General features: G+C 48.8%; 51 protein-coding genes (1 of these 51 only partly in view). 2 read left to right on the forward strand and 49 right to left on the reverse strand.

The genetic code is table 11. From position 1 onward, the window contains the following. Nucleotides 1-942: the 3' portion of a reverse transcriptase/maturase family protein gene (locus ACYQ2N_RS03145; RefSeq protein ID WP_459997471.1), read on the forward strand. The gene continues 834 nt to the left of window position 1, outside the view; 942 of the gene's 1,776 nt are visible here — the last part of the coding sequence; its start codon lies off the left edge, out of view; the stop codon is at nucleotides 940-942. Between the two features lie 304 nt (nucleotides 943-1,246). Here the strand turns inward: ACYQ2N_RS03145 and ACYQ2N_RS03150 are convergent, their stop codons facing one another. The 16 genes from ACYQ2N_RS03150 to ACYQ2N_RS03225 all read right to left on the reverse strand — a co-directional run bounded on the left by ACYQ2N_RS03150 (nucleotide 1,247) and on the right by ACYQ2N_RS03225 (nucleotide 19,835). Further along, the gene (locus ACYQ2N_RS03150) at nucleotides 1,247-1,738 is read right to left on the reverse strand and encodes an L-2-amino-thiazoline-4-carboxylic acid hydrolase (protein WP_459997472.1); all 492 of its coding nucleotides are present in this window, start codon (nucleotides 1,736-1,738) and stop codon (nucleotides 1,247-1,249) included. Between the two features lie 21 nt (nucleotides 1,739-1,759). Continuing rightward, on the reverse strand, nucleotides 1,760-1,939 hold the full coding sequence (locus ACYQ2N_RS03155) for a hypothetical protein (RefSeq protein ID WP_459997473.1): 180 nt from the start codon (nucleotides 1,937-1,939) through the stop codon (nucleotides 1,760-1,762). Continuing rightward, nucleotides 1,936-2,370 (reverse strand): hypothetical protein, encoded by a 435-nt coding sequence (locus ACYQ2N_RS03160; RefSeq protein WP_459997474.1) that lies wholly within the window; start codon nucleotides 2,368-2,370, stop codon nucleotides 1,936-1,938. The genes ACYQ2N_RS03155 and ACYQ2N_RS03160 overlap by 4 nt, the downstream gene beginning before the upstream one ends. A gap of 80 nt (nucleotides 2,371-2,450) precedes the next feature. Continuing rightward, nucleotides 2,451-4,424 carry an oxidoreductase gene (locus ACYQ2N_RS03165; protein WP_459997475.1) on the reverse strand — a complete coding sequence of 658 codons (1,974 nt, stop codon included), beginning with the start codon at nucleotides 4,422-4,424 and terminating at the stop codon, nucleotides 2,451-2,453. A 357-nt stretch (nucleotides 4,425-4,781) separates the two neighbouring features. After that, complete coding sequence (locus tag ACYQ2N_RS03170) at nucleotides 4,782-6,128, reverse strand: sigma-54 interaction domain-containing protein (protein ID WP_459997476.1); 1,347 nt, start codon at nucleotides 6,126-6,128, stop codon at nucleotides 4,782-4,784. Nucleotides 6,129-6,437: 309 nt separating this feature from the next. Then, on the reverse strand, nucleotides 6,438-7,574 hold the full coding sequence (locus ACYQ2N_RS03175; protein WP_459997477.1) for an acyl-CoA dehydrogenase family protein: 1,137 nt from the start codon (nucleotides 7,572-7,574) through the stop codon (nucleotides 6,438-6,440). Nucleotides 7,575-7,637: 63 nt separating this feature from the next. Next, a complete protein-coding gene (fabG, locus tag ACYQ2N_RS03180; RefSeq protein WP_459997478.1) occupies nucleotides 7,638-8,381 on the reverse strand; it encodes a 3-oxoacyl-ACP reductase FabG in 744 nt (247 codons plus the stop codon). Nucleotides 8,382-8,495: 114 nt separating this feature from the next. Continuing rightward, on the reverse strand, nucleotides 8,496-8,951 hold the full coding sequence (locus ACYQ2N_RS03185) for a MaoC/PaaZ C-terminal domain-containing protein (RefSeq protein WP_459997479.1): 456 nt from the start codon (nucleotides 8,949-8,951) through the stop codon (nucleotides 8,496-8,498). A 108-nt stretch (nucleotides 8,952-9,059) separates the two neighbouring features. Then, nucleotides 9,060-9,491: a Zn-ribbon domain-containing OB-fold protein gene (locus ACYQ2N_RS03190; RefSeq protein WP_459997480.1), complete on the reverse strand. Its 432-nt coding sequence runs from the start codon at nucleotides 9,489-9,491 to the stop codon at nucleotides 9,060-9,062. Further along, entirely contained in the window at nucleotides 9,491-10,666 is a 1,176-nt protein-coding gene (locus ACYQ2N_RS03195) for a thiolase family protein (protein ID WP_459997481.1), read from the reverse strand. The genes ACYQ2N_RS03190 and ACYQ2N_RS03195 overlap by 1 nt, the downstream gene beginning before the upstream one ends. A 141-nt stretch (nucleotides 10,667-10,807) precedes the next feature. Beyond that, a complete protein-coding gene (locus tag ACYQ2N_RS03200; RefSeq protein WP_459997482.1) occupies nucleotides 10,808-12,385 on the reverse strand; it encodes a class I adenylate-forming enzyme family protein in 1,578 nt (525 codons plus the stop codon). A gap of 67 nt (nucleotides 12,386-12,452) precedes the next feature. After that, on the reverse strand, nucleotides 12,453-14,198 hold the full coding sequence (locus ACYQ2N_RS03205; RefSeq protein WP_459997483.1) for a hydantoinase B/oxoprolinase family protein: 1,746 nt from the start codon (nucleotides 14,196-14,198) through the stop codon (nucleotides 12,453-12,455). Between the two features lies 1 nt (nucleotide 14,199). Beyond that, nucleotides 14,200-16,311, reverse strand: a complete 2,112-nt coding sequence (locus ACYQ2N_RS03210) for a hydantoinase/oxoprolinase family protein (protein WP_459997484.1) — start codon at nucleotides 16,309-16,311, stop codon at nucleotides 14,200-14,202. Between the two features lie 199 nt (nucleotides 16,312-16,510). Beyond that, nucleotides 16,511-17,101 carry a response regulator transcription factor gene (locus ACYQ2N_RS03215; RefSeq protein ID WP_459997485.1) on the reverse strand — a complete coding sequence of 197 codons (591 nt, stop codon included), beginning with the start codon at nucleotides 17,099-17,101 and terminating at the stop codon, nucleotides 16,511-16,513. Beyond that, complete coding sequence (locus ACYQ2N_RS03220) at nucleotides 17,080-18,228, reverse strand: sensor histidine kinase (RefSeq protein WP_459997486.1); 1,149 nt, start codon at nucleotides 18,226-18,228, stop codon at nucleotides 17,080-17,082. The genes ACYQ2N_RS03215 and ACYQ2N_RS03220 overlap by 22 nt, the downstream gene beginning before the upstream one ends. Nucleotides 18,229-18,494: 266 nt before the next feature. Beyond that, entirely contained in the window at nucleotides 18,495-19,835 is a 1,341-nt protein-coding gene (locus ACYQ2N_RS03225; protein WP_459997487.1) for a hypothetical protein, read from the reverse strand. A gap of 301 nt (nucleotides 19,836-20,136) precedes the next feature. On the opposite strand from ACYQ2N_RS03225, the gene ACYQ2N_RS03230 reads away from it, so the two are divergent. Continuing rightward, nucleotides 20,137-20,379: an AbrB/MazE/SpoVT family DNA-binding domain-containing protein gene (locus ACYQ2N_RS03230; RefSeq protein WP_459997488.1), complete on the forward strand. Its 243-nt coding sequence runs from the start codon at nucleotides 20,137-20,139 to the stop codon at nucleotides 20,377-20,379. A 163-nt stretch (nucleotides 20,380-20,542) separates the two neighbouring features. On the opposite strand, the gene ACYQ2N_RS03235 is transcribed toward ACYQ2N_RS03230, so the two are convergent. The 33 genes from ACYQ2N_RS03235 to ACYQ2N_RS03395 form a co-directional block, all read right to left on the reverse strand. Beyond that, nucleotides 20,543-20,761, reverse strand: coding sequence for a hypothetical protein (locus tag ACYQ2N_RS03235; protein WP_459997489.1), 219 nt, complete (start codon nucleotides 20,759-20,761; stop codon nucleotides 20,543-20,545). Between the two features lie 17 nt (nucleotides 20,762-20,778). Further along, nucleotides 20,779-21,657 carry an NrfD/PsrC family molybdoenzyme membrane anchor subunit gene (nrfD, locus tag ACYQ2N_RS03240; protein ID WP_459997490.1) on the reverse strand — a complete coding sequence of 293 codons (879 nt, stop codon included), beginning with the start codon at nucleotides 21,655-21,657 and terminating at the stop codon, nucleotides 20,779-20,781. 12 nt (nucleotides 21,658-21,669) lie between these two features. Then, a complete protein-coding gene (locus ACYQ2N_RS03245; protein WP_459997491.1) occupies nucleotides 21,670-22,281 on the reverse strand; it encodes a 4Fe-4S dicluster domain-containing protein in 612 nt (203 codons plus the stop codon). Between the two features lie 17 nt (nucleotides 22,282-22,298). Then, nucleotides 22,299-24,794, reverse strand: coding sequence for a molybdopterin-dependent oxidoreductase (locus tag ACYQ2N_RS03250; RefSeq protein WP_459997492.1), 2,496 nt, complete (start codon nucleotides 24,792-24,794; stop codon nucleotides 22,299-22,301). A gap of 287 nt (nucleotides 24,795-25,081) precedes the next feature. Further along, on the reverse strand, nucleotides 25,082-26,422 hold the full coding sequence (locus ACYQ2N_RS03255) for a dihydroorotase (protein WP_459997493.1): 1,341 nt from the start codon (nucleotides 26,420-26,422) through the stop codon (nucleotides 25,082-25,084). A gap of 24 nt (nucleotides 26,423-26,446) precedes the next feature. Next, complete coding sequence (locus tag ACYQ2N_RS03260; protein WP_459997494.1) at nucleotides 26,447-27,397, reverse strand: thiamine pyrophosphate-dependent enzyme; 951 nt, start codon at nucleotides 27,395-27,397, stop codon at nucleotides 26,447-26,449. Nucleotides 27,398-27,403: 6 nt separating this feature from the next. After that, on the reverse strand, nucleotides 27,404-28,555 hold the full coding sequence (locus ACYQ2N_RS03265) for a pyruvate synthase (protein ID WP_459997495.1): 1,152 nt from the start codon (nucleotides 28,553-28,555) through the stop codon (nucleotides 27,404-27,406). After that, the gene (locus ACYQ2N_RS03270; RefSeq protein ID WP_459997496.1) at nucleotides 28,552-30,225 is read right to left on the reverse strand and encodes an NAD(P)-binding protein; all 1,674 of its coding nucleotides are present in this window, start codon (nucleotides 30,223-30,225) and stop codon (nucleotides 28,552-28,554) included. Before ACYQ2N_RS03270 ends, ACYQ2N_RS03265 begins: the two co-directional genes overlap by 4 nt. Further along, a complete protein-coding gene (locus ACYQ2N_RS03275; RefSeq protein WP_459997497.1) occupies nucleotides 30,218-30,769 on the reverse strand; it encodes a 2-oxoacid:acceptor oxidoreductase family protein in 552 nt (183 codons plus the stop codon). Before ACYQ2N_RS03275 ends, ACYQ2N_RS03270 begins: the two co-directional genes overlap by 8 nt. 473 nt (nucleotides 30,770-31,242) lie before the next feature. Beyond that, on the reverse strand, nucleotides 31,243-33,603 hold the full coding sequence (locus ACYQ2N_RS03280) for a xanthine dehydrogenase family protein molybdopterin-binding subunit (RefSeq protein ID WP_459997498.1): 2,361 nt from the start codon (nucleotides 33,601-33,603) through the stop codon (nucleotides 31,243-31,245). 19 nt (nucleotides 33,604-33,622) lie between these two features. Next, nucleotides 33,623-34,156 (reverse strand): (2Fe-2S)-binding protein, encoded by a 534-nt coding sequence (locus ACYQ2N_RS03285; protein WP_459997499.1) that lies wholly within the window; start codon nucleotides 34,154-34,156, stop codon nucleotides 33,623-33,625. After that, nucleotides 34,153-35,019: an FAD binding domain-containing protein gene (locus ACYQ2N_RS03290; RefSeq protein WP_459997500.1), complete on the reverse strand. Its 867-nt coding sequence runs from the start codon at nucleotides 35,017-35,019 to the stop codon at nucleotides 34,153-34,155. Before ACYQ2N_RS03290 ends, ACYQ2N_RS03285 begins: the two co-directional genes overlap by 4 nt. A gap of 173 nt (nucleotides 35,020-35,192) precedes the next feature. After that, nucleotides 35,193-35,321 carry a hypothetical protein gene (locus ACYQ2N_RS03295; RefSeq protein WP_459997501.1) on the reverse strand — a complete coding sequence of 43 codons (129 nt, stop codon included), beginning with the start codon at nucleotides 35,319-35,321 and terminating at the stop codon, nucleotides 35,193-35,195. 109 nt (nucleotides 35,322-35,430) lie between these two features. Continuing rightward, entirely contained in the window at nucleotides 35,431-37,167 is a 1,737-nt protein-coding gene (locus tag ACYQ2N_RS03300; RefSeq protein ID WP_459997502.1) for a sigma-54 interaction domain-containing protein, read from the reverse strand. 111 nt (nucleotides 37,168-37,278) lie between these two features. Next, on the reverse strand, nucleotides 37,279-38,508 hold the full coding sequence (locus ACYQ2N_RS03305; protein WP_459997503.1) for a DNA-methyltransferase: 1,230 nt from the start codon (nucleotides 38,506-38,508) through the stop codon (nucleotides 37,279-37,281). A 4-nt stretch (nucleotides 38,509-38,512) separates the two neighbouring features. After that, nucleotides 38,513-39,283, reverse strand: coding sequence for an ApaLI family restriction endonuclease (locus ACYQ2N_RS03310; RefSeq protein ID WP_459997504.1), 771 nt, complete (start codon nucleotides 39,281-39,283; stop codon nucleotides 38,513-38,515). Between the two features lie 143 nt (nucleotides 39,284-39,426). Then, on the reverse strand, nucleotides 39,427-39,624 hold the full coding sequence (thiS, locus tag ACYQ2N_RS03315) for a sulfur carrier protein ThiS (protein ID WP_459997505.1): 198 nt from the start codon (nucleotides 39,622-39,624) through the stop codon (nucleotides 39,427-39,429). Between the two features lie 15 nt (nucleotides 39,625-39,639). Further along, nucleotides 39,640-41,796, reverse strand: coding sequence for an aldehyde ferredoxin oxidoreductase family protein (locus ACYQ2N_RS03320; protein WP_459997506.1), 2,157 nt, complete (start codon nucleotides 41,794-41,796; stop codon nucleotides 39,640-39,642). 53 nt (nucleotides 41,797-41,849) lie between these two features. Then, nucleotides 41,850-42,752: a DMT family transporter gene (locus tag ACYQ2N_RS03325; protein ID WP_459997507.1), complete on the reverse strand. Its 903-nt coding sequence runs from the start codon at nucleotides 42,750-42,752 to the stop codon at nucleotides 41,850-41,852. Between the two features lie 43 nt (nucleotides 42,753-42,795). Then, on the reverse strand, nucleotides 42,796-43,779 hold the full coding sequence (locus ACYQ2N_RS03330) for an ornithine cyclodeaminase family protein (RefSeq protein WP_459997508.1): 984 nt from the start codon (nucleotides 43,777-43,779) through the stop codon (nucleotides 42,796-42,798). Between the two features lie 289 nt (nucleotides 43,780-44,068). After that, on the reverse strand, nucleotides 44,069-44,788 hold the full coding sequence (locus ACYQ2N_RS03335) for a FadR/GntR family transcriptional regulator (protein WP_459997509.1): 720 nt from the start codon (nucleotides 44,786-44,788) through the stop codon (nucleotides 44,069-44,071). 111 nt (nucleotides 44,789-44,899) lie between these two features. Then, nucleotides 44,900-45,472 (reverse strand): flavin reductase family protein, encoded by a 573-nt coding sequence (locus tag ACYQ2N_RS03340; RefSeq protein WP_459997510.1) that lies wholly within the window; start codon nucleotides 45,470-45,472, stop codon nucleotides 44,900-44,902. A gap of 25 nt (nucleotides 45,473-45,497) precedes the next feature. Next, on the reverse strand, nucleotides 45,498-46,694 hold the full coding sequence (locus tag ACYQ2N_RS03345; RefSeq protein ID WP_459997511.1) for an NAD(P)/FAD-dependent oxidoreductase: 1,197 nt from the start codon (nucleotides 46,692-46,694) through the stop codon (nucleotides 45,498-45,500). Nucleotides 46,695-46,751: 57 nt separating this feature from the next. Continuing rightward, the gene (locus tag ACYQ2N_RS03350; RefSeq protein WP_459997512.1) at nucleotides 46,752-47,498 is read right to left on the reverse strand and encodes an ABC transporter ATP-binding protein; all 747 of its coding nucleotides are present in this window, start codon (nucleotides 47,496-47,498) and stop codon (nucleotides 46,752-46,754) included. Then, nucleotides 47,476-48,291: an ABC transporter ATP-binding protein gene (locus tag ACYQ2N_RS03355; RefSeq protein ID WP_459997513.1), complete on the reverse strand. Its 816-nt coding sequence runs from the start codon at nucleotides 48,289-48,291 to the stop codon at nucleotides 47,476-47,478. The genes ACYQ2N_RS03350 and ACYQ2N_RS03355 overlap by 23 nt, the downstream gene beginning before the upstream one ends. After that, on the reverse strand, nucleotides 48,288-49,289 hold the full coding sequence (locus ACYQ2N_RS03360) for a branched-chain amino acid ABC transporter permease (protein WP_459997514.1): 1,002 nt from the start codon (nucleotides 49,287-49,289) through the stop codon (nucleotides 48,288-48,290). The genes ACYQ2N_RS03355 and ACYQ2N_RS03360 overlap by 4 nt, the downstream gene beginning before the upstream one ends. A 10-nt stretch (nucleotides 49,290-49,299) precedes the next feature. After that, complete coding sequence (locus ACYQ2N_RS03365) at nucleotides 49,300-50,172, reverse strand: branched-chain amino acid ABC transporter permease (protein ID WP_459997515.1); 873 nt, start codon at nucleotides 50,170-50,172, stop codon at nucleotides 49,300-49,302. Nucleotides 50,173-50,242: 70 nt separating this feature from the next. Next, the gene (locus tag ACYQ2N_RS03370) at nucleotides 50,243-51,394 is read right to left on the reverse strand and encodes an ABC transporter substrate-binding protein (protein ID WP_459997516.1); all 1,152 of its coding nucleotides are present in this window, start codon (nucleotides 51,392-51,394) and stop codon (nucleotides 50,243-50,245) included. A 672-nt stretch (nucleotides 51,395-52,066) separates the two neighbouring features. Beyond that, a complete protein-coding gene (locus ACYQ2N_RS03375) occupies nucleotides 52,067-52,462 on the reverse strand; it encodes a PaaI family thioesterase (protein ID WP_459997517.1) in 396 nt (131 codons plus the stop codon). Between the two features lie 321 nt (nucleotides 52,463-52,783). Continuing rightward, nucleotides 52,784-54,538: an acyl-CoA dehydrogenase family protein gene (locus ACYQ2N_RS03380; RefSeq protein WP_459997518.1), complete on the reverse strand. Its 1,755-nt coding sequence runs from the start codon at nucleotides 54,536-54,538 to the stop codon at nucleotides 52,784-52,786. 169 nt (nucleotides 54,539-54,707) lie between these two features. After that, nucleotides 54,708-55,487 (reverse strand): enoyl-CoA hydratase/isomerase family protein, encoded by a 780-nt coding sequence (locus ACYQ2N_RS03385; protein ID WP_459997519.1) that lies wholly within the window; start codon nucleotides 55,485-55,487, stop codon nucleotides 54,708-54,710. A gap of 104 nt (nucleotides 55,488-55,591) precedes the next feature. After that, on the reverse strand, nucleotides 55,592-56,443 hold the full coding sequence (locus ACYQ2N_RS03390) for an amidohydrolase family protein (RefSeq protein WP_459997520.1): 852 nt from the start codon (nucleotides 56,441-56,443) through the stop codon (nucleotides 55,592-55,594). A gap of 161 nt (nucleotides 56,444-56,604) precedes the next feature. Beyond that, nucleotides 56,605-57,627: a zinc-binding dehydrogenase gene (locus ACYQ2N_RS03395; protein WP_459997521.1), complete on the reverse strand. Its 1,023-nt coding sequence runs from the start codon at nucleotides 57,625-57,627 to the stop codon at nucleotides 56,605-56,607. Between the last annotated feature and the right edge of the window lie 44 nt (nucleotides 57,628-57,671).

Below are 57,671 nucleotides of genomic sequence, written 5' to 3' on the forward strand. Positions count from 1 at the left end.
AAAATGGAAAACCTCCCGTCCAGTGATAGATTCGACCCCAATTTCCGCAGAGTAAAGTACTTGAGATACGCTGATGACTTTCTGATTGGCCTGATTGCTCCTAAAGCTTATGCAGAGGACTTGAAGCGGAAAATCAAGGAGTTTCTGAAAAACGAACTCTGCCTGAGGTTGAGCGACGAGAAAACCAAAATCACGCATGCCGCTGATCATGACGTGACCTTTCTCGGATATATCATCCGCAAGGGCGCTGTCAAACACGGTAAATTTCAAAGCAACCCTTTTGACCCAGCCCTTCGTATCTACATGAATACGGAGGGCATCCTGAATAAGCTACGGGAAAATGGCATGTGCACAGGCAATGGCTATCCCATTGGTATCACTCGCCTCCTTAGAGAATCTCCGGAAGAAATCATCAAATACGGCAACCAGGTACTGCGTGGACTCCTGACAGGGCAGCGCGGCTGCGCCAATTTCTATGAGGGTGCGCGCATCCAATACATCGTGCATTTTTCCATAGCTAAAACTCTGGCGCGCAAATTCGACATCAGTATCAAGAAAGTGTTCGCCCGGTACGGCAGGGCTCTTATGGTCAATTACAAGAATGCAAAAGGTAAAGCCTGCTCAGTCAGTCTGGCACTGTACAAATCTTTTGCGAGACAAAAGGACTTCTTCGCTAATATCAAGTTGGCAGTTAAATCGTTCTTCTTCCTGCCCATGTACAACTTGATGGACCCGCTTGCCCGTGGCTGCTACATCTGCGGCAATCCGCACTACAATGTCAGCATGTATCACAGGAAAACGAAGAAGAAGCTCGATGAGCCCTATTCGCCGATTATTACTGTCATGCTGTCCATCAACCGGCGACAGATACCCCTTTGCGCGCACTGTTTTGCCGATGTCGAAGCCGACAGGTTTCAGCTTAATCAGCTAAAACGACGATGACCCATTTGGAATATGGAGAGCCGTATGCGGTGAAAGTCGCTTGTACGGTTCGGGAAGGGGCGGGTTACTTTGCTAATCCGCCTATTTCATATTTAGATTTCCTAATAAATTGGTAACTACTCAGGAGTCAGAATCCTTTTTATTTCGTTATGATCTAAGAAGAAGGCCATTGACGCTATTCAGATGCCAACGGCCACTTCCCACTTTTTATATTAGCCTCGCTTATCGACCGTGCCTTCCTACCCTAAGAACGCTGAAAGTATGAAGATATAACATCAAACTCCTATCGTACTTGGAGCCATGCTTATCCGTGTTTAGAATAGCGTCTGACACAAGCATTGTCCCCGGCGGCAAGGCAACTCTCCGTAAGTACGCGTAAATTGGGAGATATGACCTTAAGCGCTGTTCCAAACCAATGGTCACACCCGGACTGGCATTGTCCAGGGGCTCCGTAATCCTTAAATGAGTCAATCCAGGGACAGGCATCATGAATCAGCAAGTAGTCATCCCCATCTACCGCCATGCGCACCTGTTCGCCCATGACCTCACTCGCCCTCAGCATAGCCCTGACAACCTGTTCCAGGTTTTCCGTATCCCGGCCTCGCTTAAGATAACTTTCTCCGGTACCCTCTCCCACCAGTTCCCAAAAGCGAGTAATTAAACCTTCCGCTGCTTCTACACCGTATTTTTCTTCCACGACCTGGCGCCAGCGGTGAAAAAAGTCATGGGCAATAAAAATCATGGAGCGCCAGTCTTTCTCAAGCCTCTTGTAGGCTTCTTCTGTAGTAGGAGTCAACTCTTTTTACCTCCCTCTTTTTTACGGCCTAATCCCGCGTTCAGCGTAAAACTTCTCTAATTCCGCCTGGTATTCCGCAATATCTTCTTCTGTTACTTCACTTCCGCACTCATAGCAAGTATTTGTCAAACGATCATACCAACGGCAGCCGCAATTGTTACACGCAAGTTCAGGGGCACCGCTTGGATTGTAGAAAATCATCGGCAAGCCCCTTGAAATGGAAGACCTACTGTTTCAAGCAATTCCTCATACCCCAGGTCAAGCAACTGCCCCTGGCTCTTAAGCGCATAAAAGAGAATCTGTCCCGCACGGAGCCCCTGTTTCATTTCCGCAAGCAGACCTTGTTCTCCCTCAAGCAGGGGGCTGATTACTTCATCATCTGCTATAAACAGAAGGTCTGCTCCCGCATCCCCAAACCCGTTAAATTTCACGGCATCTGCTCTCATGCACTCCTCACGTACTTCCCATACGAGCATCTGCCCGCCGTTGTTAGCCATCGTTTTGTGAGAAATAACTCCGATGCGTGCTCCAGGGCTCAGGCCGGAAAACCCAGCCTGGGCCGAATCCAGCCTGCCCTGCCAGCTTTCATTATCTAGCAACACGCCACGCTCCATATCAAGGGTAGCTTCCATCTCTTAGCCTCCTTTTGTACGAATTAATTCGCATAACTGGATTCATTCTCAGCTCCGGCGAGATGCCTTGCATCCAAGGCTTAAATCCTGACTCCCAGACGGTAGCCCTCATGAATCGCCTGGGCCAGGCCGCGCGGAACCAGGACGTCCCCAGCGCCATGCAGTTCATCTACCATGAACTCGAACTCCTGGAACAGTTCCTGGTTGCCGCGGCGCGGTGACGCGGCGATGACGGTGTCAGCCTCGAGGAATGTTTCCTCTCCCTTGTCATTGATCACTGTGACGCCGCCGCCTCCAATTCTTTTAACCGTGGAATTAGTAAGCGCGGGAATTTTCAGTTCTTCAACCCAGGAGGTATGACGCCATTTCCAGGACGGGATGACATCCCCGGCCAGGCGCTTCTCTTTTTCCACGATCGTCACATCCAACCCTTGGTCCTTGAGAGATTCGGCCAAGGTTAGCCCGATTTTGCCGCCGCCTAAAATTACCACTTTCTGTCCGACTTGCACTTTGCCGGAGGCTACGTCCTGGGGATTGACCAAGAGTCCTTCCTCTTCCGGCACCGGGATGGCCTGCAAGTCTGCCCGGGCTCCAGCGGCAAGTACAGTCACGTCATACTGGTGGAGTATGCTGCGCATAAACTTAGGATTGACATCAATATTGTACTTAACCTCAATCCCAAGTTTGGCGATCATGGTCTTATAATAGGAAATTTGACTTTGCAAGTCCTCGCGGTTGGCCATGTCATGCGCTGCATAACCCAGCAGACTGCCCCCGATTTCCTCCCCTTTTTCAAAGATGGTCACCTCATGTCCCCGCTGAGTGGCAGCGATTGCACACTCCAGACCGGCGGGGCCGGCACCGACAACCATGATTTTCTTTTTAACAGCAGCCGGGGTAATGTGGTACTCGGGCTCAACTTCATGGCCCAGGGCGGGATTATTGGTGCACAAATACGGAAGGTCGCGAAAGAGCCTCGACAGACAATTCATACACCCTATGCAGCGTTTAGCCTCATCCAGACGGTCATCAGCCGCTTTATGCAAGAGTTCCGGGTCAGCAAGCATCGGACGGCACACTTCCCAGAAGTCAAACTCCCCATTCGCTATATTTTCATTGGCCATCACCGGATCGGGCAAACGCACGCCAAAAGCGATCGGTACCTCCGGCAAGAGCTGTTTCGCCCTGGCTGCCAAACGGTTCCAATATCCGGGAGGAACATCGCGTCCGATTGAGGATACGGGTGCTTCCTGCCAGCCAACCGTGACACTGATCATATCGACTCCGGCATCCCCGGCCATTTTCATCATTTCAAAACATTCATCTTCTGAGCTACCGCCCCATTTATCCATCAGTTCAGCACCGTTTAAACGCACGACCAAAGGATGATCATCCCCTTGGGCCTCTTTAATCGCGTAAATGAGTTCACGCATGAAGCGGCCCCTGTTTTCGAGCGAACCCCCATATTCGTCCGTGCGGCGATTGGTGAATTTGGAGTTGAAATTGGCCAGCAAGTAGCCCATAAAACTGGTGATTTCTGTACCGTCAAACCCGGCTTTAATCGACCTGCGGGCAGCCTCAGCATGCTGTTTGATCGTTTCTTTAATCTGCTCTTTGCTGATCTCGCGCGGCGGTCGGAAATGTGTCAAAGTCTGGGGCACCACCGAGGGCTGGATACAGTAGCCGAGGTCGATGCCGCCATAACGACCGGCATGGAGGATCTGTTGAATTGCTACTCCACCTTCATCGTGAATATAACCGGCGATCTTTTCAAACTGCGGCAAAAACTTATCATCGAAGAGGGCAATTTGCCTGAAATAAGCTTTGCCCTCACCCAAAGGATCGGAATAAGCGCCCTGATTCGTGATAATGCCGCAGCCGGTTCCGGCAATGACTTTGTCCCGGGCTAACTCCCGGTCCGTAATATAGCCGTCCCTCGTGTTGTAGTTGGAAACACAGCAGGCCCCGTACTTCACCCGGTTCTTCGTCTCATATTTGCCAATCTTCCCGGGTGCGAACAATGAACTTAACTTTTCTTCTCCTGGTTTTTTCATCTGAACACCTCCCAAAATAAATAACGACAATCTTCAATCAGTATAATCCCCGCATTTACGCATGCCATAAGATTAATAGCAAAAAGCATGCCGACTCCTGAACCAGCTTTACCGTACATTGTTTATTATTCCTGTTGCTAAAATGCAACAAGCTAGATGCTTTTATTCTAAACTTTCTGAATTCTTGGATTGAATCACGGGCTTAATCCCTGAGTCATCGGATAACCCTAAGCCTGTTGCATTTGTGCTCGCCCTGTGGCAATTATGCAACGGGGATATGGGGAATACCTTGGGAGCGCAACATCCCTCTATGTTCACCCCTCGAGATAAGAACGCTGGGGTAAGGTTCAAAAACCGTCAATTCGTTTGAAATTGGATCCCATATTTTTTTGCTTTCCTCGCTATCGTTGAATAGTCCATTCCCAGAGCTTCTGCAGCACCACGGGTCGAACTGAAAACCTGAGCGGCTTTTTGGATTATTTCCCGTTCCACAAGCTCCCGCGCTTTTTTCAGGTTCATCAAACCGCTCACAATCACGCGCTTGTCCTCGTCGCCCTGCAGGTCAAAATAATCCTTAAGAACCTCGTCGTCAAGCCGGATGGTGTCATCGCAACAGGATACCACCAGTCGCTCCACAATGTTTTCCAGCTCCCGCACATTACCCGGCCAATCGTAAGCGGTTTCGAAATAGCGCACCACTTCCGGAAGAATTCTTTTCTCACGATGATACTTCTCATTATATTTTTTAAGGAAAGCTCTGACCAAGCCGGCTATATCCCTTTTCCGCTCCCGCAAAGGGGGAATGTGAATGGGCACCACGTTTAACCGGTAAAATAAATCCTCACGGAAAGTCCCTTGTTTAACCATAATCTTGAGGTCGCGGTTGGTAGCAGCTACGAACCTCACATCCACCTTTACCTGTTTGACTCCGCCGATGCGTATAAAGCGCAGTTCCTGGATCACCCGCAGCAGCTTAACCTGAAGGCTGAACGGCAACTCTCCTATCTCATCCAGCAAAATGGTTCCCTTATCAGCGACCTCCAGCAGCCCCGCCTTGCCTTCTCTTACAGCCCCAGTGAAAGCGCCCTTTTCATAGCCGAAGAGTTCAGATTCCAATAGATTTTCCGGTATGGCCCCACAGTTAATCGCAACCATGGGACCATCATGGCGTTGACTCAACCTGTGGATCAGCTTGGCCACTACCTCTTTTCCTGTTCCTGACTCGCCGGAAATCAGCACGGTGGAATCAACCATGGCCACCCGTTGGGCCAGTTCTGAGACTCGCCGCATGGCCGGACTGTCCCAAACCACATCGTCTACGTCTAACAACCGTGTCCGCAGCTCTAAAAGTTCTGAATGATACCTCGTAACAAGATCTTTAAGTGCCATGACTTCCGTTGCATCGCGGAAAACGGCTACGGCACCTGTCATCTTTCCCTGTTCAAGGACCGGTGTGATATTGGCCACGATGTCAATGCCGACGGAAACCACATGGGAGTGATCATCAACAACGGGCTTGCCGCTACGCAAAACAGCGAGAACGCGGGAATTAGGCTCAATCTCAGAGAGCTTTCGCCCCAAGACCTTCCCTACCTGAACCCCGAAACAGCGGGTGTATGCCGGGTTAGCATAGAGTATGGTCGAATCCATGCCGACCACCATGACCCCATCGTGCATTGAATCCATAATATTGGTCGTTATCATTTGTCTTCCCCTTTGTATGGAACGCCTTAATCCCGGTTACAGACGCAACAAGTCGGCAGCGTACCTCCTGCGGCATTAACAAGCGGCTTACTGAAAACCCCCAGATTATTACTTCTATTTTTAATATTTTACCAAATAATATATAAAGACGCGAGCTATTTCGGGCAGACATATAATGAATGGAGTATCAACCAACGACGACCCCCGCATCAAAAAATGAATATGAAGAACCCCTTAAGAACAAGGGGTTCCAAATCGAATGTTTAAGATATCCTTCTGACGCTGCCGCACACCGGCATGGGCATCTCGCTAGCACAATAACTCCTTAGCAATTACAATCCGCTGAATCTGGTTGGTGCCTTCATAGATCTGCATGATCTTGGCATCTCTCATATACTTCTCCACCGGATAGTCGCGGGTATAACCGTAACCGCCAAAAATCTGGACTGCGTCCGTTGTCACTTCCATGGCTATATCAGCAGCATAGCATTTACTCATAGCCGACTCTTGGGTGAAGGGCAAGCCATTTGCCATAAGATACCCCACCTTATAGACCAGCAGACGGGCTGTTTCCACTTTCATGGCCATATCGGCCAAAATCATTTGTACGGCCTGCTGCTGAGCAATCGGTTTGCCAAACTGGACGCGCTCCCGAGCATAATTTACTGAAGCCTCCAGCGCTGCCTGAGCCACGCCCAGGGCCATGGCCCCGGTGGTGGGACGCGCCTTATCCAGGGTTTCCATGGACAGCCGGAAACCCGCTCCTTCCTCACTGAGCAAGTTCTCAGCCGGAACCTCCACATCCTCGAAGATCACTTCACAGGTGGTAGAAGCCCGCAACCCCATTTTCTTTTCTTGGCGCCCGATGCTGACGCCTGGGGTATCCCGTTCAACAACGATGGCACTGATGGCTTTATGTCCTTTTTCCTCACCGGTGCGGCAAAAAACGGTGAGGAAGTTGGCCACATTCGCACTGGTAATGAATTGCTTGCGCCCATTAATAATGTACTTGTTGCCGGATTTGCGGGCAATGGTGGCAATCCCTGCTACATCCGAACCGGCCCCCGGCTCGGTCAGACAAAAGGATGCGTATTTACCTTCTTGGGCAATGGGCTGCAAGAAACGCTCTTTTTGTTGCTTAGTGCCACCCAACAAAATGGGATAGGTCGCCAGGGAATTGCAGGAGGCACTGGTGGCCACCGCAGCACAGCCCCGGGCAATTTCTTCCGTAATGATCAGCGCGGTCAAAGCGTCAATCCCGGGTCCGCCGTAATCTTCCGGAATATTCAGGTTGGTAAACCCTTGCTCGTAGATCTTCTTCATGATATCCCAGGGATATTCTTCCTTTTGGTCCAGTTCTTCTACATAAGGCTTGATCTCTTTTTCCACAAACTTACGCACCGTATCCCGTAGCATGCGTTGCTCTTCACTCAAAGCAAAATCCATATTTCCCACCTCCATCATCTTAATGTGTTCTGGGCATCTGACTTCTGACTTCTGACTTCTGATTTACAGTCCTACCGTAATCCCACCGTCCATAAATATAACCTGACCGGTAATATAGGACGCTTCGTCGCTAGCCAAAAAGGCGTGCAGTCCGGCAATCTCCTCCGGATTAGCCATGCGTCGCAAAGGGATCATGCTAATTATCTTGTCTAAAGCCTCCTGCGGCATCTTGGCGGTCATGGGTGTTTTGGTGGCTCCCGGGGCGATGGCGTTGACGTTAATGTTGTACCGGGCGTATTCCAGAGCCAGGGTGTAAGTTAACCCCATGACACCGGCCTTGGAGGCGGCATAGTTGGCTTGGCCGGGGTTGCCCAAGGCACCGATGGAGGCCGTGTTAACAATTTTACCGTATTTCTGTTCGCTCATCGGGCCGTAAACAGCTTGGGCGCACAGAAACGTCCCTTTCAGGTTAACATCGAGCACCTGGTCCCACTGGCCTTCGCTCATTTTGCGGGCTATGGCATCCCGGGTAATCCCGGCGTTGTTAATTAAGATATCGAGTTGCCCGAACGTGCTCATGATTTTTTGAACCATAGCATCGACCTCGGCCTTGGATGTAACACTGCCCTCAACCAAGAGACCCCGGCCACCGACGGCTTCAATCTCCCGCAATACATTGGCCGCGTTTTCTGTTGCCACATCGTTGAGAACGACCCTGGCTCCTTCGCCGGCAAAACGTTTGGCTGTAGCAGCCCCGATCCCTCCCCCAGCCCCGGTGACAAATGCTACTCGATCGGAAAAACGCATCTTCCTTTACACTCCCTTCAATTAAGCCAAGTGTTTCACGAACATTGAATAATTCTAAAAACCAATTCACTCTTGATACGCATAGTACATATACAGTTATTTATACTAGCCCTCTTAACTTCGTTTTAACATGATAATCCAGTTGCCCTGCAAGACGGCTTCCTCTTTTTGATTGCGCACCTCGATCCCCATATTGATAATGCCCCGATCGCCTTTTTTGCTTTCCTTCTTCTCTCCCACTTTTAGGATGGTATGGATCGTGTCGCCAAAGCGCACCGCCCCCACGAACCGGGAGGTCATCTCGATTACGGCAATCGTGGTTCCTTCAAAAATTCCGAGTTGATTGGCCAGGCCGGTAGCGACGGACTGGATCAAGACCCCATGCGCGATTCGGGTGCCAAACGGCGTGTTGGCCTTGGCCCATGCTTCATCGGTGTGCAGCGGGTTGAAATCGCCGGAGAGTCCGGCAAAGCTTACGACATCGGCCTCAGTGATCGTGCGGGATGCCGTAAAAAACTCTTCTCCTTCGTTCATCTGCTCAAAGGTCAGACCCCGGGTCTGGTAAGCCATGGGTTTCCCTCCTTGTTTATTTTGATTTAGTTCAGGCTTGACGAACCCAAGTCTTGCGTGGTCAAGACGAACCTTTAATTGTCATTTTGGCAACTGGAATAAAAGAAATTAAGCCAGCGTGAAGGCAGGTAATACCCGTCCATCGTCCTGCTGTTCCACTTTTAAGCGCACTTTTGTGCCCGGACCGATTTGGGCCGGATCGACATCCACCAGTTTACCGATAAAGCGCAAGGGGCCGAACTGCAGCAGGGCGAAGGCCAACGGCGGCGGAAATCCGGGAAAGGCTCCCCCCTCTTGCCAGGTGGCGACAATGATTTCTCCTATTTCCGGCAAGGCTGCAAAAGATAGCTCATCCGAGAAGCATTCCGGGCATACGGTGCGGGGCGGCCAGTAAACTTTGCCGCAATTCGCACATTCGGTAGTGGTCAGACGCCCATCCTGCAAATTCTGGTAGTAGCGGTGAAGCTTGTTGAACTCCGGAGCTTGCTGGGGTACCGGATCACAGGCAAAAACATAATCCCAGGTCAATCTTTGAGCCATTACAGGTCACCCCTTCCGTAAATAAGCACATGGTGTTCGCTCACCCCGCTTAGATTGTGCCCCAACCCGATCTTAGCTCCGGGGACCTGGCGCACTCCGGCTTCGCCGCGCAGTTGCCGGAATATTTCTACCCCTTGGGCGACGCCGGTAGCTCCTAAGGGATGACCGCAACCGAGCAATCCTCCGCGTGGGTTGATCACTACATCTCCGCCATAGTCCGAGCGCCCTGCCGCCACAAATGCTCCGCCTTCACCTTTGACAGCGAAACCCAGTTCCTCCATGATAATCACTTCCGAAATACTGAAACAGTCATGAACCTCCGCCACGTCGATATCTTGCGGACCCACTCCGGCCATGGCATAGGCATCATCTGCGGCTAATTTCAGCATGGTCCAATTGGAGAGTTCGGACGGTACGTTGGCATAGTTAAATCCCGCTGCGGCCTGACCGGTGCCCAGAATAAACACCGGTTGGTCCGTGTATTCCCGGGCCTTATCCTCGCTCATCAGAATCATGCCAGCCGATCCGTCGGTAATGGGGGAACATTCCAGAATAGTCAAAGGAGTGGTCACCGGCTTTGAATTCAAGACTTCCTCCAACGTACAAGCCTTAGGAAAGTGAGCGTAAGGATTGTTAACGGCATGTACATGGTTTTTGACCGAGACCTGAGCCATTTGTTCGTGTGTCGTGCCATATCGCTGCATGTGGGATTGGGCAGCCAGCGCAAACTGGATGGGAGCCGTAACCCCCAAAGCCCCTTCATACTCCCGGTCCACCCCGCCCAGCATGCTCATAAAGGTCTCCGCCGGTTGGGGTGTGTACATCTTTTCAGCCCCGATCACCATAACGATGTCACACAGGCCACTGGCAATTGCCATATAGGCAGTGCGGATGGCGATCGTACCGCTACCACACATGTTCTCCACCCTTTGGAACAACTTGGTCGGGGTCACCCCCACCGTCTCTGCCGCTAAGGTGGCCACGTGAGATTGAAAGACCGATCTTTCCGGAAAGACGCTGGCCAGGATAAATCCCTGAATATCTTTTGGTTTAATCCTGGGGTTACTATCAAACGTTGCTTTACCGGCCTCTGAAATAAGGTCTCGATAAGTGCCGGGAAACACTCCCCACTTTTTGCTGATCCCGGCTGCGACAACCGCAACACGTCTTGGCATGACACTTCTCCTTTCCATCGCTCAATTCTCTAATTCTCTCTATATCTCTGTTCATCAATCGTCTTTATCCCCTATACATCACCCGTCTCTGTACCCCTGTGCTATTGTTAAATTCTTTAATCATGCGTCTTCCATAAGAAATCAGACATCAACCACCGCATTCCAGTAGCGGGAGCGCAACTCTTTTTTTAAGATTTTGCCGCTCGGATTTTTTGGCAGTCCAGGCACGAACTCCACCGATTTTGGGGCTTTATACGGGGCCAGCTGGGACTTGCAATAGGCGATTAATTCCTCTGCGCTCAAGGCTGCGTCTTTTTTTAGAACCACCAAAGCGTGTACGGACTCCACCCATTTCGGATTTGGAATTCCGACCACCGCACACTCATACACCGCCGGGTGTTTGTAAATGACCTCTTCCACTTCACGTGGGTATATGTTTTCTCCTCCGGAAATGATCATGTCTTTCTTCCGATCCACAATGTAGATATAGCCGTCTTCATCAACAGTCGCCAGGTCTCCGGTATACAGCCATCCATCTTTTAAAGTTTTGGCCGTAAGTTCCGGAAGCCCCCAATACTCTTTCATGACTTGTTCACTTCGGATGACTATCTCCCCGATTTTCCCGGGTTTAACCTCAACTCCCTGTCCGTTCCAAACCCTGGTATCGCAGTTGGCCGAGGGTAGTCCACAGGATTTTAATTTTTTTGTCCACCGTTCTTCCCCTTCTAAGATGTGATCAGCTTGAGCTAAGACTGTTGCCACCGGTCCGTTTTCAGTCAACCCATATGCCTGGAAAAACTTGCGGCCCCATCGGTCCATAGCTTTGCGCAGAAGGGCTTCCGGCATCGGAGAAGAAGCATAAAAGATCATGCGCAGGCTGGAAGTATCAAAAGAATTCAGGTCTGGTTGGTTCAGCATATCCACGATCATGGCCGGAACAACCTGCATTGTTGTCACAGCATGTCTTTCCACGAGCTCCAAGGCTTGCCTGGGATTAAAACCCGTCATGATCACACTTGTGCACCCACGGTAAAAATGGGCCAAGGCAACTGCATGACCCCCGGCATGATACAAGGGCATCATGTCGAGGGTAATATCTTCTTTCTGAATAGACATTTCTAAGGCTAGGGCATTGGCCGTCTGATATTGCCCGCGGTGAGTCAATACGACTCCCCTGGGCAATCCTGTGGTTCCACTTGTATAAAGGATATATGCCGCGTCATTTTCGGCGACCGGGAAATCACTGTATCCTGCATTTTCCTCTTCAAGCTTTAGTTGGCTTCCCCGGGCCAGCAAATCTTCGTAATACAAGTAACCTGGTAGCCGTTCATCCAGGCAAACAGCGTTTTCGAACAAATGGCTTATACTTTTAAGAGAATCTACCGTTTCAATATATTGCTTGGAAAAAAACAAGATAGAAGTGCCTGAGTCTTTTAGCAGATACTCCAACTCGCCAACTTGCAGCCGGTAATTCAGGGGCACTAAGATAGCCGCTCCCATATCTGTCAAGCCATAAAGCTCAAAATATTCAATGCAATTTGTCGCTAGCACAGCAGCTCTGTCACCAGGCTTAATCCCAAGCGCGCTTACCGCACGAACTAAACTCTTTACCCGTTCAGCAAAACTTCTAAAAGAGATTTCCCTCTCTCCTTGATTAAAGGACGTTTTCTCCGGGAACAGCCGGGCATTGCGTTCAATCATTTCACCCATGATCATCATGTACATCCCTCCGAACTAACCGGAATGGGTAGGAGGTTAACACGAATAACCTCCTACCGCACAATAGTTAACTGGCTTTACCCCTAAGTTTGGCCGTCTCTTCTTGGTTGACCGTTAGAGTTTCCGGATTGATTACAACTCCATACTGAACTTTGGCAGTTTCGAGCGAAAGAAGTTCATTCTGAACATCCTCTACAACTTTAGCCACCGACCTCTTAAGCGGATCCCCAAAGCCACCGCCACCGGATGAGAAGATCTCAATGCAGTCTCCTTTTTCGGGATACACAAAAGTATTTACATCTAACCACAGTCTCGTACCATCGGCCTTGATTAAATATTGACTCGTTTTCGGTGCACCCTTGCCCCCAGCTAAACCGAATGGAGCCGTATCGTCACGAACCCCGCTGCCAAACATAGCGAAAGCGACATTATCTCCCAGCACCTGCCATTTGTAATGAAGCCCATTGCCGCCGCGCCATTGTCCCGGCCCGGCATAGTCCGGAATCAGTTCATAATTCAAAATAAGGTAGGGGGTTAGCATTTCATGCAGCTCTGGATCAGGGGCGCGCAGGCCGCCAAGGCAGATCACTGTGCCCAGGTGATCCCACCCATCAATCCCTTCGGTTGCCCCTCCACCGCCTTTAGACATAAAGTGGATATCTCCAAACGGTTTTCCTGTGCGCGGATTAACCCCACCGCTGGCGGGCGCGGCCCAGCGGTTCCAAGCCGCCTGACACAGGTGTGGGACCGCCTGTGCCAAAGCGTACCAGCCCGCCTCGGCTATCGCCTCGGCAGTAGGAACTGTACTGGCCGTAGTCGGAGCCGGCTCTAACGGATTTAACAAGGAACCCTCGGGAGCAATTACCGTGACCGTCCTGGTGGAGCCCTCATTAATCTTGACTTTATTTTCGATCGTCGTAAAAAGTGAGATATAGCTGCTTGACACCGTGTTGGGATAAGTGCTGTTTAAGAAACCTCTTACTTGATGATCTGTGGCGCTATAGTCAAAAACCACGTCTTCGTCTTGTACGCTAAGGGCCAGGCGCACTGTAACAAGCTTGTCAACATCTATGCCATCATGGTCAATTTTGCGTTCTGCATAGTAAGTTCCATTGGGAATCTTGCGAATCTCGGAGCGCATTTTGGCTTCATAAGCATCAAAAACTTCCTCAATGACTGCTTCAAGCGTATCCATGCCATACTTTCCGGCAAGACTCACAAGGCTGCGTTCCCCGATGGTAGTTGCTCCCACCTGGCAGTGAAGATCCCCCTCTACCAAGAAAGGAATATGAACGTTGATCAAGATCAAGTCCCAGATGTCCTGCTGCTTGACTCCCCGTTCATATAGTTTCACCGGCGGGATGCGCAAGGCATCGGTCCAGGCATCAGTCGCAAGCGGATTATACCCTCCGACTCCACCCCCGCCGACATCAACATGGTGTCCTTTAGCCATCGACCAAAAAGTCAATTGCCCTTCAAAGAACACCGGTTTCACGACCGTAATATCAGGTGGATGATTGTTCCCCCGGTACGGATCATTTAGAACGTAAACATCCCCTTCATAAATCCTTCCTTTGAAATGATCGGCAATAGCACGCAGAGCAAACGGGGCCGCGCCGCTAAGAACCGGAATGTAATCTTTCTGAGCGATTAAGCGCCCGCGGCGGTCAAAAATGGCTGAGACGAAGTCCCGCGCTTCACTAAAAATCGGTGAGCGCGAAGTCCGCAGCATTGTTTGCCCTATTTCCACACAGATCGAACTAAAGCGGTTATCCAACACAGCGACTAGAATCGGATCAATCTTTCCAGCCATTCTAACCCCTCCTTAACTTCTCAAAAATATCCAAGAGCGCCATTCCTTTGGGATGCATCAAGTAGTTGTCAAAGGTATCGCACAGCAAATCGTATTCAGGAGGAACAACAATGGTCGTCGTCATCTCCTCAATAATGGCGGGACCCTTAATCATGTTGCCATGCCCTAACAATTGTCCATCGTAAACAGAGACCTCGCGGAAAGCCGTATCAAAGTAAACTGACCGGTACTTCTTAAATGCGGGTGAAGGATCAGTTCCCCGGAATTTTGTCTTCTTGAATTCCGGTTTCTCCGTAATACCCAACGCACTTAAGCGGAGATTTATTATTTCTGCAGTTACACCGGGCAAGGCATAACCGTAGAGGGCATCATGCCTGCGGTCAAACGTCTGAACAATTTCCGCCAGCTGGATTTCCTCAACCTTGTCGCTTCCGGAGTTAAGAGAGAACGGAACCTCAACTTCGTTAAACTGTCCTTCATAACGGAGATCAAGGGAATATTTGAGCACGATCTGATCTTCCGGAATACCTTCACGTTTTAAGGTTGATACTGCTTCTTCCTCCATTTCGCCCAGAATTGAATTCAAGCGCTTCAAGTCCGCTTGGGCTATGGATTTAGCATAAGTTCTGACGTAGTCATGACGCAGGTCGGACATAAGCATGCCTGCGGCACAGAAAACAGAAGATACTTTGGGGATTATGATCAGCGGAATTTCCAACTCCCTGGCGATCATACCGGCGTGAATCGGCCCTGCTCCTCCAGCCACCACTAATGCAAAATCCCTGGGATCATAACCGCGACTGACCGAGACAACCCCCAAGCCCGCTGCCATGTTGGCATTAACAACCTGATAAATCCCGTTAGCCGCTTGCACCACATCCATCTTGAGAGGTTCAGCAACCTCCTCGGCAATCGCTCGCTCAGCCGCCTCATAATTCAGACCCATCTTACCCCCAAAGAAATAACCTGGCTCAAGATAACCCAAAATCAAGTCAGCATCCGTAACCGTAGGTTTGCTGCCTCCGCGGCCATAGCAGACAGGTCCGGGCTGCGCCCCTGCACTTTGTGGTCCCACCTGCAAGATTCCGCCGGTATCAATCCAGGCAATGCTCCCGCCGCCGGCACCAATCGTATGGATATCGATTACAGGCAAAGCAATCCGATGCCTGGCGATACTGGCCTCCACTGTAATTCCTGGGGTCAGATCCATAATTAAACTGGCATCAAAACTGGTTCCGCCCATATCCACCGTTATCAGGTTTTTCAGTTCATGAGGATTGGCATAGGAAATACCGGCAGCAGGGCCGCCAGCCGGCCCGGAAAGTAGGGTATTGACCGCAAACCGGATGGCCACTTCCGGCGACATCACTCCTCCATTGGACTGCATGATCAGGAGAACACCTTGGAAGCCATTGGACTCAAGACGGTCTTTGAGCGAACTGAGATAACTTTTCAGTTTGGGGCCGACAAAAGCGTTAAGCGCTACCGTGCTGTTGCGCTCGTAAACCCGCACTTGCGGTATAATCTCGCTGGAGAGCGAAACATAGACATCGGGCAAATCTGTGGCTAACATTTCAGCGAGTTCATTCTCATGCTCAGGATTAAAGAAAGAAAAGAGGAAACTCACGCCCAAGGCTTCGACCTTTTCTTTTTTGAAGTAGTCCACCACGTCCTGAACCTCTTTACGGTTTAACGGCACGAGTTCTTTGCCTTCACAATCCGTTCTTTCCTCCACTGACTGAATCAGCCTGCGCGGGACCAAGGGCTGAGGAGGGGCGTATTTGGTTTCATATTGGTCCTCTTTCAGTCCCCGGCGCATATTCAATATGTCGCGAAACCCTTTGGTGGTGACAAAACCTGTTTTGGCTCCGTTTCCTGTAAGCACTGCGTTCGTCGTAATTGTTGTTCCGTGGACTATGACATCAACTTGTTTGAGGAAACTCACAATTGATATTCCTTTTTCCGCAGCCATCTCTGCTAACCCTGTAAAAACTCCCTCAGTCGGATCATCAGGCGTTGTCGGGGACTTAAATATCGCCGTGTTCCCTTCGGCATCAAACAAAAGAAAATCTGTGAATGTCCCACCAACATCAATCCCAATCTTAACTCCCATGTGTAACCCCCCTCACTTGCTTTGCAAAGAGTTATTTTTCTTCTCGCACCAAAAACTCTAGTTTTATCCCTCTGTAAATACGCGGCTTAAATCCAATGTCTGTTAAACCACCTCCACCTTTAACTAAGTTTTCTGAATTATCTAAAACCATTGTAATCAGCAAAAAAAAGAAAGGGTATAGGTTATTATTCTCATTTTCCTACAACCCCTCAAAAAGAATCTTGCGTTCAGCTGCCCAGCGAACCGCTTCAGCTCTATTAGCGCAGTTCAGCTTCGTATAAATATGATACAGATGATTTTTTATTGTATGCGCGCTCACGCTTAACCTCACAGCAATTTCTTGATTGGTAAACCCGCTGGCAACTAAGAATAGGATTTCTTTTTCCCTTACCGTAAGCTTTTCTGTTCCGGGCGTATTGCCCGGATGTACAACCGTGAGCACTGTGTTCACCAGGAGGGAAATCTCTGCATCTTTTAAGACATATCCGGCAGCCCCAGCCTCTAAGGCATCCCGGAGCAACCTGGCATTATCATGCATAGTCAGGATAATAACCTGGGTGTTAGGAACAAGTTGGCGTATTTGCCGTGTGCTGGCTACACCGTCAAGTCCAGGCATTTGGATATCCATCAGGACGAGGTGAGGCAATAGTTGCTGAGTTTTTTGCACCGCTTCCTCCCCATTCCGGGCAATGCCAACAACCCTGAACATTCCCACCGTATCAAACAATCTTTGCATAGCTTGACAAAAGAGAGTGTGGTCATCCGCAATTAATACTTTAATTTGATCCACGGCGAACCCCTCTTCACTTGTTTAGAATCTGGCAATTTAGCTCCCTGGCTTGGGGCTTTAACATTAATGCGTGTACCTTCCCCGGGTTTTGAAGAAATCTCAAAGACCCCTCCCAATAACTTAATGCGCTGTTCCATGCTAAATAGACCGAAATACGAAATACATGAAACAGTGCGGAAATCTTTTGTTTTAACCAAATCCAGATCAAATCCCTTACCATTGTCTGCTATTAAGAGATAAGCATCTTGGCTGTTAAGCTCTATTTCAACAGTTGCGGTGGTAGCCTGTGCGTGCTTGCGTACATTTTGAAGAGCTTCTTGAATAACCCGAAAAATAGCGATGCCGACAGTCCGCTCTAATCCATATTCCTCTCCTTCAATTTTCAGTCGCGCTTTAATCCCGGTTTTAGTCTCATAACTGCGAATGTAAGCCCTGAGCGTGGGGAAGAACCCTGCCTGGTTCAACCAGAAAGAATCCATATCCACACTGACTAAACGATAAGCTTGCACAGATTCTCTGATGAGCTGTTCTATTTCTCGGATTTCAAAGTAAAGGTCTTTAAGATCCTGACCCTCATGCCCTGGTCCTGCGTGTTGAATAATCTGCAGCCTTAAGATGCTGCTTGCCAGCAATTGAATCACTTCGTCATGGATGTCCCGCGCCAGCCGCTTTCTTTCATTTTCCTGGGCAGCGACAATTCCAGCCATAAGTTTTTGTTCCTGCAGTTGGAAACGCCTTGATAACTGCTCTTCATGACGTCTCCAGGCATAAAGATAAACAGTTTCCGCCAGACGCAGCACACGAATCTCTTGGTCCGTGCTTTCTATTTCTTCCTGTTGCCAAAGAGGACGCAAGACTGTCAGGATAATGCCTAACCATAATCTAACCTCATTCGGTTCCGGTGGCGATTCTTCACTTCTTATAGACAAAAGATGGAGGCTTGCATGATCTGCCTCAATTAAGTAATCGAGCAATCTAATAAATTCGTTCTTTCTTTGAAAAACCTCTGTTTCTTTACCGGCATAAGTACCGCTGGAAGTGAGATTTCTCACATTACGGTCAAATTCATTCAGAAACAGATGTTTTTTTGACTTTAGCAACTCTAAAGTAGTTGCCCAACTACTCATAACAGCATCACTTCCTACCCGATTAAAGCTAAAGACTGCCGGTGACAGCCTTTAGCTACATTCATATGGATCTAACGTGTTCCATTATGTTCCTTCAATATTGCCGCATCAGCGGTTAGCAGGTATATAATAATTATACTTCTGCTCCCTGTAAATATTTTACACCCACTGTACTATTTTAGCTTTGGAAAAGCTCGTGGGCAATGTTTTTGGGCTCAAAGACTAATTTCAAGTATCCATTGGCTCAAATAACAGAGGGAAATCAATTACTTCCCTAAATACTGAGCATAAATGTCCTCCTCACTCCGCGGGTTCTGAGCGTCAACCAGGGTGGCGGCATTACTGGGACAAATAGCCACGCACAACGCACAAGCTCCGCAATCTTCTTCAGCTACTGATGCCTTGTTATCTTCATTCATTGTAATTGCCCAGCACAGATTGTTCGCGCAAATCTCACACCCTTTACATTTGTTTTGGTCAATACTCGCTGTTAACCTGCCAAGCCCCCAATCAATTTCTTCCGCCGGTTTAATATACTGAACACCTAAGCCTCTAAATTCTTCAAGTGACTTGTAACCGTACTTACGCATGTATTCACGCACGTAATTCAAGGATTCCGAAATGAACGACCACCCTTTCCACAGGGTTCCGGATGAGAATTCGCATATCGTGGCCCCGAGCATCATCGCTTCGATTACATGTGATGCATCTACCAGCCCGCCGACTGCTGCCTGATCAATTCCCGGGACAAACATCGAAATTGTGCCGACGTTGCGGTAACACAGATACCGTGTCCACGGACCCACGGCCGGAGAAATTGTATTGGCATCCAATCCTGGATAAGGGGATTTGCCATAGTTGTGAATATCCGGCGGTGCCACAGAAAGCGGGGCGTTCACACTGGTAATGAATCTTGCTCCAACTTCTTTTAGTTGATCCGCAAAGCCTATTAGGCGTGGAAATCCCGTTTCCGGAGTTAACTTAACCCCAACGGGCACTCGTATTGTTTTAACAACCTCAGACGTGACCGCCGTTGTCAATGCCGAGTTATCTCCCAAGAGCATTCCGGCGTGTTCCGGGATTCGCTCTGAAGAGGTGAAAGAGTCCACTGCTCCTGCGGCAGAGGCTGGCAGAGGACAGGATACATCCAACTCAATAATATCTGCTCCGGCATTTTCAAAGCTTTGGGCAAGATCGGCCCACCCTTTAGGATCGGCACCAGAGCCCATTATGTTCGCTATCACAGGCACATCCGATGGCAGTTTCTTTTTCAGGTAATCGACCATCTTTAGAGATTCATCTTTGCGCATCTCTATCCGGTAGCTGTCTGCCGCAACCCAAAATCCACTCCTACCAAACCCAGGTGTGTGGGCTTTCAAAAACCGGCCGGTTGGCAGCCTGTTTTTAGGATGATCAAGCTCGACATTGGTATATGGCGTATGGACATACCCCGCGCCGGCCTCCACATGTTTCAGCAGCATCTCGGCCAATTTTTGCCCAGAGATTGACGCGGGCGCGAACGGTGCCTGCGCAGCTACTCCGATTGGCGCTCTCATCTTTACTCCTGCAAATTCAACTGACAAGTCAATGTCATCCGGTTTACCCATCTCAAAACCCCCTCAAAGAAATCCTTATCTCTTTGTCTTTTTAACCCGATTGGTTAACGGCAACAAACTTATCCTTTCATCACTCCCAACGTCTAAATATTCTGATTATTCTAATATATATCTCCATTCTAGGGATTAAATCAGGTATGTGCTATAGGTATTTCTTCTCATTTATCGAAGGAAAATTATGCTGAATAAAAAAAACCAGCACTTTGAGCGCGGCTAAAAACCGAGTAAGCGTTGTAAATTCAGCTTAAATAAATAAAGAAAACTTTAAATCTAAAGAATCGAGGTAATGATTATGAACCTGGCAAAAGTATCCTCTAATGGACAGATAACTGTTCCGATTGAAATACGCCGTAAATTAAATATCAAAGAGGGCGATAAAATTATTTTTCTTGAAAATACAAACGGAGAGATTATCCTTCAGAATTCATCCAGGGTTGCAATTATGGAAGCCCAAGCAGCTTTAAAGAATGTTAAGGTATCGGAAGAGGATATTTTACAGGATGTTATGGAACTCCGTTACTCAAAAGGAGAATAGCAATGAGAGTAATGGTGGACACAAATGTAATTATGTTGCTAAAAGACGTTTCCCAACAAAATACAGGTGCTGGACAAATTGTTTGCAATGCAAAGCCGTCTCCTGCAAGTTAATTACAAAAGACGGCTTCACTACTGTTAATTGGTTCTTACATCTTTTCTTTCTACAAAATACTGTCCATGTAGCCGGTACGTGGTTTCAGCACATATTTTCTCAGGATCGGATAAAGAATGAGGGAAATTACGGTCGAAGTCAAAAAGGCAATCGGGAGGATCTTTTGCAGGTACATTGCGAGAAAATATCCTAAAATTACCGTAATAACCCCCGCCCAGTTAACCGCTTCTCCGGCGGCTCCAGGCAAATCTTCCGAACGGTTGTGCACGATGAAATAGTCCTACATTAAAACGTCAGCTTCCCAAGTACAGGTGCATACACCCCTGCCCGGAGGAAGAGGAAGAAAATAAAGTAGTGACCGACCAGGTCTGCAGCGGTGATCAGGGCAACCACCCCTGCTCCGCCTGCCATTCCAATGAAATAAGCCATAAAGAGAGTAAAGACTAAGCCAACACCTAGAGCCAAGATATAAAACGCCGGGGCAAATGAGCCTTTAAGCAGGAGGCGCAGGGATTCCTTGGCTGCAGCAGTACCGTTGGTCATACTTAAGAGGTATAGAATAACCACGATTAGGTTTGTCACCAGGAGGATAATCTCTAAATTGCTTAAGAGTGTTTCTTCAATTGACACCGTGGTCAAGCCAAAGTCAACTAAAAACAGAGTCAGGGATGTGCCGCCAAGCACGGAGTAAAACAGACAGAGCACCGGCATCATCGCAGTATTCCACAACGGAATCGAAGGGGAAGAGTTCATTAAAAATCCGTCATAAACCGCTACGATAAAGGCCGTGATCGCTGCGATAATCTGCGCGGCCCACCAGACACCGCTCCCCGGTTCAGCCAGCAAGAATAAACCTCCTGACACCATCATAACTGCCATCGCCCAAAAACCGCGCGCTACCCAGGAAGTGCCTGGCTTAGTTAAGGCCCGCCAGAAACGTTCCGGTCGCCCCAGATAGAGCAGGTGGGCTCCGCCTTTCCCAATGAGCACAATCAAGAGCCCCACTAGTGCTCCAACTGAAGAACCTGTAAAGAGTGACATCAGGAACAGCCCGGCCCCGATTTTTCCGAAAAAGAACGCGGCCGCGATTAGAGTCGCCCACTCCGTCTGGAGACGGAAACCGGCGACAAATTCTTCTCCAACCAAAGGCATAGTTTTTGCCAATGTGCTCACCTCCTACTCTAAGTAATATACAGAAGGTTCCGTGTTGTTTTCCGACTGGGGCTGATAGCCCCCACGCTGGCGGATCAAACGGCTGACCTTACTGTTAGGATCGGACAGGTCTCCAAAAACACGGGCATCTGCCGGGCAGGTCTGGACACAGGAGGGCTCTAAGCCTTGATCCACCCGTTCGACGCAGAAGGTGCATTTGACAACAGTACCCTCCTGCCATTTAGGATACTTGGCTTTTTCGAAAGGAGTCAAATGATCGCCGCCGAAATACCCTGTATGCAAGACTCCTTTCTTGAGGAAAATTCGGTTTTTGTATGGACAAGCGACATAACAGGCGCGACAGCCCACACACTTGTCGTGATCCACTAAGACTAAACCGTCTTCGCGTTTGGTCGTAGCCCCGGTCGGACATACCCGTACACAGGGAGCGTCCTGACAGTGGTTACACAGCACAGGTAAAAACTTCTTTTTGACAATGGGATATTCCCCGGCAACCTGGTCTAACACTTTGGTGAAAAGCACACCGGGCGGGGTCCCATTTTCCGACTTGCAGGCAAGCGTACAAGCCTGACAGCCCACACAACGCTTTAAATCGATAACCATTCCTAAATGCATCTATCTCTGCCCCCCTCTCAAATCTTAGTGATTTTAACCTTCGTCGAAGTTTCCAAGTGTCCGGTCATACCATCCGTCCACTTGACATCAGCAGGCAACAGACGGTTGAAATGAGTGTTGGTTTTCTTATCAATCGGGTGATTAGTCCAGCGGCTGATACCGTTGGACATCCCGATGACCTGCGGATGAATTTCTTCAATCACACTGGCCTTGCCGATTACTTCCCCGAAGGGGGACTGAACCCGGATGCGGTCCCCGTTATTGATTCCCTTGGCCTTGGCCGTTTTGGTGTTAATTATGACTCCCATGTGTATGGGAATGTTGTTCATGGCTTCATTGATCCAGGGTATGGTGGTGGATTCCGAGAAATTAAGCAGGGTTTCTTTGAAAGCAAAAGCATAGAGATCATATTCAGGCGCGATATTGTGCAGAGGATGACTGTCGCGCCAAACTGGGATCGGGAGATAACTGGAAGTATCCCAATCAAGGCCTGCCGCTTCTGTTTTCTGCTTGAGGTCGTCCCCAACTTCCTTAAAGAAATTGAAGTAAAGCGGAATGCGCAGTCCCTTCCAGGGCAGGTACATTTCCTCCGGCTTCTGATAACGCGTAGCATGCCCGTTCTCCTGGAACCAATCCAAGCCCTTATCCGAACCGTAAATGCTCTTGGCCATGCGATCCATCAGCTCAAGGTTGTCGTACTTCTTGTTAGGCTCAAGCTGGTGTTCCTCGGTCAGGAATAGCTTGATATTCATGAGCGTGTTCCATTCAGGCAAGAATCCGATCCGATCAGCCAAATCTGTGAAAATGTCGGTGGCATCCCGGCTATCATAAAGCGGTTCAATCACCGGACGCCGGTACACGTGGCCGGTGATAACCGGGGGCTCGATGTCCACTAAAAGGTGGGATTCCAAATAAGTATGATCGGGAAGCACAATATCGGCCCATTCCGTGGACTCGTTCAACACCACATCAATGGCCACGATAAAATCAAGCTGCCGGAACACTTCCATGACCTTATCAGTAGAAGAAAGATTCCACATCGGGTTGGAATGTTGAATAATTAAGGCTTCTGGCTTAAAATCAAAGCCATATTTCTCTGGACTCAGGATATTGTCAGCAGAGAGATGTCCCGGGTCAATCCCGATCGGATACCACTCCATGAGCTGGAAGCTGTAAGGCTTGTCAGCAAAGGGATAAGGCGGATGCAGAATGTGCGGCTGAGGCAAGAGCATCCCGTCCGGACCCGGTTCAATCAGCAGGAGGCGGTGGTCAAGCCCTACGCCAATATGCCCGCCAGGAACATCAACATTGCCCACGAGAATATTAATCAGTTTCAGAGCAGCTGAATCGAGCCCGCCGTCCACATGTCCGATAGCCCCGCGATAATAGTTGACTGCTGCCGGGCGGTAAGGGTATTCTTTGCCTTCGATGACGATCGTGCTCCCGATGCGCGCCGCTTCTCCATACTCTTGGGCAATGCGCCGGATGGTATCAGCAGGAACCGTACAGATCTTAGACATGCGCTCAGGGGTATGGTCTTTCAAGGTGTCCTTGATAACCTGGAAAGAAGGCCGGCACTTAATGCCGTTAACTGTATAATTCCCTTCGAGGGCAAAATCCTCAATACTCGGATCATCGAACTGTTTGGCTTCATTAGCACCCGCATCCCAGATCATAGGTTTCTGGGTTTCCGGATCACGTACAAAATACCCGTCAGGTCCGATGAGGTACGGTCCGTTCGTGTGAATCTTCAAGTATTCAGCATCATAGATGTTTAACTCATGTAAGAGGACATAAATCATTCCGAGAACGAAGGCTCTGTCCGTACCCGGCAAAATCGGAACCCACTCATCAGCTTTGGCCGCGCCGGTGGACATCCTGGGCTCCACAACCACAACCTTCATGCCCCGGTCAACCCGGGCTTCCGCCATGCGTTTAATTGACCCTGCCACATGGAGGTGGGAAGAGAAACCATCTCCGCCGCCGATCTGAATCCAGTAGTTGCAGTAAGCATAGTCATTGACTGCGGCAAAAGACCCGTCCAGGGTTCCGTTAACCGGGTGATAAGCCGCGCCACAGTACTGACCGACCGTTGAAAAATAGTTGTAGGAACCGAACATTGCCCCCCAACCCCAGAGGTGGATGCGGTGGAAGTCGTTGATTGAGACTAAGAGCTTGCGCGGATCCTCCTGCCGGATTTTTTTCAGGCGGGTGGCCACAATGTCCAAGGCCTCATCCCAGGAAATGGGCTGCCACTTGGGGTCGACCCCAGGTCCTTTTTCCGGATTGGTCCGTTTGAGCGGGGTCTTCACCCGGTTAGGATCATAGAGACGCATAATCCCTGACTGCCCTTTGGGGCAAAGCTTCCCCCTGTTGTTGACATCGTTCGGATCGCCCTCGATCTTCACCACGACTCCGTCCTGCACATGCACCCTAATGGCACAACTGTGGATGCACATTTTGCAGGCGCTTTTTACCCAGTAGTCCTTTTGCTTAAATGTTGTTTGAGCCAAAAATCATCCCTCCTTCTCTTTACTCCACTCCTCTAATTCCATATCTTTTCCGCTTGAAATGCTTCTTTAATGTAGCTCTTTTGTACCCTAGTCCCTATTAATTCTGTAATAGGCTTAAGAATTTGGTTCCTGAACAGAGTTCCGAAGTCACTTTTCTAAATTTTCTGTATCTTAAAGGCAGGCATCGGCAACATCTCTCCTAATACCTCTGCTGCTTCTGCCTCCTAAGACCCTAAATCCCTCTATAGAAGATCCTTAGTTTCCTTTCAGAAGATCTAAATCTCTCTTTACAAACTCCTCCTCAGAAAACGCCCGCTGTCCACCGGCTGGATCTTACCCTCTTTCACGGCTACCTTGCCGCCCTTAATCGTCATAATCGGCCACCCTTTGAGCTCTTGCCCGCCATAAAGGCTAAAGTCGGCACGGGAGCCCAGCTCCTCATGGCGTACCGTCTTCACCAGGTCGAGATCGACTACGACCAAATCAGCATCACTGCCCGGAGCGATCGTCCCTTTGTGCGGGTAGAGGCCAAAGATTTGAGCCGGATTCTTGCTCATCACTTCTACTAACCGCAATAAGCTAAAGCCGCGTCCGTTCACACCATAGTGGAGCATTACCGGCAAACTCGTGCCGACAGCGGGGTAACCAGGCATAGCGCCCCAGATCCCTTTTTCCGCTCCCTTGAGATCCAGGGTGAGGGTTACGTTATCCGTGCCGATGGTGTCGATGGTGCCGCCCTCTACTCCCTGCCACAAAGCGTCCACACTTTCAGCCTCGCGGAAAGGAGGAACCATATGGGCAACCAGCCCTAAAGAACTGTATTTGTCAATTGAGAGGTAGGGAGAGGTAGTCTCGGCATAAAGCTTCGCATACTTTGGTTTAAGTTCTGCTAAAGCCTTGGCCCCTTCTTTGGTGGAAACGTGGACGATGTACAGCCGACTTCCCGCAACATCGTTCAGATAAGCTGCCCGTCTGATCGCATCTTCCTCCGCTACGTTAGGGTGAGTGTCTGACCAGTCGGCCAGGGTACTCCCGCCGCGCGCCTTCACTTCTTCCGTGGCCACCCTGATCAGATGGGGATTTTCGGCATGGACGCAGGCCAGAGCTTTGTCACCCAGCCCGGCCACACGTTGCAGCGTCTGCAACATAAAGCCGTCATCCACATCTGGAATTAGCCCGGGAATACCTGACATGTACATCTTATAGGAAGTAATTCCGAACTCCTGGGCATAAGCAGGAATCTCCTGCTGTTGTTCCGGGGTCATGATCGCCAGATGGAAGAAAACATCAGTCGCGGCTTTGGCATCGGCCAAATTAATTACATCTTTGAAATATGACAGATACGGATTAGGCCCGCCCATAAAGGCACCGACCGTCGTGACTCCGCCCATCAGGGCTGAAGCAGTCTCTTTTTCCATTTCCTCAGCTAAGTCTCCGAAAATCCCCAAGTGAATATGCGGGTCGATCAGACCGGGCAAAACATACTTGCCGCCGACATCGATTTCCTCATCCCCGCTCAAGCCGTGGCCGACAGCCTGAATTTTCCCGTTCTCCATCAGGACATCCGCTTCCACAATGCCCACACCTGGTATGACCAAACGCCCTTCTTTCAGTACCAATTTGCTCATGCCAACAAATACCCCCTTCATATATTACTCGGCGGCTACAGCCGCTTGGCTTACACTTAGAGTGCTCTGCTTAATCTCTTCCCGCCGCGTGTTCTCTCTGATGGCAAATCTTTGCTCCAGACGTTCCCAGTTGGCATCCACCTGGCTTTGAATTTCCAGTACTTGCGCTGGATTAAGATGTTTATAGCGGCTTTGTTGGGACAAGTAGGCTGAAACCGGTGTACCTTTGGAGCCAAAGTTAAGGGTATAGTGTTCCCCGTCTTCCACCTCATAGAGGGGAAAGACCCCTGTTTCCACCGCCAGCCGTGAAGTTTTCGGCCCTGCGTGGTCAGCCACACCCCAGCCGTCAAGGCAAGGTGTAAGTACCAGTATAAAGCGCAGACCCTTCCCTTTCATTTCCTTCGCCCGGGCAACCTTGCGCGCCAAATCCTCAGGATAGCCGGTGGTAGCGGTGGCAACATACGGAATACGGTGGGCAGCCATAATTTCCGCTAAGTTTTTCTTCGGAGTTGGCTTGCCGGAAGGAGTGGACGTTGTATAAGCCAGATAGGGAGTTGAGGAACTTTTTTGCGCTCCGGTATTCATATACCCTTCATTGTCCAGACAGACATAGATGAAATCCTCATTGCGCTCGGCTGCTGAAGATAGGGACTGAAAGCCGATATCATAGGTCCCTCCGTCCCCGGCAATAACCACGACATTGGTGTGATCATTCCCTTTCGCTTTTAAGGCCCGGGCAATACCGGTAGCTGAGGCTGCGCTGGCCTCCAGAGTCGTCTGGTACACTGGCATCCGCATCGAGCTTAAGGGCTGAGGACCGGAAATGATCGCAATGCATGAAGGTGGCACGACCCCAATGCTGTCCGGACCGAGCGTGTTAATTATATAGCGGATGGCAAGGGCCTCGCTGCAGCCTGGACAGGCCGCATGCCCGGAATTAAAAACTTTTTCTTCCTGAATATTGTAATAACCCACTTCCCATCACCCCTTCCACACCGATTCTGCTGCCACAGCACCAGCCAAAGCTTCCCGGACCAATTCCTTAATTTTGGCAGGAGGAATATTGGTCCCGCCCACCCCGGCTAGATAGCCGTGAACCTCCGGACCATCACTCATGCCGTAGAGCGCAGCTTTTAACTCCTGGTGCAAGAAACCGCCCGTCCCCGGCGCAAAGTTGCGGTCCAGAACCATAACTTTAGGCACCCCGGTTAAAGCCCGGCGCACTTCCGCGAGCGGAAAAGGTCTGAATAATTTAACTTTAAGTAACCCTACCGCCAGACCTTCCTCCTGCAGTTCATCCACGGCTTCGCGCGCCGTTCCGGTCATGCTGCCCATGGTGGCAATGATAAGTTCAGGCTTGTCGCAGCGATACTCTTCAATAACGCCGTATCCCCGCCCGCTCAGGGCCTGCCAATCTGCATCAGCCTCTTTGGCCGCAGCCAGAGCGTTTTCCATCGCCTCCCCTAACGTCCGGCGGTGACGGTAGAACATATCCTGGTTGACCGTATTGCCCCACGACTCTTTGATTTCCGGATCAAGCCGGTGTGGGGGATCAAAGGGGGGAAGGAATTGATCCGCAACTTCCTGAGCCGGGACTTCCACGACCTCCAGAGAATGAGATACGTAGAAAGCTTCATGGATGACCATGACCGGCAGAAGCACTTTTTCTGCCACTCGAAATGCCTGAAGGATTGTATCTAAGGATTCCTGGCCATTTTCACAATAATATTGAATCCAACCGGTGTCGCGCTGAGCCAAACTGTCCGTCTGATCCGGCCAGAAGCCCCAGGGGGAACCGATGGTGCGGTTAACATTGACCATCACAATTGGCGCACGCGCTCCAGAGGCATAGTGGAGCATTTCATGCATGAGCATTAGGCCCTGGGAAGCGGTTGCTGTGAATACCCGTACTCCGGTTAAGGAAGCCGTGATACAGGCTGACATCGCCGAATGCTCAGATTCGGCCGTCACTAATTCCACTTCCATCTTGCCCTCAGCCTGGAATTCAGAGATTTTCTCCACAATCGGGGTCTGAGGAGTTATAGGATAAACGGGAACTACCATGGGTCTAGCTAATTTGACACCGTAGGCAGCGGCATGATTGCCATTAACAAGAATCCGCTCTCCGCTCATCTCGTCTCCTCCTTTAAGACTACCGCACCCCGGGGGCATTCTTCCACACAGCTGCCACACCCTTTGCAGTATTGATCCAGAATGCGGTAATGCTCCTCAAGGGCCGAATCCTTGACCACGGCCATATCCGGACAGAAGTAGAAACAATTGTCACATTCAACACAACTGCCGCAGCTAAAACAGCGCTCAGCCTGGGCCAAAGCTTGCAAGGAACTAAATCCCTTCTTCACTTCGCCGAAATCACGCAAACGCACACCGGCCGGAGTCGTTTCTTTGCTATCCCGTACCAGGGAAGGGAAATAAAAGATATTAATCTCCTTGAAGGAAACAGGTTCTTCAGACTCAGCTGCGATCGCGGCCGCGACCTCGAGTTCGTGTGTTTCTGCCAGATAACGGGCCATACTACGGGCCGCAGTTTTCCCTTGCCCAACCGCGGTTGATACATAGCGTTCCGTGCTGGCTGCATCTCCCCCGGCAAAAACCCCGGGACGACCGGTGGAGAAATCGCCCGCAACTTTAACGAGGGCTTTCTCGATTTTAAACACATCGTGCCACTCATCTGTTTCCGGATCCTGGCCTACCGCCAAAATCACATGGTCCGCAAGCAGACGGAATTCGGAATCAGTTGTAGCTATAGGCTTAAGCACCCCGGGCGGCGCTTCCGGATCTAAGCTGACTTTCACGCAGGAAAGGTCTAAACCTTGCGCGGAACTCTCTACACTCTGTACCATCGCCCCGTCTGTGATCGAGATTCCTTCCTCCAGAGCTTCCGCTATTTCATCAGCCTGGGCCGGCAGATGCTCCCTATCTTCCAAGGCCAGCACAGTTACATAACTACCAAGGCGACGCGCCGTGCGGGCCACGTCCATTGCTACACTTCCGCCGCCGATAACCACTACTTGCGGGCCTATAAAGATGCTTTCATTTTGATTGGACTTGGCTAAAAATTCCAGTCCGTTAAGGACATGCTCGTCTGCCGGAAACTGCGGCAATGCTTTCGATTTCCCGGCTCCGATGGCCAGGAAGACAGCGTCATACTCTTGTTCGAATTTCTCTAATTCATTACTTTCGAAACGGCGATCGGTCTCGATGGTTATTCCCATATCCAGCAGGCGCTTAACTTCCCCTGTCAGCACCTCTTTAGGCAGGCGGTACGGCGGGATGCCGTAGCGCAAGACTCCTCCCGCTTCTGGCCTCTCCTCAAACACTGTGACCTGATACCCTTCCCGCCTTAGCTGATAGGCACAGGAAAGTCCGGCCGGGCCAGCGCCTACGACCAACACCCTCTGTTCCCGTTCGTTATCAGGGCCGGGCAGACTCCATCCTTCCGTTGAAGCCATGTCTCCCACATACTGCTCAAGCGCGTTAATAGCGACCGCTCCGTCATACTCACCCCTGTTGCAGGAGCCTTCACACGGATGGTGGCACACTCTACCCGTTATTGCCGGAAATGGATTGTTCACTACTAAAGCGAGCCAGGCCTCATAGTATTTTTCAGCCTTCACCAACTGGGTCCAAACCGGTATGTCCCCTTCGACCGGGCAGGCTCGATGGCAGGGGGCGGGTCTTTTCGTATGCACCGGAATAGCGCTGCGCCAAGTTCCGGTATTGAGAATGTCTGTCCAGCCCGTGGTCCAAATCGGCGGGACTTCCTTAATTCCTTCAGCCATTAAACACCCCCCTTTCGCGCGCAATGCGGTAACCGTCTAAGCAGGAGTTTATGTTCTCTTCCACTTTTACCGGACTTGTTTCCCCCACGACTTTTGCTACCAAGTCAATATCCGGCTGGCCCAGAAGTCCTGTTACAGCGCCAACTAAAGCCGAATTCACAATTCTCCCCAGGCGGTTTGCCTGAGCAATAGCCATACCGTCAATCGTAAAGATTTTAAACTTTCCCAAGGAAGCATAGTGCTCCGGCGCTTGGGTAGAATTTATCACCACCAGAGTTTCTTCCCCCGCACCTTTTAACAAAGCTTCATTAAGCAAGCTGGGATCGAAAACCAAAATCACATCGGGATTATCAATGTTGCAGCGCAGCCGAATGGGCTTCTCGTCCACCCTGATAAACGAACTCACAGGTGTACCACGCCTGGCCCCGCCGTAAGTGGCGTAGGCCTGGACATATTTCCCTTCACTAAAGAAGATATGGGCCAAGATCTCACCGGCTTTTTGCGCCCCTTGACCGCCTCTTCCCTGAACAATGAATTGCAGCACTTGCTATGAACACCTCCTCCACTTTCTCTGCCCAGAGGCTAAGATCCTATATGAATATACCTAACCCTGGTACGCCGGGAATACGGCAATATCTATCCTTAGCAAGATCAGTTCCACTTTTCCGTAATAAAGCAAGTTTGCCTGTGAACGGTTAAAGTTTAGTTCCCGGCGGCAGGAAAAGCCTAGTAAACAGCAGCAAGACACCCGGCTAAGTCTCAAATAGGTGTTGGGTGTTGGTACATAATGTTACCATCGGCTCCAAACCGGTCGCCCCCAAGCCTAAAAAGCTTCTCCAAGGCTGTAAGACACTTTGGTACATATAATTACCAGGCCTTGAACAGAAAAAGTTAATTACTAAAGAATGTTCTGTGGCGTGTTGCCCGCAAACACCCTAACTGCGTGGTTCAGAAATGTACCAAGTAAAAGAAACGGCTCAAGCTATTTAAGAAAGAACTTGAGCCGGTAAGTGTTTTTTAATTCCCTTTTTGCTCCAGGGCGGCCAGCACTTTTTCAGGAGTAAGGGGCAATTCTTTAATCCTGATTCCGACCGCGTCGTAGACCGCATTGGCAATAGCGGCTGCCGTGGCGACCAACCCCGATTCCCCGACGCTCTTGGCCCCGAAAGGCCCGCTCTCAGAGGATGCTTCGATCAAAATAGTCTCTACTTCCGGCATATCTACCGCCGTCAAAATCTTATAATCTGTAAAGTTAGGGTTTAGCGGCTTGCCTGTCCCCGGGTGATAGCGATACTCTTCGGTGAGGGCATACCCGATTCCCTGCTGGATCGCTCCTTCGATTTGCCCTTCAACCACTGCCGGGTTGATCGCTGTGCCCACATCATGCGCCGCAACTACTTTGAGAACTTTAATCACCCCGGTCTCCGTATCCACTTCAACTTCCACGAACTGGGCTGCATAAACAGGCGGGTTGCCTGGCGATTCCTCGCTGACAGCGCCGATAATCTGATGGCCGTGGCTGCCGAAATGTGCTTTGTGAGATACTTCAGCCACTGAAATTTCGCGTTCCGGCTCTTGGCGTACCCGAATCATCCCCTCCGCAACCTCCAAGTCTGCTGCCGGAACTTCCAGGATTTCGGATGCCATCGCCAGAAGTTTCTCTTTGGCCGCAGCTGCCGCCTTTTTTACCGCGTTACCGCCGGAATAAGCCTGACGGCTGGCATGACTCCCAATATCGAAACCTGCTACATCCGTATCCGCCGTTTTGGTAATGAATACATCTTCATAGTTTAGACCCAGTTCTTCTGCCGCCACTTGAGTGAGCGCAGTCCCGGAACCCTGGCCACAGTCCGAATTGCTGTAGATGAGGTTCGCTTTGCCATCTTCGTTAATCTTTACCACCGCAGCGGAGGTTTCGTGGAGCATCGGCCGCGCTCCGCTCACATGCATCATATAAGCCATGCCGACACCGCGCTTTTTCGTACTGCTGGCAGTGCTGCCATCATTCCCCCGGACATTTTCCTCCCCTTCTTTTTCCAGAAAGCTCCCTGCATTGGCCTGTGCACCTGTGAGAACGCGTTCCCGCTTATTCCTTTTCTTTTCCCAGCCTATAGCCTCCGAGCCGCGTTTGATCCCCTCTTCCAGGCCGCAGCTCTCAATCACCCAACTGCTCCAGTTCCACACTTCCCCGGCACAGGGGTGGTTTTTGAGCCTGATCTCCAGAGGATTAAGCCCGAGGGCTGCAGCAATATCATCTACCTGTGATTCCACCGCAAACACTACCTGGGGATTGCCATACCCGCGGAAAGCCCCGCACTGGGTGCTGTTAGTATACACTGAATAGTTATCTACTTTGATGTTAGGGGATTTGTACATCGCCAGGAACCAACCGGCAACCGGACCCGCAAAGGAAGGAGTATGGGTAGCATAAGCCCCACCGTCAAGATAAGCCGTCATCTGGCGAGCGGTGAAAGTTCCGTCTTTTTTGATCCCTGTTTTAAGAATCATGGTGATTGGGTGCCTGGATTCGGTCGCCAGGAACGACTCTTCCCTGGAATACTTAAGCATCACCGGCTTCCTTGCTTTGATGGCCAACAAGGCTGCAATCGGTTCATTTACTACTCCCAAGCGGCTGCCAAAAGCCCCGCCTACCGGGGGCTTAATGATACGCACTTGGCTTGTGCTCAGGCCCAGAGCGTGGGCCGTAATCCCGCGCACCAAATGCGGCATCTGAGTCGAAGTCCAAATCGTGACGCGTCCATCCATATCAGGAGCGGCCATGGCCACACCACAAGGTTCCATACTCACTTGATATACTTTCGGAACATAATAAGTGTCTTCAAACACCATATCAGCATCAGCAAACCCTTGATCGACATCCCCAATAACTATGGGCATATGAGCCATTACGTTCTTAGGAGCAGCATGGATTAGAGGTGCATCCTCAGCCATGGCTGCTTCCACATCCATGAGAGCCGGCAAAACTTCATACTCTACCTCGATCAACTCTAAAGCTCTGTCTGCGGTTTCCTCATCTACTGCGGCTACAGCGGCGAGTCCGTCCCCTACATAGCGAACTTTGTCCGTAAGAATGTATTGATCCTCCATCAAAATCGCCCCGGGGGACGGTGGAAAACCTGCGCTGTTCCAGGGAATTTTCGGTACATCTTCGAAGGTCAGAACAGCTTTAACCCCAGGCAAGCTACGCGCCTTCGTTGTGTCAATCCTGACTATCTGCGCATGGGCATATGGACTCCGCAAAACCTTGCCCACAAGCATATGAGGCAAAGTCATATCTCCCGTGTAAAGTGCCCGCCCGCTTACTTTCTCCCTGGCATCAACCCTAGGGACACGCTGCCCCACTACTGCATAACCCATTTCTCATTCCCCCCTTTCCTTATCTTCCGACCGTTTTGGGACCAAACTCTTGGCTTTGGCTTAACTTTTCTCTTAGCTCGGGGCTTTCGCTTATCTGTTTACTTACGTCCATGACAGCTTCCACTATCTTTACATACCCTGTGCAGCGGCAGAGGTTACCCGCCAAAGCTTCCCTTACTTCTCCCTCCGTAGGGTTGGGGTCGCTGTCTAAAAGTGCCTTAGCCGTCATCACAATACCCGGAGTACAGTACCCGCACTGAACCGCTCCATGCTCAACCAAGGCTTCCTGAATCGGATGGAGCCCTTCCAGCCCTCCTACTCCTTCAATGGTTACGATTTCCCGACCGACCGCATCCAAGGCCAATACCATGCAGGAATTAACCGGCTTGCCGTCCATTAAAACCGTACAAGCCCCACATTCTCCGGCTTCGCACCCTTTTTTGGTGCCGGTCAGCTGCAGATCTTCCCGAATCGCATCCAGCAGCATCTTGTCCGGGGAAACATAGACCTGATAGGTTTCGCCATTGACCTTAAGCGCTATTTCTTTTTTCATACCTTCCCTCCCCAAGCCTGGAGCAAGGCCCGTTTAACCAATACTCCCGCCATATGTTTGCGGTAGTCAGCGCTGGCACGGACATCATCGATCGGACTTGTCAACTCTTGGGCAATCTTAGCTGCCTCTTCAAACTGGGGCAGCCCGCCTTCCGCCCCAGCCAGTTTCTCCTCTGCTTGCCAGGCCCTAAACGGGGTTGGGTTCACCGCACCAAGCGCAATGCGGGCCACAGCGATTTTGTCCGAACCTCTTACAGGAATAATGAGTACTGCGGTGTTAACCAGAGCAATTTCGTGACTCTTCCGCACTCCATGTTTGAGGAAAGTCCCTATTGTTCCTGGTACAGGCAAATTCAGGTCGATCCTGGTCAAGATTTCCCCTCGGCCGAGAACGTTCTGCCCCGGACCCTTGAAAAACTCATTCACAGCAACCTCTCGTTCCCCATCCGGCCCCGTAATTGTGATTTTTGCTTGATACGCTAATAATGCGGGAGCCAGATCAGATGCCGGAGAAGATGTGCACAGGTTGCCGCCGATAGTCGCCAAGTTCCGAATCTGTGGTGTACCTAAAGCGCGAGCCGCTTGCGCCAGTACCGGGAAATGCTCATTCACCTCCGAGTTTGCCAAGAGTTCGCTAACCGTACTTAAGGCACCGATCGACATAACCCGGCCATCGAACTTAACCCCGCTTAACTCCGGTATCTTTTTAAGATTTATCACTCCATGTCCCTTGAACCCAATTCTTTTGAGTGTGCGCACTAGATCCGTGCCCCCGGCCAAGGGAAAGGCCTTGCCTTCGAGGCCCTCCAGTGTTCCTACCGCTTCCCACAAGCTCCCTGGTTCTAAGTAGTTAAAGTTTTGCAAAAGGTCACCCTCCTCTCTAATTGTCTATTCTTGGTTTCGCTTAGTTTTCCAGTCACACTCATCTCCTTTTCACGCTCAGCATCCTGCCGCTATTAGCCTTTTACTGTGAGCAGTTCTGCCACCAGCCATGTTCGTGTGTTCTTTATGCTTTGCAAGTTAAGTTCCCGAGATTGCTATTCCGGCAAATCGGGCACCGAACTGCCTTTTTTCTGAGCTACAAGGACGAAAAACTCGCTTAAGCCGTTAAGCTTGAGCGAGTCTTCAGTATGTTGACGTTCCCTATTATAATTCTTTTGGTACATGCGTTTACCACAGATATACAGATAAGTGCCAGAAAGTTCAGAAACCTTTCTCTGGACTAGCTTTCCGCTAAGGTTCATCAATTAACCATTAGGTAACACTTTGTACCAATCATTTTCCCGCGTATACCAGCTTATACTTTTGCATCTTGCGGATAACCGTAGGATGTGAAACACCCAAGATACGTGCTGCCTGCCTCGTGGTCGGGTAAGACTGCATCGTCTTACGCAGGAGTTCCCTTTCCAGCATCTCAATCGCCCTTTCAAGGAAAATTGGCTCGTTAACCTGGATGCTTAAGGAATCTAGAGGATGGCTCACCTGGAAAGGCAGGTGTTTAGCAGTCAAAACATTATCTTCATTGATCACAACCAAACGCTCGACTAGATTTTCCAATTCACGCACATTCCCAGGCCAGCTGTGCCTTTCAAACGCCAGCAGAATCTCTGAATCGAAGCGTTTATTGCTGCTGTATTTATGATTGAACTTCTCAAGAAAGTGTAAAGCCAGTGGGACAATATCTTCCGTGCGCTCGCGCAACGGTGGAATGTTAACCGGCACTACATTCAAACGGTAAAACAAATCAGCTCTGAAGGTTTGTTTTGACACCATTTCTTCCAAGTTACGGTTAGTGGCGGCGATTACCCGCACATTAAACTTCATCGGTTTAGTCGCGCCAATCCGGAACACTTCCTGCTGCTGCAGCACGCGAAGGAGCTTAACCTGCATGTTCATCGGAAGTTCCCCGATCTCATCAAGCAAGAGAGTGCCCCCTTCGCACATCTCAAAGATCCCTTTCTTGCCGCCGCTGCGCGCGCCGGTAAAGGCTCCGTCCTCGAAGCCGAACAGTTCTGACTCTAGGAGATTTTCCGGGATCGCCCCGCAGTTTATCTGGAGAAACGGCCCCTGCACCCGTGCGCTGAATTTGTGGATGAGCTTAGCGGCATTTTCTTTGCCTACACCTGATTCCCCGGTAATTAAAACATGAGAATTTACCCCTGCTACCCTGCCGATAAGTTTAAATACTTTGTCCATAGCCGCACTGCGAAAGATAAACTCTTCATGGTCTAATAACTGCGCCCTTAATTCTTGAAGCTCATTGGCATAGCGTATGTTTTGCTTGTGCGTGCTGTCAACCTTCTCTTTGAGCACATTAAGTTCAGTCATATCTCTTATGTTGCACACAACCCGGAAAACTTCCCCATTTTCATCAAAAACGGGACTGCCTGTAATCAGGATTTCCTTGCCTGTCTTGATCCGCTGTTTGATCGTAACCGGCTTCTTCTGGTTGATAACGAGCACAGCCACTGCCTGGGAGACTGTTCCGTCCTCCTGAAGCTCCCTGACATTGCGCCCGACTCCATTGTCATCTTTGGAAAGACCGGTAATGCGTTCATAGCTCGTGTTAACCCTAAGCAAAGTTCCATCTCCGGCAATAATCCCTATCCCATCGTAAAATGATTCAAGAATAGCCTCCAGCTCCCGGTTCAGTTCTTGCACCTGGCTTAATTCCGAAGCCAGGGATTCAAGCTCGGATACATCCTGAAAAACTGCAATGGCCCCGACTACCCGTCCATCACGAATGATGGGGGTACGGTTGGTAACAATGACCAAATCATCGTCCAATTGCTTCTTCTGCCCAAACTCGGCTTTCCCACTCTGGAGGACAGCAGGCAGGCCTGAAGTCGGAAGCACTTCGATAATCTCACGCCCAATCACTTGATCTGCCGACACTCCCAGCATGCGCTCGGCCGGCTTATTACAGATCATCACCCTTTCATGTTCATCAATCGCTAAAATCCCATTGTGTACAGCATCAAGAGCTTCCCCAAGTTCCACAAACAAAGGCACCCTGTACACACCCCCCTATAGGCAAGTATTTTATCCTATAATTGTACTCGCCCAGGGGTTAGCTGTCAGTGTTTTCCACTTGAATAGCTTAGTTTGGTGGGCGAATGGGGGCTAACCCACAATGTTATGATCAAGAGTAGTGACTGACTCTGATTGGTCCGTTAACAACTTGGAAATAGTAACATCATAACTGTCAATTACCAAAACATTATCGGCATGGTTTGATAGTTCTAAAGCTGAGAATAACACCTGATCGTTTTTATGTGTACGTATTAATATAGAAAACAAACAACCTTTCCTCTTACTTTGCTTCATTAATTTAGCCTTAGCTTCCCAAATATCTTCGTCAGGCTTTTGTATTTTGACAGCGACTGGTTTGCCTAAATAAGTTTGCTTTAAGAAACCATCTATTCCGGAATTTCGTTGAACTGGTACCGCATCGATGCTTGTTAAGATGCTAAGTTCAAATTCGGTTTTAGAAATATATTGTTCTTCACCCTTTTCGAGCAGAAATGAAGTTGTTTTAGTAGGTATTTCCAACCTTTTTTCACATAGTTGTATCGCTGGTTCTGAAATATCAATCCCAATGTAGTTACGATTAAGAAGGGATGCTGCCACTAGGGTAGTACCACTCCCACAAAAAGGATCAAGAACTGTGTCCCCTTCATCACTGGCAATTCTTAGTATTTGTTCAAGCAAAAGAACGGGCTTTTGCGTAGGATACCCACACCTTTCCTTAGCTTTCGGGTTCAAGTATGGAATAGACCAGACATCAGAGAGCGGTACTCCTTTTTTTTCTTTTCCCAATACTACGTTCCCCAAGTTATCACGTTTGTAAGTAGATTTCCCGTGTTCGTTACGAACCCGTTCCTGGAGTATCTGGTCAACATTCGTCGTAGGGGAATACTCGGTATAAATTGTATTAAACTTGAAATCCTCTGATTTACTATAAAAATAAATGGTTTGATGCCCATTCAACAAACCTTTTTTTGAATTTGACCAACGCCTATATGCCCAGATTATTTCGCTTCTAAAGTTATCCGGACGAAACACATCATCCAAAAGAATTCGTAAATGATGCGAAGCATATTTATCACAATGCAAAAATAAACTGCCCGTATTTTTTAGTACCCTCTTACATTCCTGAATTCGTGGTTTTAAGTAATTTATATAATCACTAATAGAATCCCAGGTATCGTTAAATTCATATGCCTCGGAGATATCACGCGATGTTAATGATTGCGTTTTTTGCGTGAAGAAAGGAGGATCAAGATAAATTAAATCCACAGACTCACTCGACAAACTGCTTAAAACGTTTAAGCAATCTTCCCTAATAAGCATCCGGCTAACCCCTTTCGCTAGCTATTTCGGTTAAAATCTGTTTAAAATCTATTGACGTAGCTTCTTTAATATAGTCCCAAGCCATCTCTCCGGCGTAATATTTGCCACTTACTCCAGAATATAAAGTTTCCAATGTACTTTGGATTCTCTTGGCCTGATCACGATTAGGATAATAAAACATTAACCGTACAGGCCGAAAACCACAGCTCTGAATTACCTTTACTCGAGTATGCTCTTTGGTAATATGGTCTCCGTCAGTCGTGGCATCACGCCATTTTATTTCAATAGCATCATTTCCGACTAAACAGTCTATTTCAAACTGTTTAGGTCTTGTTCCTAAAACATTGTTTATCTTAACCTTCTTCTTGGCTGAGGGATATCTGTATTCAAAACACATGAGCGTTGCTTCTTCAAGAAATGAACCCGCATATTTGTAGAGGAAACGTCCTTTATTTTGGTAAATATCTATTTGGTCTCCCTGCTCATCGCTAATGCCCAACACCCGGTAAATTAAGTAATGAGACTTATCATCTCTATTCATTGCTTCAATACGCCCATTGATCTTCTGTTGAAGGTTACTCGAATATTTCTCCGCCAATTCCCTAATAATCCTTTTGACCTGTTCCACATCAACTAGCCTCACAATCAACAATACTATTAGTAATGGATTTGACAAAGATGGATGATTTCCTGCTTTTGCAATTGGTCTCATTATACCATAGAAGGGGCCGTAAGAGAACACATGTTCTCCGAATATTTGGAGAGATCGCTCCATCTCTCTGTACCACATGAGATCAAGAAATACCTACTTCCAACTGACAGTGAATTATGGAATTCCACTCACAAAATAGTTCAAGACACGACAGTATAATAAAAAAACATGCCCCCCTAAGGAAACATGCATATCTCCGGGGAATTTCATCCCCCGCTTATAAGATGAATCGCTTTAACATCATCTCCATCCCTAATTATAGTCGCTCCATACTCTTCCCGTGAAACAGCTTTTCCGTTAACGGCGACAGCCATTAACGGAAAAGTAAACCTCATTTTGTCCAATAACTTAGTTACGGTTAATTCTTCTTCCCAGGGATATTCCTTGCCATTAACTTTAATCATCCTGTTCCCCCCGGACTACGATTGCTTTTTCACCAGTTCTACAACATCAGGGAAATCAATCCCAAGCCGCTTTAATGTCTCCAGCGTGGGTATGCCGTCAGAGTTCCAACCCCTGCGTTGATAAACAGCATCACATAGTTTCTGATATTGATCTTCCCGATAGGTTCTTAGAATCTGCATTTTTTCTGCCGTGGTTTTGCCTTCGGGATCAATATTCAGGATTTCTTGCAATTGCCCGTCATACCGGTCTTGCCTTGATTCGTATTCTTCGACGGTCACCGGACCCACCGCCCGATACGGCACTTGGTCATATTTCCGGGTACCATAACCCATTCTCAAATTAAATACCCGATGGAAATTATAGACAATCTCAGACTGCCGGATTAGCCCATTGTCATCGATGTTAGACCCGGTCACGGCATTATAAATTTCGACATAGTTCTGCACATGTTCGGGCACCTTAGCCGGGTCAGCCGTGGTGTCATTATCCGCCGGTACGATATCATTCCAGGGAAGTTTGCACAAGCCATTCAAGCTAAACCACGTCCTAAACATCGGGTAATAGAAAAGCGCTTCGGCCTTGTCCTCGAAGGTGGGAATTTGATGATTGACCATGTCCATGAAGATAACCCAAGCCTCATCGTGTTGAGGACCTTTATTTGTGAGCCCATACCCCCCTTGTTGAGCCAGGGATTCTTTGGTGACATATTCTGAGAACTCAAGGCCTTTAACTTCCATCCCAATGTCTTGCAGAAACTCCGGATTGGCCCCATATTCTTCGGCAAAAAATTTCTTCATCCGGCGGATGCCCAGCCCGGCAATCTTACCAAAGCCTTCCCCCCTGGCCATCCGGTGCAGTAATTCCAAAGCTGCCTCACCATTGCCAAAGTTAAGTTTTAAGCCCCCTGTGATCTCGTCATTAAGCACTCCGCTTTCATAGCACTCCATCACAAAAGCCGTGAGCGTGCCGAAGGAAATGGTATCTACCCCATAGCTGTCACAATAAAAATTGGCCTCAATCACATATTCGGGATTGAAAACGCCCAACACGCTGCCGGCAGCGGACAGTGTCTCGTATTCCGGACCGTCAACCAACACCTCTTTGCCTTTATAAGGGCCGGTTTTAAGCTTAAAAGAATTAATAACTTTGGCACACGAGAGGGTGCAGCCATACCAGCATTCATCGTGTCCGTCCAGATTGAAATACTTGGAGATGAGGACATCATGCGTAATGTTTTTGGCTTCCGGGTCAGATCCAAACTTATAATTGCGCACCGGCAGCAGGTCGTAATCATTCATAATCTTAACGATATGGGTTGTTCCAGCCGTTCTCATTCCGCATTGTGAACTATCCAAAGTTAAAATTTCGTTGTGCATTTTCTTACCGACTTTTTTTAAGACAGAAATATCAGCAGGGTTATTCAAATCTCCTTTGACTTTAGGGCTTCTAATAACTAGCGCTTTAATGTTCTTATTTCTAAATACCGTACCCAAGCCGCCTCTACCGGCTTGTTTTAAGCGAATGGCTTGGCGGCGGGGATCGTAAAAAGAAAAATTAAGGAGTCCAATCAAGGTGTGCTCTGCAGCCTCTCCGGCAGCGACTACGGAAATGTTAACTTTGTCTTCTGCACTGGCGGCATACATTTCTGTTAATTGCTCGGTTAGGATGTCGGCGTTAACCTCTTCTAAAGGAGCTTCCTCAATCATCACTGTTCCCTGGGTGCCGTCAATAAACACAATAACATCCCGTTCAGCTTTTCCTTGGATTTCAAGTGCATCCCAGCCGGAGAACTTTAAGAAAGGCCCGAAATACCCCCCGACGTTGCTATCCATGGCAGACTGAGTCAAGGGCGATAAACCTACGACATAGGATTTACCGGCACCGGGATATTGCGTTATCCCCCCGATCGGACCGGGTGCAATAATCAGCTCATTTTCAGGATCATTCCATTTGGTGTTGTCATTAATACCATCCCACAACAGTTTGAGGCCAAAGCCCCTGCCCCCGATAAACTTTTGTCTCATGAATTCTGTGACTGGTTTTTCCGCAAACGTATTCGTCGACAGATTGACATAGAGTGTGCGGTTAGCGTAGCCCTTGTCCAGCTTGCCAAGTTGATAGTTAAATGTGGCTAGGAGTTTATGCGAATTCTTTATTTCCATTAAATTCATTTAACCTTTTCCTCCATCCCGGGCATTACCCTTTCTATTTTTCAGGATCTGTATTACGAATGTTTATACGATTGCACGAAAGGCTTCTCATGTACAGGCATCCAGGCGACAACCCCGCTGCCCAATATCACCAAGGCTCCCCCCATTAACTGGGTAAAGGTGAGGCGCTCGCCCAGAAATATATATGCCAACGTACCCGTCATAACCGGTTCAAGCATACTCAAAATGGACGCCGTGGAAGCTCCCACAAGTTGTAACCCTTTATAGAAGCTAGACATGGCAATAATTGAGGAAAAAAGAGTGATTCCGGCTATAGCTAACCAAGTTGGAGCGGAAAGCTGCCATGTAAATCCGGTGGCTAAAGCTAGAATCCCTGGGGTAATCGCCGCTCCCGTAGTGATGACGGCTGTACTGAGCAAAGGGTCGGAAACTTTCAGCATTCTATTCCCGATCACAACATTCAGGGAATGAACGACGGCTGCACTAAACGTAATCAAAGCGCCGGTAAGATTCACCCCGCCAAAGTTAAGCCCTATCACCAGCATTAAACCCAAACTCGAACTGGTTAGCCCCAGAATCTTCAGTCCTGAAACAATCTCTTGGCGCGTGATAATCGCAATCACGGTTACCAGCAAGGGGAAGGAATAAAAGATTAAGGATGCTATTGAAGCTGGAATGAACTGAACCGACCATAAATAGAGACCTGCCATGCCGGCGTATCCAATCCCCCCCATCGCTAAGAGAGCAAACCATGTCTTTGATTCCAGCCTTGGCCTGCCGTTTTTCCACAAGATCACTGCCCAAAACACGGTGGCGGCAGCACCAAAGCGAATGAACAGGACCGTTGCCACCGTGGCACCGCCCGCAAACACAATTTTTCCCAGGATAGGATAAACACAAAAACCCAAGGTGGAGATGAGAATAGCAAGTACCCCCGCCCTTTTTCTGTGTTGCAACTTACCACCTCCAGGCAAGGAGCAAATTCATTATCATCTCATTCTACACGGGCAGAAGCTGGCCAAGCCCCTGTTTCAGAGCCTGATCATAGACCATAGCCGCGACCGCAATATCTTCAAGAGACAATCCTAAATTAACGGCAATAATACGCTCTGAATCATTCAGGCGTCCGGATATTTTCCCTGATACTAGATCGGCCAAATCCCCATAAACCGGCGGAACTGCGTTAAAATAGCCCATCGTGCGATGACTTTCGAATTGCGGAACATCATCGACATAAATCCTGGACATCGTTTCGAAAGCACTCCTCTGCCAATAGGAGTCATAGTCGATCGGTGCACCAAAGCAGCCTTCCTTTAACCATGACCCTTCTATGACCGGGTTTGGATTTGCCAAAATCGGGCCAGCGGTGACAATAATATCACTGTCCATAACCGCGGCTTGAGGAGATTGTGCCTTCTCTACCGTAACCTTGAACTTAACCACCATGTCGGTGGCAAAGCGGGCAGCTGCCTCCTGGCTAATGTCATATGCCTTAACAAGTTTAACTTCCGGACAGGTGGCAAGCACTGCTTCCAACTGGGTCCGGGCCTGGACACCACACCCAAGAATTGAGACGGTCTGGCTGTCTTTACGCGCCAGATATTTCGCGGACAGCCCAGTCACAGCCCCTGTCCGGATCGCTGTCATGATACCCGCTTCCATGATTGCCAAAGGAATTCCGGTTTCTGAATCGTTCAAAACGATCAGTCCTGATAGATAGGGCAGACCTTTTTCCCGGTTGCCTGGATAAGCACTGATCCACTTAAGCCCTGCCGCTTTAAACTTGGGAAAGCTGCACAGCATGGCATTGATGAAGTCGTCATCCCGTTTGGGATGCAATTCGATCTTGGGCAGAGCATCCACCATGCCCTTGGCCTTTTCCAGGAAAGATTCTTCCAGCAGGCTGATGGTCTCCGCCATTCCCATATTTAAGGAAGCAATATCGTTTCTGGACAAATAGAGTAACTCGCTGCCAATTTTCATAAGCCCACTCTCCTTTTCAATAATATAAATATTTGCTCGCTACTACTCGCCTTTTCATATATTCTCACCAGTTAAGGGCAACCCCTTGCACTCCAAAACCCGCAGCAATTATCGTTGCCACAGTAAAAAGCACACTGGCCGGGCGGTAATCTTGGTATGCTCCAGCTCATTCCCATGTTGCCCTTGGTCATACCAATTCTGACGAAAAAATACCACAGTTTTTTGATTATCTTGTTCGAATATACTTTAGCTCTTCAGAACAACAACTTTATACGCTGTTACTCCGCTCTTATTCTTCCATGCCCTGAAGTCTTTTCAACTCGCTAATGGTTGTGTTCAGATGTCTGGTGACGGCTGCCGCAGCCCCTTCGGGGTCACCGGCTTTGATGGCTTCATACGTTTCCTTATGTTGGCGCGACCACATATCCCGGTCCTTACGCAACTCCACCAATTTTTTGCGGCTGGGCCCATAGTACTCTTTCATAAGGCCCATCAGCACGGTCATGAGGTTCAAGATCACCGGATTATGGCTGGCACGAACGACACTGAAGTGGAACTGACTATCTGACTCATCCGTGTTGCGTCCCTCGTTGACGTCATTTTCCATATCCCGTACAAACTCGTGCATCTCATACAAGTCGGTACGCTCAGCGCGTGCGGCGGCGAGGCGGGCTGCACCGGTCTCCAACACCAGCCGCGCTTCCAATAAATCAAATATATTATCGATTTCTTTCAGCATGACAGCGGCTAAAGGTTCAATCAAGTCATCAATTTTAACCTCTTTGACATAGGCCCCGCTCCCAGGCGTAATTTCCAGTAGTCCAAGGGATACCAATGAAGTTAAAGCTTCACGCACTGCAGACCGACTGACACCCAGCTTTTCTGCCAATTGCCGTTCCGGAAGCAGCTGATCGCCCGGAGCCAAAGCTCCTTCGAGGATAAGTTTTCTGATCTGTTCGACCACATCTTCGTAAAGCCGGGTGCGTTTTTTACGCGTAAGATCCATCATCAGTGAGATCCCCTTTTTAAGAATTTTATTAAACATTCAATAGTTTACCATAAATATGCAGGTTCAGGTATCAGATTTCCACGATTAAACCTACCGATGCTCATAACTGTATCATTCAGGGGTTTTTTTTGAATAACCAAAAGTCCCGATCCGATCCGCTAACGACCAGTATTCATTGGCACTAAAGGCAATAGGTTTAATTAGGTTCATGTCCGGTTTCCCTTTATCATCTAGGACTTCATCGTTATAATGAACAGCTAGGACGTCCGCCATAAAGATATCATGGTTTCCTAAAGGAACAATTTGACGGACTCGGCATTCTAAATTAACCGGACACTCCGCAATTAAAGGTGCCTGGACTTTGGAAGCGGGGAGAGGAGTAAGACCGGTAGCCGCAAATTTATCGACATCTTTCCCCGATACCATACCGCAATAATCGACGATCTTTGCTTGTTCTAGCGTAGGAATATTAATCACATATTCCATTGATTCCTTAATTAGGGTATAGGAGTACCTGCCGCTGGGTCGAACACCGATGTACACGACCAAAGGGCCGGATGATAGGATACCCGTCCAGGCAATCGTCATGATATTGGGTTTTATACCCTCGCACTGTGAGGTAACTAAGACAGTTGGAACTGGAAAGAGATCCATAAATGGCTTTTTTAAAGTTTTCTTAACCATATCTTAATGCCCTCCTCTCAAATTCTTAGTACACTTCTTTTTCCAGCAGTAATTCGTTTTTAGCAAACCGTTCCAAGGAAAAAGGTGTTAAGTCTATGGTTTCATACTTGCCGCGGCGGATCAACTCGGACAAACCTTTTCCTGCCGCAGGTGCCTGTTGGAAGCCATGCCCACTAAAGCCTGTAAGCAAATGATACCCTTTTACCTGTGGGTGCTCCCCAATAATCGCATTATGGTCAATATAGTTGTATTCATAGAGACCGGCCCATCCCTGTTCTAATTTCACTCGTTCAAAACTCGGGGAACGTTCTGCTAATAACGGCCACACTTCATCCGTGAAATAGGATTTATCCAATTGGAAATTGTAATCATAGCGCGAATCTTCCTGCTTCTCGACCAGATTAGACCCTTCACGCGAACCGGTAATAACTTTTAGTCCTTCTCCCTGAAAGTAAGTGCCGTTAACTGTATCAAAAACAAACGGGATATCTCTGTTAAATGGTTCAGCCAAATCAATACAATAGACTTGTTTACGCAGCGGCACAACAGGTATATCTAAACCCGCCGTTTTGCTGATTTCCCCAGACCAGGCTCCGGCAGCATTTACTACGACGGGAGCGTGATATTCCTCCCCGCTTTCTAATTTGACACCGGTGATCCGGGATCCATCACTCAAAATGGCTTGGACCTTCTCGTAAATGTACTCTACTCCTAAGCGTTTTGCATGTTTTGCATACCATTGCAGGACAGAATACGGATCAATGTTCCCACCATCTACATCGAAAATGCCACCGGCCAAATCATCCACTTTAAGTTCCGGTACAAATGACTTCACTTCTTCCGGAGTCATTAACTGAATATTTGCACCCAAACTTGTCTGCAACTTCATATTATCCTTAAGCATGGGCAGTCCTTTATCATTCGCCAAATATAGATACCCATGCTGTTTAAAGTCAATCACGGCCGGTTCCCCGTCCAGAGCCATGTCCCTTTCAAACTTTTCATAGAGCTTAATACTCAATTGGGACAACCGAATATTTCCTTCAATGCTGAAGGTATGCCGCACTCCGCCGTAAGAGCGTGGAGTGGAAGAATATTCATACATCCGATCTTTTTCAAAAACAACAATACTGCCCGTATATCCATCTTTGCGCAAATTATAGGCTAAACTGGAGGCCATGATCCCGCCGCCAACGATGATTAAATCATATTTCTGTGCCATATTACCCTCCATACCTCCTAATACTTCACTTACAAATACAAATCATTATTACGTGTTCTAGGCGCCTTTTCCTTCTTTGCTCAAGGTTTGCTTGTCGCGATTTCTTCCCAGATAAGCCCCCTGCACCTGGGGATTGGCCCGCAAGTGTGCGGATGAGCCTTCAAGGACAATTTTACCGGTTTCCAGCACGTAGGCTCTATCAGCCGTCGACAAGGCCATCCGTGCATTTTGCTCTACCAAGAGAATCGTGGTCCCGCTTCGCTTGATTTCCCTAATCGTGCGGAAAATTTCTTTAACTACAATTGGTGCCAATCCCATCGAAGGTTCATCCAAGAGCAAAAGCTTGGGCGCAGCCATCAAAGCACGTCCGATAGCGAGCATTTGTTGTTCTCCCCCGCTTAAGGTCCCGCCATATTGGCTTTTGCGCTCTTTTAAACGTGGAAACTTAGCATAAACATTCTCCAGATCCTTCTCAATATTGTGTTTGTCTTTGCGCACATAAGTTCCAAGCATAAGGTTTTCAATCACGGTCAGATTGGGAAATACGCCCCTGCCTTCAGGCACCTGACTTATCCCTAAACGCACGATACGGTCAGCGGAAACTCGGCTTATGTTCTGGCCGTTAAATTTGATCGTGCCGACGGTAGGGCGGTGAAGACCGGAAATTGATTTTAAGGTGGTGCTTTTGCCAGCCCCGTTAGCCCCGATTAAGGCCACTATTTCCCCTTCTTTAACCTCGATACTGACCTCTTTCAGAGCAGGAATGACTCCATAATGAACGCTAATATTCTCCAACTGCAGCATAGTCACCCTCCTCTAACTCATCCTCACCGCTCCCAATATAGGCTTCAATCACTTTAGGATTTGTTTGAATCTCTTCCGGAAGTCCGTCAGCTATTTTCTTCCCATAGTCCAGCACCATAATCCGATCAGAAATATCCATGACCAGTTCTAAGTCATGCTCGATTAAAATAATGGTTTTGTGCAAATCTCTACTTATTTTGCGTATAAGCTCGATCAACTCTGTGCGCTCATGACTGTTCATACCGGCCGCCGGTTCGTCCAACAGCAACACTTCACATTCAGTAGCCAAGGCCCGGGCAATTTCCAATAACCGCTGTTTTCCATACGGCAGGCTGGTCGCCAGCTCTTCCATGACTTCCTTTAGTTTGACAAGTTCCAATAACTCTTCACACCGCTCGATCGTACTGACTCTTTGCTTGATAACCTTCTTACTGTGAAAGAGCGTTCCCAAAAGCCCTTCGCGGCTGCGGCACTGGTGCCCCACCATGACATTTTCCAGTACTGTCAAGGCCGGAAAGAGTCGGATATTCTGGAAGGTGCGTGCGATCCCTCTCTCAACTAAAGTATGAGATTTTAGGCCTTTGACAGCGTTGCCCTTGAACAGGACTTCACCCGCAGTTGGCTGGTAAACCCCGGACAAAAGATTAAACAGAGTCGTCTTACCCGCACCGTTCGGTCCAATAATCGCCAGTATTTCCCCTTGGTCCGCGTGCATTGATAGTTTGTCGATGGCAACAATGCCACCGAAATGTATGGAAACATCGTTTACCTCTACTAAATGCGTCTGACTCACACTGTCTCACCTCTCTTGTGCAAGAGCTGCCGCCGTTCCAGGTTTTTACGGATCACGTTATACACCCGCTTCTTGGCACCCCAAAAACCGTCCGGCTTAAAGATCATCATCACAACCATTAAAGCTCCATAGAGCAGCATACGATAATCAGCCATAAACCTTAGAACTTCCGGAGCAAGCCCTAGCACAATGGCACCGATGACAACGCCCGGGATACTAGCCAACCCCCCGAGGACGACCATCGCTAAGATCGTAATGGAGTCCATAAAGGTAAACGAATCCGGGCTGATAAAGGAGATGTAAGTCGCGTAGAAACTTCCGGCTATTCCTGCAAAAAAGGCACTGAGGGTAAATGCAAGCAGTTTAGCTCTAAGGGTATTCACGCCCACCGCTTCGGCTGCAACTTCATCATGGCTAACTGCCATTAGGCTCAGGCCCATTTCGGACTCAGACACTCTGATCATGAAAATGAGTGTTATGAGCATCATGGCCATGATCAAGTAAAAATAAGGAACTTTACTCATAAACACAATGTCGCCAAGCTGTGGGGAAGGAATCCCCGGCAGCCCCATCGGCCCACGGGTCACCTTGTCCCAGTTAAGAAAGACGAGCCGCACAATCTCACCGAAACCCAGCGTTACAATGGCAAGGTAATCTCCCTGCAGCCTGAGGGTGGGCAAGCCTAAGACAAAGCCAAACCCTGCAGTTACAAGACCGCTGATCGGAAGTACCGCCCAATAAGGTAAATTAAAGCGCAGCATTAAAAGTGCCGCCACATAGGCACCGATCCCATAAAAGGCCGCGTGCCCGATTGACAACTGACCTGTATAACCGGAAACCAGGTTTAAGCTAAGACTTAGAATAATGTAGAGCCCCACCGTGATAAAAACATGCATCACATATTCGCTCGCCACAACCTGCGGAATGATCAAGATCAAGAGCAAAGCGCCCAGTAAACTAAGCCTTCGGTCAAGAAATTTGTTGACTTTAAGATTCACTCTCCTTCACCTACACTTTCTGCTGAATATTTTTGCCAAGTAGTCCCGTAGGCTTGATCAAAAGGATAATGATCAACAAACCGAAAGCAATGGCATCGCGGTAACCCATCGAAATGTAGGCAGCCCCTAAATTCTCAGCGATTCCCAAGATTAGCCCTCCTAACATGGCCCCCGGTATACTTCCGATTCCCCCCAGGACTGCAGCTGTAAAAGCCTTGAGCCCGGCAGTGTACCCCATCACCGGATAGACCGCGTCATAATAAAGCCCTACTAAGATACCGGCAGCTGCTGCTAAAGCAGACCCGATGCCAAAAGTCAGTGAGATAATGTTGTCAACATTAATGCCCATCAACTTGGCATTATTGATACTGTGGGAGGTAGCGCGCATCGCAACTCCCATTTTCGTTTTATGCACGAAAAAGTGAAGGGCAAGCATGAGCGCAAATGAGATAATTAAGGCATAAATTTGGATATTGCTCAAAGTGACACTGCCCACCTGAAAAGTAGTAATCTGGAGGCTGGACGGAAAAGAACGAACTTCCGTGCCCCAAACCAATTGCGCAAAATTAACTAAGAAAATGGACACACCTAACGCACTTAAGAGAGGAGCTAACTTTGTGGATTTACGCAGAGGACGGTAGGCTATTTTTTCAATGATTATACCGAGCAAGGCCACAATCATCATCGTTAACAGGAATGCCGGGACGAATCCCAAATGAAACTGCTTAATAATAATTAAACCCAGAAAAGCTCCCACCATGAAGATGTCGCCATGGGCAAAATTAATGATCTTCAAAATCCCATAAACCATGGTATAGCCCAGGGCAATGAGCGCATACATGCTTCCAGCCGTTATTCCATTAACCAGTTGTTGCCAAAACATCTTCTCACCTTCCTCAGACGACAAATATCAGGAAGAGGGGAGGGAAAAGAACCCTTCCCCCCAACGATCATTATTTTTTATAGATCTCGAATTTTCCGTTCTGTACGATTAATTTCAAAGGCTCTTTCATGCAGTCCCCGTTGGCATCAAAACTGGTCGTACCGGTGGCACCCTTAAATCCTTGAAGGGTCGTTAGGTAGTCATTAACTTTTTTACGGTCTTCTCCGCCATTTTTTACAGCTTCAAACAGGATATTTAAGGCATCATAAGCGTAAGCTGCCCAAGTGTCCGGCTCTTGGCCCCACTTTGCTTTATAAGCATCGATAAAAGCCTTGGCTTCCGGATATTCGGCTGAAGCATGGAAAGCACCTACCGCACGTAAGCCTTCGACGTCTTGCCCGCCCAATTTGATCAGGGCATCAGAATAGAGACCATTGGAACCAAAAACCGGGAGGGAAATCCCTAATCTCTTGCCTTGTTTAACAATCATCGCTGCTTCGTTATACTGGCCGGCAATGAAGATCGTGTCAGGGCCGGCGGCTTTCATTTTCGTCAAAATCGCGCTGAAGTCTTTGGTTTCTCCAAGATTATAGGGCTCTTGGAACACTATCTGGGAGCCGAGTGAAGTAACTTTTTTGTTGTAGACATCTGCTAAACCTTTACCATAGTCGTCATTTTCATAAAGAATGGCTATTTTCTTCGCACCTTCGTCAACTGTCCATTTAGCCACAATCTCACCGTCATAAGCATCAGTGGTGATATCTCGGTAAGTGAACGGTCCGGCATTGGTAACAGCTGGAGAAGTTGAGCCGATTGCTATATGCGACAAGCCTGATTTATTATAGATCGGTGCTCCGGCTAAAGTAGTGGAACTTGTGTAGTGCCCGACTACCCCGATAATCGAAGAATCAGACGCAAACTTGTTGGCTACGATCGCTGCTTCTTTCGGATCGGCTTTATCATCGAGTTGGACCAATTCTACTTGTTTGCCATTAATGCCACCTGCTTTATTCACTTGTTCAGCTGCTAATTCTACAGCTTTTTTAATCGTGCCACCCGTTTCAGCAATTGCACCTGTGAGCGGAATGGCCACCCCGATTTTAATCTTGCCACCGCTGCTGTCCCCTGTTTTTGCGGTATTGGTTGTGCTGCTGCCGCAACCCGTGAGTGCCAATGATAAGCTGAGAATTGCTGTTGTAACTAACACCAAGCTTTTTTTCATTAATTATTACCCCCCTCTAATTATAAAAATAAGCATCTCTTAACTTTTGATCTTTGATCTTTGATCTTTAAACCTTAAACCTTGAACCTTGAACCTTGAACCTTGAACCTTGAACCTTGAACCTTGAACCTTGAACCTTTGAAAATTGTCCCTCCTCTTTGCCTAAATTAATTATGTTACTCTTGAAAGAGATGCCAAACTCGCAGGTGTTCAAACCATTGGGTGTGATTAATGTGCCATGGTAATGTTAGTGGTTTAATCTGGTCTGGACAATTTTATACCAATAAGTTTCGATGCAAGTTGTGATAATTCCTGCTTGCATTTTGAAAAATCTAAAGATTTTTTATTAATAAACTAGATAATTTATTGCCAAAAAAAAGAGAAAACGAAATATAGCTTGCAACTTAAGTTTCGTACCCCTATAAAAGAAGAGAGAACTCCTATTTTAGTTTAATTAGGGCTCTCTCTTTAGCACTGTTACACTCCAAATCCGCCGGATTTGGCCCCATAAAAAATAAAGTGCCGTCAATAATCTGATTGTACAGATCATTGTACGGCACCGTTGCCTCTTTTTATTGGGTTTATTATACTGCGCTCTCCGAAGAATCTCCAGTAGTTTTAGGCAAGAACATTGTATACATTACGAACCATGGTATGACCAAATGTATATTCTTACCCCTTCTTTCTCTCAAATACCCTAAATGTAGCCGTACCAATTGCTGCCAATTCCCCGTCTTCGTCCCAAATGCGCCCTTCTCCGACCACAATCATTTTGCCGCGGCTGATGACCTGGCCCTGGGCCCTCACTGTCCCGCCTTTGACCGGACGCAGATAATTAAGCTTTAATTCGATAGTGGCTGCCCCTTTGTCCGGTGGAAGCTCATAATTTACAGCTACCGCGATCGCAGAGTCCATGAGCCCGGCAATCGCCCCGCCGTGAGCCGTCCCATACAACTGCATTACCGTAGGCGGCACTTCCATTATTACCTCCGGCGGCTCTCCTTCCCCCAGGCGCTGGCCGTGGTTTTGCCAATAAGGATTCCCTTCGATCTCTTTAATGTTTGCCACTCTAACTCACCCTTTCCCCTCGTCGATATTCTTTCTTAAAGAGTGTAAAAAAATTATTATAGGCCTTCATTGTAGTTGATCGTAAAAAAGTCATAGCCTAAGATGATATGAGAATTATAGCAGAAACAGAACCCCCTTGGAAACGGCATCGTCACTCTAAAAGTACGCGCGTTCCAAAGGGGGCCTTCCTTAGTGTACTTTATGGTGTTTCAACGAGGGTCTCATTCTTTCGTTCAAAATAAGTAACAACTTAGTCAGCAAATGCAAAGGTTACGAGTTCTAGGGTACATAAACCGATCATCAGAACCCAAACTACACCCCTTACACCACATACTTCCCAGCCTCAGACACAGCCGCCGCAATCTCCTGCCTCAAGGCGACCGTGTTAACCGGGGTATATTGCGTAAGCTTATCCAACTTGGCCAGCAGTTCCGCTAATTCCTGGCCCTCGGCTAGGGCAGCCAGTATCTCCTGAGCTGTAGCCTTAAGCCTGTTAATATTGCTATAAATATAGGTTTTAGCCATCGTAATTTTAAGTTTAGCCCTACCCTCTCCATCTCGGGCCAGTGCTTTCTGGGCCCTCAGCCAGGCGCTCTCCATGGCGAACGCGCCCATTGCGATGTCAGCCAGCCGGCCTAGGATTTCCTGCTGTTTTAAGAGCCCTTCCCCATATATGTCCAGGCCTCTGCCCAAGGTAAAGAGGAAGATGTCCTTTGCTGCCTGCACCAACTCGTCTGCGTTCGAGCGTGGCGGAAAATCACCAGCTAGACGCGAATCAAGCGCAGAGATTCCTTCTTGGAGGGCGAGATCCCCTTTCCCGGCTCTGCGTACGAGCGTGGTCGGGATCAGGGAACGGTTGATTTCGTTAGTCCCTTCGAAAATCCGGTAGATCCGCGCATCCCTGTATAGCCGCTCGATCGGGTACTCTGAAATAAAGCCGTAGCCTCCGTGAATCTGCACGCCCTCATCGACCACATACCCCTGAACTTCCGTAGCGAAGACCTTGTTCATGGAACATTCTATCGAATATTCTTCAATACCTTTAGCGGCAACGCGCCCGCCGTCCGGCCCGGAAGTATCGAGGCTTCCCATCATATTATCCAGGAGCCCGCCTGTGCGGTAAACCATGCTTTCGGCAGCATAAGTCCTGATCGCCATTTCCGCCAGCTTCTCTTTCATGAGCCCGAAATTAGCGATCGGGGTGTTGAACTGTTTGCGCTCATTGGCGTAAGTAGCAGTCATTTCAAGGGCGAATTTAGAATTGCCGACAGCATTAGCTGCCAGTTTATAGCGCCCCATGTTGAGAATGTTAAAAGCAACCACATGCCCGCGCCCAATTTCAAACAGGAGGTTTTCCACCGGCACTTTGACATCTTCGAGGATCAAAGTCCGGGTCGAGGACCCTTTAATCCCCATTTTCTTTTCCTCGGCACCTGTGGAAAGCCCCTCAGCATCCCCGTCCACGATGAAGGCGCTGAATTTGTCCCCGTCAATCTTAGCATAAACGATAAAGACATCAGCCATTCCGGCATTCGTGATAAACTGCTTTGTCCCGTTCAAAATATAATACTTTCCATCTTCACTTAAAACGGCCTTAGTTTTGGCGGCCAAGGCATCTGAACCGGACCCTGGCTCAGTAAGCGCATAAGCTCCGATCTTTTCCGCGGTAACAATGCCAGGAAGGTATTTTTGCTTCTGTTCGTGATTGCCAAAGAAAACGATCGGCAAACTGCCAATGCCCGTCTGCCCGCCGTGGGTCATGGCAAACGAGCCCGCGCGGCCCATCCCTTCAGCAATAAGTGTGGAACTAATCTTATCCAGTTCAAAGCCGTCATACTCTTCCGGAACTTCTGCGCCCAAAAGACCTAGTTCCCCCGCAGCCTCCAACAACTGGCGGATCAGACCTTCTTTTTGCGCTTCCAGGTCTTCAATGTTCGCTAGGATATTATCATCGACAAACCCTCTGACTGTACGCGCCAGCATTTTATGCTCGTCACTGAAATCCTCGGGTGTAAACACAGTTTGATGGTCAGTCCGTTCTAACAGAAAGCTTCCGCCTTTAGGTAAGTCAGCCACTACATTCACCTCTTTTTCGCTTATCATTTCCGAATCGGCTTACGCCGCCATAGTACGAACGTTTATCTCTCTCGAAACTTTTACGATGCAATTGTCCAGACACCAAATTACTAGCCCAAAGCTATGCTCGCCTAGTCCTAAATTGTTCTCCCAACGCGCGATACCATACTTACTTATCCGTGAAATTAGGCTTTCTCTTCTCCATAAAGGCACCCATGCCTTCTTTGCGGTCCTCACTGGCAAAAGCGGTGATAAAGTTCTGGATTTCCAGAGTTAAAGCAGACGAGATATCCAGATTGATACCTGTATTCATCGCTTCTTTGGCCATTTTCATCGCCACAACCGGTTTGGATGCAAGTTTTTGCGCAAACTTTTGAGTTTCCTCCATTAGGGAAGCGGCAGGAACAACCTTGTTTACCAGACCTAGTCTTTCAGCGGTTCCCGCATCAATGATGTCTCCCAGGAAAATCAGTTCTTTAGCCTTGGAAGTGCCGATTAAACGGGCTAAGCGCTGAGTGCCGCCAGCCCCGGGAATGATCCCGAGATTAATTTCAGGCTGCCCAAACTTGGCTGTATCGGCCGCAATCCGGAAATCGCAGGCCAAGCTAAGTTCAGTCCCGCCGCCCAGGGCCATCCCATTAATAGCCGCGATAACCGGTTTCCCCAGCCGTTCGATTTTTTCGAAGGACGTGCGCGAAACTTGGCAGAAGGCATACGCTTCAACCGGACTAAGGTTGACCATCTCGGTGATGTCCGCCCCGGCGGCCAAAGCTCTGTCTCCGGACCCGGTGATGATCACTGCTTTCACGGACGCATCTGTTTCCAGTTCGTCGACCGCCTGGGCTAATTCCCGAAAGACCTGGCTGTTTAAGGGATTCATCGGGGGACGGTTAAGCGTAATGGTGGCTACCCCATTCTCCTTTGTTAACTGAATCACTTCATAAGGCATGGGCAATACCCCTTTCTCTAAGTTTTCGTTCATCCCTGGAATCTCAATTTCATGAGGTTCAAAAGGCCACTACTGGCCCAAACTTTTTACGGACATCAAACTTCTTAGCTTATGCCCAAGATCCTGGCGGCATTCCCGCCTAAAATCTTATCTGCTCCTCCCGGGGGCAGTGGCAGTTCAGCGATCGCCTCCATATTGCGGCGTATCCAAGGCGCACCTGGCCAGTCACTGCCAAAAATCACCTTGTCCACATTGCGTCCGAGTTCCGGAAAATAATCCAGAAGCTTGGACGGAGGCAGACCGGCAACCTCCATGAACACATTTTGATGTATCTTAGAAAGGAAAAAAGCCCTGTCATACCAAAAACCCCGACCGGAGTGTGCCATCACCAGCTTAAGATTGGGAAAATCCACGGCTACATCATCCAGGTGCAAGGGATCCCCGTATTTGAGACGCGAACCACGAAATATCGAGGAACCGGTGTGGATGAGGACAGGGATGCCCAAATCCTCAGCCGCACGATAAATAGGATAAATCTTGGGTTCATTAAGGTAATAGTGCTGGTACGTAGGGTAAAGTTTTACCCCGCGAAAACCCTCATCTTCAACAAAGCGCCTAAGTTGTTCACCGGGCCTAGTGTAGATGTGGGGGTTGACATCGCAAAAAGGGATAAGGCGGGGGCGGCCCTGACAAAAGTCCCTGACTTGCTCGTTAGTGCACACCCCTGTAGTAATGTGGCTAAGCTCAGTCAGTACACAGGCATAGTCCACCCCTTCACTGGTCAGCAGTTCTTCAAACGCCCCTGGATCCTTATAACGCTTGATAAACTCCTCGTACCCAACCGGGTGGGCCAGTTTCATCCATTCCGTAACCCACTCGTGATGGTAGGTATAAACTCCGAGGTGGACATGAAAATCTATGCGCGGCTGATTATTCGTTAGGTTATTCGGACCCATCCTCACCCCTCCTCACACGGGATCAGCCCGATCTTTATTATAAATAATAGGTAACTGTTTAGGTACTCAGAATTCAGTAGTCAGTAGTCAGTAGTCAAAATACTTTCAGACGCTAAAGAGTTGTATAAATCTTACTTGGGGGATTTGTAAACAAATAATCTTTACGGTACGATAACTGACCTGAATCCTTGGCCGGAGCGCAGATAATCAAAGCCCTCATTGATTTCGTCGAGAGAGAAGCGTTTGGAGACCATGGGCACGACCTGAATCTTGCCCGTGCGTACCATCTCAATAACCTTGGGGTAATCGACCAGCGGGCAGCCCAGAGAGCCTATAACTTCCATCTCCCGATACATGACCCGGCTGGCGTTCAAAGTCATGGTATGCTCGGTGTAACCGACGATCACGAAACGACCGCCATTGCGCACAGTGTTGAAAGCGACTTCCATGGTCTTGGGATTGCCGATACACTCAAAAGCAATGTCCACGCCCCCGCCGGTGTATTTGCGGATGGCCTTGGCCACATCCTGCGTTTCTCCGGCATTAAAGGTAGCAACAGCTCCGAGTTCTTTGGCTTTGACTAATTTATTGTCAGCGAGGTCAACCGCAATCACCGAAGCACCCGCCGCGTTGGCTACCTGAACCAGATTAAGTCCTACCCCGCCGCAGCCGTAGACTAATACGGTATCACCGGGTCTCACTTTCCCCCGGTTTTTGACCGCATGGTAAGGCGTAGTAATAGCATCGGCAATAATTGAGCCTTCAATTAAGGGAATCTCGTCCGGCAAATGGAACACATTGCTGGCAGGAGCTTTAATGTATTCCGCATATCCGCCGTCAACATCATTGCCCGGCATGACCATGCTTGAACAAATGTTGCCCCTCCCTTCGCGGCAGTTGTCGCAGACCCCGCAGGCCATGACGGCGGGCAGGAGCACACGGTCACCCACTTTGAAGGAAGTTACATCCGGAGCCACTTCAGTGACTGTGCCTGAAATTTCGTGTCCCAGAATGAGAGGCGGCTTTTTAAACGTGGGAACACCATGGTCAATGTAATGCAAATCCGTATGGCACAGGCCGCAAGCAGCGACTTTGACTAAGATATCTCCAGCTCCGATCTCGGGCATTGGCACTTCTTCCACTTTAAGGGGTTGGTTCGGTCCATAAAAAACAGCTGCTTTCATTAAGTACACCTCCGCTTATTTTTACCCGCTTAATTCGGCTCTTT

It is taken from the genome of Paradesulfitobacterium aromaticivorans, assembly GCF_054657415.1.

Bases quoted from the DNA above. Each gene is read 5' to 3' on its own strand.
- ACYQ2N_RS03155 (WP_459997473.1), bottom strand. From the start codon at position 1,939: ATGATTTTCTACAATCCAAGCGGTGCCCCTGAACTTGCGTGTAACAAT.
- ACYQ2N_RS03160 (WP_459997474.1), bottom strand. From the start codon at position 2,370: ATGGAAGCTACCCTTGATATGGAGCGTGGCGTGTTGCTAGATAATGAA.
- ACYQ2N_RS03165 (WP_459997475.1), bottom strand. From the start codon at position 4,424: ATGAAAAAACCAGGAGAAGAAAAGTTAAGTTCATTGTTCGCACCCGGG.
- ACYQ2N_RS03170 (WP_459997476.1), bottom strand. From the start codon at position 6,128: ATGATAACGACCAATATTATGGATTCAATGCACGATGGGGTCATGGTG.
- ACYQ2N_RS03175 (WP_459997477.1), bottom strand. From the start codon at position 7,574: ATGGATTTTGCTTTGAGTGAAGAGCAACGCATGCTACGGGATACGGTG.
- fabG (WP_459997478.1), bottom strand. From the start codon at position 8,381: ATGCGTTTTTCCGATCGAGTAGCATTTGTCACCGGGGCTGGGGGAGGG.
- ACYQ2N_RS03185 (WP_459997479.1), bottom strand. From the start codon at position 8,951: ATGGCTTACCAGACCCGGGGTCTGACCTTTGAGCAGATGAACGAAGGA.
- ACYQ2N_RS03190 (WP_459997480.1), bottom strand. From the start codon at position 9,491: ATGGCTCAAAGATTGACCTGGGATTATGTTTTTGCCTGTGATCCGGTA.
- ACYQ2N_RS03195 (WP_459997481.1), bottom strand. From the start codon at position 10,666: ATGCCAAGACGTGTTGCGGTTGTCGCAGCCGGGATCAGCAAAAAGTGG.
- ACYQ2N_RS03200 (WP_459997482.1), bottom strand. From the start codon at position 12,385: ATGATGATCATGGGTGAAATGATTGAACGCAATGCCCGGCTGTTCCCG.
- ACYQ2N_RS03205 (WP_459997483.1), bottom strand. From the start codon at position 14,198: ATGGCTGGAAAGATTGATCCGATTCTAGTCGCTGTGTTGGATAACCGC.
- ACYQ2N_RS03210 (WP_459997484.1), bottom strand. From the start codon at position 16,311: ATGGGAGTTAAGATTGGGATTGATGTTGGTGGGACATTCACAGATTTT.
- ACYQ2N_RS03220 (WP_459997486.1), bottom strand. From the start codon at position 18,228: ATGAGTAGTTGGGCAACTACTTTAGAGTTGCTAAAGTCAAAAAAACAT.
- ACYQ2N_RS03225 (WP_459997487.1), bottom strand. From the start codon at position 19,835: ATGGGTAAACCGGATGACATTGACTTGTCAGTTGAATTTGCAGGAGTA.
- ACYQ2N_RS03230 (WP_459997488.1), top strand. From the start codon at position 20,137: ATGAACCTGGCAAAAGTATCCTCTAATGGACAGATAACTGTTCCGATT.
- ACYQ2N_RS03245 (WP_459997491.1), bottom strand. From the start codon at position 22,281: ATGCATTTAGGAATGGTTATCGATTTAAAGCGTTGTGTGGGCTGTCAG.
- ACYQ2N_RS03255 (WP_459997493.1), bottom strand. From the start codon at position 26,422: ATGAGCAAATTGGTACTGAAAGAAGGGCGTTTGGTCATACCAGGTGTG.
- ACYQ2N_RS03265 (WP_459997495.1), bottom strand. From the start codon at position 28,555: ATGAGCGGAGAGCGGATTCTTGTTAATGGCAATCATGCCGCTGCCTAC.
- ACYQ2N_RS03270 (WP_459997496.1), bottom strand. From the start codon at position 30,225: ATGGCTGAAGGAATTAAGGAAGTCCCGCCGATTTGGACCACGGGCTGG.
- ACYQ2N_RS03280 (WP_459997498.1), bottom strand. From the start codon at position 33,603: ATGGGTTATGCAGTAGTGGGGCAGCGTGTCCCTAGGGTTGATGCCAGG.
- ACYQ2N_RS03285 (WP_459997499.1), bottom strand. From the start codon at position 34,156: ATGAAAAAAGAAATAGCGCTTAAGGTCAATGGCGAAACCTATCAGGTC.
- ACYQ2N_RS03295 (WP_459997501.1), bottom strand. From the start codon at position 35,321: ATGTACCAAAAGAATTATAATAGGGAACGTCAACATACTGAAGACTCG.
- ACYQ2N_RS03305 (WP_459997503.1), bottom strand. From the start codon at position 38,508: ATGCTTATTAGGGAAGATTGCTTAAACGTTTTAAGCAGTTTGTCGAGT.
- ACYQ2N_RS03310 (WP_459997504.1), bottom strand. From the start codon at position 39,283: ATGGAGCGATCTCTCCAAATATTCGGAGAACATGTGTTCTCTTACGGC.
- thiS (WP_459997505.1), bottom strand. From the start codon at position 39,624: ATGATTAAAGTTAATGGCAAGGAATATCCCTGGGAAGAAGAATTAACC.
- ACYQ2N_RS03320 (WP_459997506.1), bottom strand. From the start codon at position 41,796: ATGAATTTAATGGAAATAAAGAATTCGCATAAACTCCTAGCCACATTT.
- ACYQ2N_RS03330 (WP_459997508.1), bottom strand. From the start codon at position 43,779: ATGAAAATTGGCAGCGAGTTACTCTATTTGTCCAGAAACGATATTGCT.
- ACYQ2N_RS03335 (WP_459997509.1), bottom strand. From the start codon at position 44,788: ATGATGGATCTTACGCGTAAAAAACGCACCCGGCTTTACGAAGATGTG.
- ACYQ2N_RS03340 (WP_459997510.1), bottom strand. From the start codon at position 45,472: ATGGTTAAGAAAACTTTAAAAAAGCCATTTATGGATCTCTTTCCAGTT.
- ACYQ2N_RS03345 (WP_459997511.1), bottom strand. From the start codon at position 46,694: ATGGCACAGAAATATGATTTAATCATCGTTGGCGGCGGGATCATGGCC.
- ACYQ2N_RS03350 (WP_459997512.1), bottom strand. From the start codon at position 47,498: ATGCTGCAGTTGGAGAATATTAGCGTTCATTATGGAGTCATTCCTGCT.
- ACYQ2N_RS03365 (WP_459997515.1), bottom strand. From the start codon at position 50,172: ATGTTTTGGCAACAACTGGTTAATGGAATAACGGCTGGAAGCATGTAT.
- ACYQ2N_RS03370 (WP_459997516.1), bottom strand. From the start codon at position 51,394: ATGAAAAAAAGCTTGGTGTTAGTTACAACAGCAATTCTCAGCTTATCA.
- ACYQ2N_RS03385 (WP_459997519.1), bottom strand. From the start codon at position 55,487: ATGCCTTATGAAGTGATTCAGTTAACAAAGGAGAATGGGGTAGCCACC.
- ACYQ2N_RS03390 (WP_459997520.1), bottom strand. From the start codon at position 56,443: ATGGGTCCGAATAACCTAACGAATAATCAGCCGCGCATAGATTTTCAT.
- ACYQ2N_RS03395 (WP_459997521.1), bottom strand. From the start codon at position 57,627: ATGAAAGCAGCTGTTTTTTATGGACCGAACCAACCCCTTAAAGTGGAA.